The organism is Streptomyces sp. NPDC050287 (genome assembly GCF_044459385.1).
In the GTDB taxonomy this organism is placed as follows: domain Bacteria; phylum Actinomycetota; class Actinomycetes; order Streptomycetales; family Streptomycetaceae; genus Streptomyces.
Genome location: NZ_JBITIY010000005.1, coordinates 398,576 through 454,344, shown reverse-complemented (window position 1 = coordinate 454,344; position 55,769 = coordinate 398,576). Strand labels below are relative to the sequence as shown.

54 protein-coding genes and 2 pseudogenes (2 of these 56 running past the window's edge) are annotated in these 55,769 nt (G+C 71.2%); 28 read left to right on the top strand and 28 right to left on the bottom strand.

All coding sequences use genetic code 11. The features are described 5' to 3' along the window. Positions 1-998: the 5' portion of an acyl-CoA dehydrogenase family protein gene (locus tag ACIBK3_RS20665; protein WP_399367307.1), read on the bottom strand. It extends 154 nt beyond the left edge of the window; 998 of the gene's 1,152 nt are visible here — the first part of the coding sequence; the start codon lies at positions 996-998; its stop codon lies off the left edge, out of view. Between the two features lie 220 nt (positions 999-1,218). On the opposite strand from ACIBK3_RS20665, the gene ACIBK3_RS20660 reads away from it, so the two are divergent. After that, positions 1,219-2,229 carry a LacI family DNA-binding transcriptional regulator gene (locus tag ACIBK3_RS20660; RefSeq protein ID WP_399367305.1) on the top strand — a complete coding sequence of 337 codons (1,011 nt, stop codon included), beginning with the start codon at positions 1,219-1,221 and terminating at the stop codon, positions 2,227-2,229. 4 nt (positions 2,230-2,233) lie between these two features. Here the strand turns inward: ACIBK3_RS20660 and ACIBK3_RS20655 are convergent, their stop codons facing one another. Beyond that, positions 2,234-6,256, bottom strand: a complete 4,023-nt coding sequence (locus ACIBK3_RS20655) for a glycosyl hydrolase (RefSeq protein ID WP_399367302.1) — start codon at positions 6,254-6,256, stop codon at positions 2,234-2,236. A gap of 260 nt (positions 6,257-6,516) precedes the next feature. Here ACIBK3_RS20655 and ACIBK3_RS20650 point away from each other — a divergent pair, with 260 nt between their 5' ends. Further along, on the top strand, positions 6,517-7,806 hold the full coding sequence (locus ACIBK3_RS20650) for an MFS transporter (protein ID WP_399367300.1): 1,290 nt from the start codon (positions 6,517-6,519) through the stop codon (positions 7,804-7,806). Between the two features lie 33 nt (positions 7,807-7,839). After that, complete coding sequence (locus ACIBK3_RS20645) at positions 7,840-9,309, top strand: arabinose isomerase (protein ID WP_399367298.1); 1,470 nt, start codon at positions 7,840-7,842, stop codon at positions 9,307-9,309. A 102-nt stretch (positions 9,310-9,411) separates the two neighbouring features. Here ACIBK3_RS20645 and ACIBK3_RS20640 read toward each other — a convergent pair whose 3' ends face one another. The 3 genes from ACIBK3_RS20640 to ACIBK3_RS20630 all read right to left on the bottom strand — a co-directional run bounded on the left by ACIBK3_RS20640 (position 9,412) and on the right by ACIBK3_RS20630 (position 12,112). Continuing rightward, on the bottom strand, positions 9,412-10,167 hold the full coding sequence (locus tag ACIBK3_RS20640) for a DUF1775 domain-containing protein (RefSeq protein WP_399367296.1): 756 nt from the start codon (positions 10,165-10,167) through the stop codon (positions 9,412-9,414). After that, positions 10,136-10,837: a hypothetical protein gene (locus ACIBK3_RS20635; protein WP_399367295.1), complete on the bottom strand. Its 702-nt coding sequence runs from the start codon at positions 10,835-10,837 to the stop codon at positions 10,136-10,138. The genes ACIBK3_RS20640 and ACIBK3_RS20635 overlap by 32 nt, the downstream gene beginning before the upstream one ends. A 342-nt stretch (positions 10,838-11,179) precedes the next feature. Then, positions 11,180-12,112 carry an expansin EXLX1 family cellulose-binding protein gene (locus tag ACIBK3_RS20630; protein WP_399367293.1) on the bottom strand — a complete coding sequence of 311 codons (933 nt, stop codon included), beginning with the start codon at positions 12,110-12,112 and terminating at the stop codon, positions 11,180-11,182. A 595-nt stretch (positions 12,113-12,707) separates the two neighbouring features. Here ACIBK3_RS20630 and ACIBK3_RS20625 point away from each other — a divergent pair. After that, positions 12,708-13,874, top strand: a complete 1,167-nt coding sequence (locus ACIBK3_RS20625; protein WP_399367291.1) for an MFS transporter — start codon at positions 12,708-12,710, stop codon at positions 13,872-13,874. Between the two features lie 50 nt (positions 13,875-13,924). Here ACIBK3_RS20625 and ACIBK3_RS20620 read toward each other — a convergent pair. Further along, positions 13,925-14,260: pseudogene (locus ACIBK3_RS20620) on the bottom strand (hypothetical protein). Positions 14,261-14,542: 282 nt separating this feature from the next. Between ACIBK3_RS20620 and ACIBK3_RS20615 the strand changes: the two are divergent. The 9 genes from ACIBK3_RS20615 (at position 14,543) to ACIBK3_RS20575 (ending at position 23,365) form a co-directional block, all read left to right on the top strand. Then, a complete protein-coding gene (locus tag ACIBK3_RS20615; RefSeq protein ID WP_399367289.1) occupies positions 14,543-15,856 on the top strand; it encodes an MSMEG_0569 family flavin-dependent oxidoreductase in 1,314 nt (437 codons plus the stop codon). Between the two features lie 14 nt (positions 15,857-15,870). After that, positions 15,871-16,686 carry an amidohydrolase family protein gene (locus ACIBK3_RS20610; RefSeq protein WP_399367287.1) on the top strand — a complete coding sequence of 272 codons (816 nt, stop codon included), beginning with the start codon at positions 15,871-15,873 and terminating at the stop codon, positions 16,684-16,686. Positions 16,687-16,723: 37 nt separating this feature from the next. Beyond that, the gene (locus ACIBK3_RS20605) at positions 16,724-17,248 is read left to right on the top strand and encodes an MSMEG_0572/Sll0783 family nitrogen starvation response protein (protein WP_399367285.1); all 525 of its coding nucleotides are present in this window, start codon (positions 16,724-16,726) and stop codon (positions 17,246-17,248) included. A gap of 10 nt (positions 17,249-17,258) precedes the next feature. Further along, positions 17,259-18,356: an MSMEG_0568 family radical SAM protein gene (locus tag ACIBK3_RS20600; RefSeq protein WP_399367283.1), complete on the top strand. Its 1,098-nt coding sequence runs from the start codon at positions 17,259-17,261 to the stop codon at positions 18,354-18,356. Further along, on the top strand, positions 18,326-19,795 hold the full coding sequence (locus tag ACIBK3_RS20595; RefSeq protein WP_399367281.1) for an MSMEG_0567/sll0787 family protein: 1,470 nt from the start codon (positions 18,326-18,328) through the stop codon (positions 19,793-19,795). Before ACIBK3_RS20600 ends, ACIBK3_RS20595 begins: the two co-directional genes overlap by 31 nt. Continuing rightward, positions 19,792-20,640, top strand: coding sequence for a carbon-nitrogen hydrolase family protein (locus tag ACIBK3_RS20590; RefSeq protein ID WP_399367279.1), 849 nt, complete (start codon positions 19,792-19,794; stop codon positions 20,638-20,640). Before ACIBK3_RS20595 ends, ACIBK3_RS20590 begins: the two co-directional genes overlap by 4 nt. Continuing rightward, a complete protein-coding gene (locus tag ACIBK3_RS20585; protein WP_399367277.1) occupies positions 20,637-21,473 on the top strand; it encodes a carbon-nitrogen hydrolase family protein in 837 nt (278 codons plus the stop codon). Before ACIBK3_RS20590 ends, ACIBK3_RS20585 begins: the two co-directional genes overlap by 4 nt. Then, positions 21,470-22,549 carry an MSMEG_0565 family glycosyltransferase gene (locus tag ACIBK3_RS20580; protein ID WP_399367275.1) on the top strand — a complete coding sequence of 360 codons (1,080 nt, stop codon included), beginning with the start codon at positions 21,470-21,472 and terminating at the stop codon, positions 22,547-22,549. The genes ACIBK3_RS20585 and ACIBK3_RS20580 overlap by 4 nt, the downstream gene beginning before the upstream one ends. A gap of 75 nt (positions 22,550-22,624) precedes the next feature. After that, positions 22,625-23,365, top strand: a complete 741-nt coding sequence (locus ACIBK3_RS20575; RefSeq protein WP_399367273.1) for a maleylpyruvate isomerase family mycothiol-dependent enzyme — start codon at positions 22,625-22,627, stop codon at positions 23,363-23,365. Positions 23,366-23,372: 7 nt separating this feature from the next. On the opposite strand, the gene ACIBK3_RS20570 is transcribed toward ACIBK3_RS20575, so the two are convergent. Then, entirely contained in the window at positions 23,373-23,768 is a 396-nt protein-coding gene (locus ACIBK3_RS20570; protein ID WP_399367271.1) for a MarR family winged helix-turn-helix transcriptional regulator, read from the bottom strand. A gap of 85 nt (positions 23,769-23,853) precedes the next feature. On the opposite strand from ACIBK3_RS20570, the gene ACIBK3_RS20565 reads away from it, so the two are divergent. Together ACIBK3_RS20565 and ACIBK3_RS20560 are read left to right on the top strand one after the other, a co-directional pair. After that, the gene (locus ACIBK3_RS20565; RefSeq protein ID WP_399367269.1) at positions 23,854-25,341 is read left to right on the top strand and encodes an MFS transporter; all 1,488 of its coding nucleotides are present in this window, start codon (positions 23,854-23,856) and stop codon (positions 25,339-25,341) included. A gap of 115 nt (positions 25,342-25,456) precedes the next feature. Further along, positions 25,457-25,741 carry a DUF6332 family protein gene (locus tag ACIBK3_RS20560; RefSeq protein ID WP_399367267.1) on the top strand — a complete coding sequence of 95 codons (285 nt, stop codon included), beginning with the start codon at positions 25,457-25,459 and terminating at the stop codon, positions 25,739-25,741. Here the strand turns inward: ACIBK3_RS20560 and ACIBK3_RS20555 are convergent. From ACIBK3_RS20555 to ACIBK3_RS20545, 3 genes are all read right to left on the bottom strand, one after another. After that, the gene (locus tag ACIBK3_RS20555) at positions 25,702-26,367 is read right to left on the bottom strand and encodes a response regulator (protein WP_399367265.1); all 666 of its coding nucleotides are present in this window, start codon (positions 26,365-26,367) and stop codon (positions 25,702-25,704) included. The two genes, ACIBK3_RS20560 and ACIBK3_RS20555, sit on opposite strands and share 40 nt — an antisense overlap. After that, the gene (locus ACIBK3_RS20550) at positions 26,364-27,608 is read right to left on the bottom strand and encodes a histidine kinase (RefSeq protein ID WP_399367263.1); all 1,245 of its coding nucleotides are present in this window, start codon (positions 27,606-27,608) and stop codon (positions 26,364-26,366) included. The genes ACIBK3_RS20555 and ACIBK3_RS20550 overlap by 4 nt, the downstream gene beginning before the upstream one ends. Positions 27,609-27,715: 107 nt before the next feature. After that, on the bottom strand, positions 27,716-28,423 hold the full coding sequence (locus tag ACIBK3_RS20545; RefSeq protein WP_399367261.1) for a TetR/AcrR family transcriptional regulator: 708 nt from the start codon (positions 28,421-28,423) through the stop codon (positions 27,716-27,718). Between the two features lie 147 nt (positions 28,424-28,570). Here ACIBK3_RS20545 and ACIBK3_RS20540 point away from each other — a divergent pair, with 147 nt between their 5' ends. Further along, a complete protein-coding gene (locus ACIBK3_RS20540) occupies positions 28,571-29,020 on the top strand; it encodes a nitroreductase family deazaflavin-dependent oxidoreductase (protein WP_399367259.1) in 450 nt (149 codons plus the stop codon). Here ACIBK3_RS20540 and ACIBK3_RS20535 read toward each other — a convergent pair. Further along, a complete protein-coding gene (locus tag ACIBK3_RS20535) occupies positions 29,010-30,266 on the bottom strand; it encodes a geranylgeranyl reductase family protein (RefSeq protein WP_399367257.1) in 1,257 nt (418 codons plus the stop codon). The two genes, ACIBK3_RS20540 and ACIBK3_RS20535, sit on opposite strands and share 11 nt — an antisense overlap. Before the next feature lie 133 nt (positions 30,267-30,399). On the opposite strand from ACIBK3_RS20535, the gene ACIBK3_RS20530 reads away from it, so the two are divergent. The 3 genes from ACIBK3_RS20530 to ACIBK3_RS20520 all read left to right on the top strand — a co-directional run bounded on the left by ACIBK3_RS20530 (position 30,400) and on the right by ACIBK3_RS20520 (position 33,569). After that, positions 30,400-31,755 carry a dipeptidase gene (locus ACIBK3_RS20530; protein ID WP_399367256.1) on the top strand — a complete coding sequence of 452 codons (1,356 nt, stop codon included), beginning with the start codon at positions 30,400-30,402 and terminating at the stop codon, positions 31,753-31,755. A gap of 61 nt (positions 31,756-31,816) precedes the next feature. Then, entirely contained in the window at positions 31,817-32,521 is a 705-nt protein-coding gene (locus tag ACIBK3_RS20525) for an MBL fold metallo-hydrolase (protein ID WP_399367254.1), read from the top strand. Between the two features lie 10 nt (positions 32,522-32,531). Further along, the gene (locus tag ACIBK3_RS20520) at positions 32,532-33,569 is read left to right on the top strand and encodes a protein kinase family protein (protein ID WP_399367252.1); all 1,038 of its coding nucleotides are present in this window, start codon (positions 32,532-32,534) and stop codon (positions 33,567-33,569) included. Here ACIBK3_RS20520 and ACIBK3_RS20515 read toward each other — a convergent pair. From ACIBK3_RS20515 to ACIBK3_RS20495, 5 genes and pseudogenes are all read right to left on the bottom strand, one after another. Then, a pseudogene (locus ACIBK3_RS20515) lies at positions 33,532-34,211 on the bottom strand (ABC transporter ATP-binding protein); the annotation flags it as partial. The gene ACIBK3_RS20520 and the pseudogene ACIBK3_RS20515 overlap by 38 nt on opposite strands. Positions 34,212-34,481: 270 nt before the next feature. Further along, complete coding sequence (locus tag ACIBK3_RS20510; protein ID WP_399367250.1) at positions 34,482-35,522, bottom strand: NUDIX domain-containing protein; 1,041 nt, start codon at positions 35,520-35,522, stop codon at positions 34,482-34,484. A 143-nt stretch (positions 35,523-35,665) separates the two neighbouring features. Then, positions 35,666-35,860 carry a hypothetical protein gene (locus ACIBK3_RS20505; RefSeq protein WP_399367248.1) on the bottom strand — a complete coding sequence of 65 codons (195 nt, stop codon included), beginning with the start codon at positions 35,858-35,860 and terminating at the stop codon, positions 35,666-35,668. Positions 35,861-35,944: 84 nt separating this feature from the next. After that, the gene (locus ACIBK3_RS20500; protein WP_399367246.1) at positions 35,945-36,901 is read right to left on the bottom strand and encodes a TIGR01777 family oxidoreductase; all 957 of its coding nucleotides are present in this window, start codon (positions 36,899-36,901) and stop codon (positions 35,945-35,947) included. Between the two features lie 268 nt (positions 36,902-37,169). Then, the gene (locus tag ACIBK3_RS20495) at positions 37,170-38,123 is read right to left on the bottom strand and encodes an ROK family protein (RefSeq protein ID WP_399367244.1); all 954 of its coding nucleotides are present in this window, start codon (positions 38,121-38,123) and stop codon (positions 37,170-37,172) included. Positions 38,124-38,359: 236 nt separating this feature from the next. Here ACIBK3_RS20495 and ACIBK3_RS20490 point away from each other — a divergent pair, with 236 nt between their 5' ends. Together ACIBK3_RS20490 and ACIBK3_RS20485 are read left to right on the top strand one after the other, a co-directional pair. Beyond that, complete coding sequence (locus ACIBK3_RS20490; protein ID WP_399367242.1) at positions 38,360-39,409, top strand: LacI family DNA-binding transcriptional regulator; 1,050 nt, start codon at positions 38,360-38,362, stop codon at positions 39,407-39,409. A gap of 8 nt (positions 39,410-39,417) precedes the next feature. Continuing rightward, on the top strand, positions 39,418-40,167 hold the full coding sequence (locus ACIBK3_RS20485; protein ID WP_399367240.1) for a hypothetical protein: 750 nt from the start codon (positions 39,418-39,420) through the stop codon (positions 40,165-40,167). A 65-nt stretch (positions 40,168-40,232) separates the two neighbouring features. On the opposite strand, the gene ACIBK3_RS20480 is transcribed toward ACIBK3_RS20485, so the two are convergent. Both ACIBK3_RS20480 and ACIBK3_RS20475 read right to left on the bottom strand, forming a co-directional pair. Then, positions 40,233-40,487, bottom strand: coding sequence for a hypothetical protein (locus ACIBK3_RS20480; RefSeq protein WP_399367238.1), 255 nt, complete (start codon positions 40,485-40,487; stop codon positions 40,233-40,235). Between the two features lie 26 nt (positions 40,488-40,513). Continuing rightward, positions 40,514-41,827, bottom strand: a complete 1,314-nt coding sequence (locus ACIBK3_RS20475) for a DUF6986 family protein (protein WP_399367236.1) — start codon at positions 41,825-41,827, stop codon at positions 40,514-40,516. 220 nt (positions 41,828-42,047) lie between these two features. Here ACIBK3_RS20475 and ACIBK3_RS20470 point away from each other — a divergent pair, with 220 nt between their 5' ends. Then, positions 42,048-42,923 (top strand): endonuclease/exonuclease/phosphatase family protein, encoded by an 876-nt coding sequence (locus tag ACIBK3_RS20470; protein WP_399367234.1) that lies wholly within the window; start codon positions 42,048-42,050, stop codon positions 42,921-42,923. 113 nt (positions 42,924-43,036) lie between these two features. Here the strand turns inward: ACIBK3_RS20470 and ACIBK3_RS20465 are convergent, their stop codons facing one another. The 4 genes from ACIBK3_RS20465 to ACIBK3_RS20450 form a co-directional block, all read right to left on the bottom strand. After that, positions 43,037-43,999, bottom strand: coding sequence for an electron transfer flavoprotein subunit alpha/FixB family protein (locus ACIBK3_RS20465; protein WP_399367233.1), 963 nt, complete (start codon positions 43,997-43,999; stop codon positions 43,037-43,039). A gap of 51 nt (positions 44,000-44,050) precedes the next feature. After that, positions 44,051-44,836: an electron transfer flavoprotein subunit beta/FixA family protein gene (locus ACIBK3_RS20460; RefSeq protein WP_399367231.1), complete on the bottom strand. Its 786-nt coding sequence runs from the start codon at positions 44,834-44,836 to the stop codon at positions 44,051-44,053. Positions 44,837-45,081: 245 nt separating this feature from the next. Further along, positions 45,082-45,591, bottom strand: coding sequence for a flavin reductase family protein (locus ACIBK3_RS20455; RefSeq protein ID WP_399367229.1), 510 nt, complete (start codon positions 45,589-45,591; stop codon positions 45,082-45,084). A gap of 208 nt (positions 45,592-45,799) precedes the next feature. After that, the gene (locus ACIBK3_RS20450) at positions 45,800-46,213 is read right to left on the bottom strand and encodes a TlpA family protein disulfide reductase (RefSeq protein WP_399367227.1); all 414 of its coding nucleotides are present in this window, start codon (positions 46,211-46,213) and stop codon (positions 45,800-45,802) included. A gap of 77 nt (positions 46,214-46,290) precedes the next feature. On the opposite strand from ACIBK3_RS20450, the gene ACIBK3_RS20445 reads away from it, so the two are divergent. Further along, positions 46,291-46,707, top strand: coding sequence for a DUF4395 domain-containing protein (locus ACIBK3_RS20445; protein WP_399367225.1), 417 nt, complete (start codon positions 46,291-46,293; stop codon positions 46,705-46,707). 187 nt (positions 46,708-46,894) lie between these two features. After that, positions 46,895-47,623: a lysophospholipid acyltransferase family protein gene (locus ACIBK3_RS20440; RefSeq protein ID WP_030661055.1), complete on the top strand. Its 729-nt coding sequence runs from the start codon at positions 46,895-46,897 to the stop codon at positions 47,621-47,623. 38 nt (positions 47,624-47,661) lie between these two features. Here the strand turns inward: ACIBK3_RS20440 and ACIBK3_RS20435 are convergent, their stop codons facing one another. Both ACIBK3_RS20435 and ACIBK3_RS20430 read right to left on the bottom strand, forming a co-directional pair. Beyond that, entirely contained in the window at positions 47,662-47,994 is a 333-nt protein-coding gene (locus ACIBK3_RS20435) for a hypothetical protein (protein WP_399367224.1), read from the bottom strand. A gap of 53 nt (positions 47,995-48,047) precedes the next feature. Then, positions 48,048-48,761 carry a FadR/GntR family transcriptional regulator gene (locus ACIBK3_RS20430; protein WP_399367222.1) on the bottom strand — a complete coding sequence of 238 codons (714 nt, stop codon included), beginning with the start codon at positions 48,759-48,761 and terminating at the stop codon, positions 48,048-48,050. 234 nt (positions 48,762-48,995) lie between these two features. Between ACIBK3_RS20430 and ACIBK3_RS20425 the strand changes: the two genes are divergently transcribed. The 4 genes from ACIBK3_RS20425 to ACIBK3_RS20410 all read left to right on the top strand — a co-directional run bounded on the left by ACIBK3_RS20425 (position 48,996) and on the right by ACIBK3_RS20410 (position 53,472). Beyond that, entirely contained in the window at positions 48,996-50,219 is a 1,224-nt protein-coding gene (locus tag ACIBK3_RS20425) for an aminotransferase class V-fold PLP-dependent enzyme (RefSeq protein ID WP_399367220.1), read from the top strand. Between the two features lie 108 nt (positions 50,220-50,327). Then, the gene (locus tag ACIBK3_RS20420; RefSeq protein WP_399367218.1) at positions 50,328-51,632 is read left to right on the top strand and encodes an ABC transporter substrate-binding protein; all 1,305 of its coding nucleotides are present in this window, start codon (positions 50,328-50,330) and stop codon (positions 51,630-51,632) included. Positions 51,633-51,664: 32 nt separating this feature from the next. After that, positions 51,665-52,639, top strand: a complete 975-nt coding sequence (locus ACIBK3_RS20415; RefSeq protein ID WP_399367811.1) for a carbohydrate ABC transporter permease — start codon at positions 51,665-51,667, stop codon at positions 52,637-52,639. Next, a complete protein-coding gene (locus tag ACIBK3_RS20410) occupies positions 52,636-53,472 on the top strand; it encodes a carbohydrate ABC transporter permease (RefSeq protein ID WP_399367216.1) in 837 nt (278 codons plus the stop codon). The genes ACIBK3_RS20415 and ACIBK3_RS20410 overlap by 4 nt, the downstream gene beginning before the upstream one ends. Positions 53,473-53,610: 138 nt before the next feature. Here the strand turns inward: ACIBK3_RS20410 and ACIBK3_RS20405 are convergent, their stop codons facing one another. The 4 genes from ACIBK3_RS20405 to ACIBK3_RS20390 all read right to left on the bottom strand — a co-directional run. Continuing rightward, a complete protein-coding gene (locus tag ACIBK3_RS20405) occupies positions 53,611-53,832 on the bottom strand; it encodes a hypothetical protein (protein WP_399367214.1) in 222 nt (73 codons plus the stop codon). Positions 53,833-53,911: 79 nt separating this feature from the next. Beyond that, entirely contained in the window at positions 53,912-54,484 is a 573-nt protein-coding gene (locus ACIBK3_RS20400; RefSeq protein WP_399367212.1) for a transglutaminase domain-containing protein, read from the bottom strand. An 87-nt stretch (positions 54,485-54,571) separates the two neighbouring features. Then, complete coding sequence (locus ACIBK3_RS20395; protein ID WP_399367211.1) at positions 54,572-55,651, bottom strand: threonine aldolase family protein; 1,080 nt, start codon at positions 55,649-55,651, stop codon at positions 54,572-54,574. Beyond that, positions 55,648-55,769, bottom strand: partial view of an SDR family NAD(P)-dependent oxidoreductase gene (locus tag ACIBK3_RS20390; RefSeq protein WP_399367809.1) — the final stretch only. The gene runs 625 nt beyond the window's last position; only the last 122 of its 747 coding nucleotides appear in the window; its start codon lies off the right edge, out of view; the stop codon is at positions 55,648-55,650. Before ACIBK3_RS20390 ends, ACIBK3_RS20395 begins: the two co-directional genes overlap by 4 nt.

Sequence of the window (55,769 nt, the reverse complement as noted above, 5' to 3'; positions counted from 1 at the left end):
CGTGCGGCCGCCACGTACGTCTCCGACCCCTTCAGCTTCGCCATCGAACCCTCGCGCGTGCACGGCTTGCCCTGGGCGAGCAGCCAGGCGGCGCGGTAGGCGAGCAGCCGGGCCGAGTCGATCTCGGTCTGCAGGTCGGCCATGGCGTGGGCGAGCGCCTGGAAGTTGCCGATCGGACGGCCGAAGGCGTGCCGGGTACGGGCGTACTCGAGCATTTCGTCCAGCGTGGCCTGCGCCGCGCCCAGATAGCCGCCGGTGATGATCACCTTCTCCAGCTCGATGTTGGAGAGCATCACCTTCCAGCCCTCGTCGCGCGGGCCGACGAGGTTCTCCTTCGGTACCAGGGCGTCGTTGAAGAACACCTCGTTGGTGCCCAGGATGTGCCGGGCCAGCGTCGGTGTCCGGCGCACCTCGACGCCCTCCGTGGAGGGATCGACCAGCAGCAGGCTGATGCCGCCGTGCTTGGGTTCGCGGGGCCCCGTACGCACGTAGGTGGCGATGGTCGTGTCGGGCAGGCCGCCGCCCGTGCACCACGCCTTCTGGCCCCGGACCTGGAAGTGGTCCCCGTGGTCCTCGGCGGTGGTGCGCAGCGCCGCGGCGTCGGATCCGCTGTCCGGCTCGCTGAGGCCGACGGCGAGCCGATGGCGTCCCGTCATGACCTGCTCGCGGATGAAGTCGCGCTGCGCCTCACTGCCCCACCGGAACACGGTGATTCCGGGGATGAGCACCCCGATGTAGCACATGGCGACGTCGAAGCTGGCCCGCCCGAGCTCCTCGGCGATCAGGATGAGCTCCAGCGGTCCGCCGCCGTCGCCGCCCTCGTCCTCGCCGAACGGGAGGGAGAACCACCCCAGCTCGGCCATTCCGCGAAACAGCTCGGGCGGTACGACGCCCTGCTCGTCCCACTCCTTGGCCTTCTCGGCCGGGCACACGTCGGCGACGAACTGCCGTGCCGTCGCGCGCAACAGGTCCTGCTCGTCGGTCAACCCGAAGTCCACGGCCACTCCTCGCCCGTACCGGTCTATTCATCTATCTAATTATTCTATGTTAGCGGATAGGGAAAGGCATAGACCGGGGAGCGGCTCACCGAGCGGCGGCCCGGGGATCCACCGGGCTTCGAAAAACGTTTCAGCCGCGCTCGGGGTAGACTTGCGCCGCTCATCGAGGACCGCGTCGTGCCTGGTCGCACGGCTGTCACAGCGAGGGGGGTGGACGCCCGTGCCGGTTCGTCCCGCCCGTATCCAGGACGTCGCGGCCGCCGCGGGAGTCTCGGTGTCCACGGTGTCGAACGTCCTGAACCGGCCCGAGCGCGTCAACGCCCGCACCGCGGAGCGGGTGCGGGACGCGGTGGCCGCGCTCGACTACGTACCCCACCCGGGAGCCGCCGGCCTGCGCACCGGGCACTCGTCCTCGATCGGCCTGGTGCTGCCCGACGTGGCCAACTCCTTCTACTCGCGCATCGCGCGGGGGGCCGCGGACGCGGCGTACGAGCACGGCTACGCCCTGGTGCTCTGCGACAGCGGGGACGCGCCGGAGCGGGAGCAGGGCTACCTCACCATGCTCGTCGAGCAGCGGGCGGTCGGGGTCGTGGTGGTTCCGTTGAGCGCCGATCCCACCCGGCTGACACGGCTGCGTGAGCGCGGCATTCCCCTGGTCCTCGCGGACCGTGCGATATCGGCGCAGGACGGCTGCTCCGTCTCCGTCGACGACATCGCGGGCGGCCGGCTCGCCGTGCAGCATCTCCTGGAGCGCGGAGCACGCGACATCCTTGTCGTGAACGGGGACCGTGCGATCCGGCAGTGCGCCGACCGGTACCAGGGAGCCCGCCAGGCCGTACGCAGCCGGCGTGAGGCGCGGCTGGACCAGGTGGTCGCCAAGGAGATGACGGTGGCCTACGGCGTGGAGATCGCCCGCCGGCTCGACGAGCTGCCCGACGGGGTCTTCTGCACCAACGACTTCCTCGCCGCGGGGCTGTGCCGGGGACTGGGCGAGCGGGGTGTGCGGATTCCCGAGGAGGTGCGGGTGGTCGGTTACGGCGACCTCGACATCGCCGGCTTTGTGGGGACGCCCCTGACGACGGTCCGGCAGCCCGTCGAGGAGCTCGGCAGGGCGGCCGTGGAGATGCTGCTCGACGAGGTGGAGGCCCGCGCCGAACACGCCCACGAGACAAGGGTGTTCGCGCCCGGCCTCGTTCTGCGCGACTCCACGCGCTCCCCCTCCGCCGCCTGAGTCCTTAGAACCGCAGCGTCACCGGCCCCAGCAGCCCCGAGGCGCACTGGTCCGGGAAGGCCCAGGCGGTGGGCGTGGCTTCGGCCAGATACGGGGCCAGCGTGTTGCGGACGGTCACGTCGAGCCGGACGGTACGCCCGGCGGCACCCGGGAGCTCGAAACGGTACGGAGCGCAGAACGCCTCCCCGACAGGTTCCCCGTCGAGCAACACCTCGACGCTGCCGCGGACCCGCCCCAGATCCAGCACCGGGTCCGGCCCGGCAGGCACCTCCACGTCCCGCGCATAGGTCACGCCCCCGCTCCAGCCGCCCAGCCCCACCTCCCGCCAGTCCCCCAACGGCAGCGGCGCCGGGACGGTACGGACGCGCACCGGTCCGCGCCAGGCGGAGCCGCCCCGCAACACGGCCGTGGGCGCGGTGACGATCTCGAACTCGGTGGATTCAAGCAGGGGCTGATCCAGCGTCAACTCTCCTCCGCTGAAGGGTCGTTCTGCCCCGTTTCCGACCCGTACCCGCGCGGGAAGTCCCAGAGGCAGGTCGACCGACACGGTGCCCGGCGGCACGGTGAAGCGGAAGCGCTGCGCGGTCTCGCGGACGTCGTCCGTGCAGCGCAGCGGCAGTACGGCGGTGCCGAGCACCGGCGCGCCGGTCAGCCACCCGGTCTCCGGCAGCGGGTGCGGCCGTGACGCGGCGTGGCAGTGCTGCAACTCGCCCCACCGGCCCTGGTGTTCGACGGTACGTCCGTGCCACCCGCCGGTCTCCGCCTGCCAGCCGGGGCCACTGACCAACGCGGCCGGCCCGGCGCCCGCCACGAGGTCCACGAACACCGCGTCCCGTGCGTGGACGCTGTCGGCAACGACCTCCAGGAGGTGCTCGCCCGCCCCGAGCGTCAGCTGGTGGCGGAAGAACATCGGCACCGCGCCCCAGTCGGACTCGTAGTACTCCACCTTCTCCTGCCGCGCCACGACCGCACCGTCGAGGAGCACCCCGACGCCCGCCGCGGCACCCACGACGAGCACCGCGTCCGTGCCGTCCCGCGGGACACGCAGCCGGCCGCGGTAGGTCACGGTGCCGTCCGGTCGTACGCCGTCGGGCAGACACATGAACTGCGGCCGCCGCGCGAACCCGTCCGGGCGGGAGAGGCAGAAGTAACTGCCCAAGGGTGTGCCGGCGGTGCCCGAGATGAGCAAGGGCCGGTCCTGGGCGTCGGTCAGTTCGTACTCGAGCACATTGCGGGGCCGTGTCACGTCCACGCGGGCGGACGCCAGACAACCGGCGCTCGTCTCCAGCAGCTCACCGTTCCACCACACACGCTTGGCCGCCGACGCACCGATGTGCAGGTCGGCGGGGCCTCGATGGTCGCTCTCCACGATCGTCCGGACCCGCGCGACGGTCCCGGCCCCCGGCACCGGGACGCGCACGAACTCCTCGGGCACCAGCCCCTTGTTGCCGAGCAGACCGTCCGGGTCCGGGATCCCGCGGCTCGCCGAGTACAGCGCGACCTCCCAGTCCGGGGACGCCAGGGACAGCTCCCCGGCCAGGATCCGTTCGACGCGGGCGCTGTCCAACGGGTCGGGGGCCTGAGCGGAGGGCACCGGCGGCAGGACGCGCACCCGGTTGCCGTAGGTCACCCGTGTCCGCTCCCAAGGGGCGTCGCTCTCGCTCCACCGCATGGTCCAGATCTGCGGCCGCGCCACGGACACTCCCGCGGGCAGGGCCAGGTCGCCCCAGGTGTTGTCCATGGTCGGCACCAGGCGGCCCTCCCAGCCGGTCGACACGTCCAGGGTCGTCACCGGGACCGGCGGTGGCGGTGCGGCAGTCCGGTGCGGCGGTGCGGTCGTCCGGTGCGGCGGTGCGGCCTCGCGCCATACGACGAGGGCGGCGGGGGCGCCGTCCAGTGGCACGTCGATGGTCGAGAGGCCGTCGGAGACGGTGACGCGCGCGCAACGGCGGGCCCCGGTCGCCGGATTCCAGATCTCGGCCTCGGTGACCACGGCGTGGACGGTGACCGAGGACGTCCGGGCGTAGCGGGCGGGGTCGATCGCGTGGTTGTCCTCCGGCGGATGCGTGCGGGCATCGGGGAAGGCGCCCGTGACCAGGGCCACCGCCTCGTCGCCCTGCCTCCTGACGAGCAGCGGCACCTCACCCGTCGCGTGTCCGGCGGCGTCGGCCACCGCTGCCGCCGCGGCCTCGGCGTCGCCCGCCCGCTCCAGTCCCGGATGCCCGAGCAGTGCGGCGACCACGGAGTCGTCACCGGCCAGCCCGGCCGCCGTCGCCGGCGGACGGCCGACCACCACCACCCGGCCGCCGGCGTCGAGGAGGTCCGTCAGCCGGCGTGCCGTCTCCTCCTCCAGGACGCTCGCCGACGGCAGCAGCACCACGGCGTAGGCCAGGTCCTTGACGCGCAGGGCGCCGTCGGCGGCCTTGGCCCGCTGCACGGAGGAGTCGTCGATGACGTCGAAGGAGACACGGTGGCGGTCGAGGGCGCCGACGGCGGGCCGGAGCCAGTTGTTGGTGCCGCACAGGTCCAGGTAGTGCCGCTGGGTCTCGTCGACGTCGGCGTGGCCGTCGCCGAGGCGGCCGTCGCCGAAGTGCTGGACGGGTGCGTCCAACGGGATGAGGGACTGCATGGTGGCCGTGGGGTGCAGGACCGCGACGTCGGCCCTGTACGTGCCCCAGGACATGATCGAGCAGATCCGGGAGACGGCCCGGGAGAACGCCGGGTACTGCCGCCAGTAGGGCTGGCGCCAGTCGGTGGACGGCGGCGCCCACTCGAACCAGCCGCCCGCGGTGCCGAAGTAACTGGCGTGCGGGTTGTACAGGTTGGCGCCGCTGCGCAGGAACGGCAGGAGCCAGTCGTAGGTGTCCTCCAGGGTGCCGCCCCAGCCGGAGGAGTGGAACGCCTCGATCCAGACCCGCTCATGGCCGTAGAGGTGGGCCATGGAGGAGTGGACCTTGGAGTCGCCGTGATGGTCGCTGCCGGCGGCGCCGTACCAGCGGTGGGTGCGGAAGTAGTCGGTGTAGATCTGCGTCGACTGGGCGGGGAAGCCCGCGCGGGCGGGGTGGCTCTGGTCGGCCCCGATCAGCATGCCGCGCTCGTCGTGCCAGGCGGCCAGCGGCCTGAACAGGGCCTCTTCGGTGAGTTCGGTGCGGACCGCGTAATAGTCGGCGCGGATCTTCGCCGCTCGGGCGGTCGCCGGGCCGAACAGGGCGGGCAGGTGGTCGAGCAGGTCGTAGCCGCGCCGGGCACGGAACTCGTCGGGGAAGCGGTGGCTCCAGGAGTTGGTGCCGGGCAGCTCGTCCTGGAAGCTCCCGGCGATGACGTTGCCCAGATACTGCGGGACGCGGCGGTCGTACTCGTGATGGACGGTGTCCAGCAGCAGGCCGACGGCGTGCGGGTCCAGGTAGTCGAACGCCGTGGGGACGGCGACGACGAGATGCACGTCCGTGCCGTCGGGGGCCGCGATCCGGGCGGCGCCGGGACCGGACCGGACGGGACTGGCACCGGACCGGGCGGTACCGGGACGGTACCCCGCGGTACCCGGACCGGAATCCGGGACCGCGGAGAGACGCCGGCCGGTGACCTCGTACGCGGCCACGAGGCTCTCGGAACCTCGTAGCGGGACCGTTCCCCCGCAGACGGTCGCCGTACGGCGACGCAAGGCCTGGCCCCGCGCCCGCGGATGACGGCGGGTCACGCCGCCCTGGATGTTGGCGCCGGAGAAACCGATCTGGTCGTAGAACCACAGGCGCATGCCGAGGTCCCCGGCGATCCGGCAGGCGTCGGTGAAGCGGGCCCACCACTCCTCGCCGAACCACGCCGGATCGTCGGTCCGGGCGCCGAACGTCGGACCGGCCGGCGCCAGATTGATCACCACGAGGTTGTGGACGCCGCCCTCGGCGAACCTGCGCATCTGCCAGGCGAGACGCTCGCGGGTGACCTTCGCGCCGGACCACCACCACAGCGGCGTGGGCCCGAAGTCGCGGGGCGGATCGTCGAACAGCTGCTGCAGTCCAGGGGAGATCACGGATGCGGTCCTTCCGAGTACGGCTCTGCATCTCGGGGAACTGAAAACGTTTTATACGACTGTCGGGCGGCTCTGATACCAGGTCACCTGGAATGTTCGCACCGAATCCAGAGTCCGAGAAGCCTCCGGGACTTCTTCCGGCGCGTCTGTGCGAGAGGGCTTGTTGGAACGTTTTTCGACCCCTATATTCACTGCGATCCGGCTCCAGAGCCGCGACGTCCCCCTCCGCTCGGCCCCTCCCCAGACGACGGAGTCGCATCATGGCCCGAACCTCGAACGCCCCGGATCACCCGGACCAGCCCGTCCCCAAACACTTGTGGAAAGTCGCCGCCCTGTCGGGCATGGCCTCCTACCTCGACGCCGCGCTGATCGTCAGCATCTCCGTCAATCTGGCCATCTACCGCGACAGCTACGACATGGGCGTGTGGATGGCGGGCGCGATCAGCGCGATCGTCACCGGCTGCATCGCCGTCGGCTCCCTCGTCGGCGGACGGCTGGCCGACATGTTCGGGCGCCGCCGTGTCTACAACCTGGACATCCTCTGCTTCGCGCTGGGCGCGATCGTCATCACACTGGCGCCGAACGACATCGTGCTCCTGATCGGCGTGCTCGTGGCGGGGCTGGCGGCCGGTGCCGATCTGCCGACGTCCCTGGCCGTGGTCTCGGACGCGGCGCCCGCCCACGGCCGGGCGCGTCTCGTGTCCTTCACGCAGGTCATGTGGGTGCTGGGCATCGTCGTCGTCATCTTCCTCGGCTATGTCCTGTCGGACACCGGCATGACCGGGGCGCGCGTCATCACCGGTCATCTGGCCGTCGCCGCGCTGCTCACCTGGCAGCTCCGCGCCCGCCTGAAGCTGGCCGACGAGCCGTCGGACCAAGCGGTGGAGGAGACGGCGGCCGCGCCGAGCGGCGCCGCGCTCAGGAACGTGTGGAACCGTGCCGCGTTGCTGCCGATGGCCGCGACCTTCGTCTACTACGTCACCTGGGGTATCGGCGCCAACACCTTCGGCCAGTTCGGCACCTATCTGCTGGTCACGGTCAGCGGTGCCTCGCAGACGCTGGCCACCGGGATCAACCTGGCCTTCCTCCCGATCGCGCTGGTGCTGACCTTCGTCTTCGTCCGGATCGCCGACACCCCCTGGCGCGACCGGCTGTTCTACGTGTTCACGATCGTGCAGGTCGTCGCCTTCTGCGTCGCCTCGCTCACGGCCGGCGCCCTCGTCGGCATGCTCGTCTTCTTCGTGCTCTACCAGATCTCCAACCCCTTCGCGGGGGAAGCCAGTTACAAGGTGTGGTCGCAGCTCTCACTGCCCCCGGACACCCGCGGTACCACCCAGGGCCTCACCTACGCCCTGTCGCGGGGGGTCTTCGCGGGCGTCGCGTTCGTCACGCCCGCCCTGATGGAGTACAGCGCGTCCCTCCTGCTCTGGTCGATCACCTTCTGCATGGCGGCGTCGGGGTTGGCGGGCGTGTACATCGTCCGTGTCCTCATCGCGCGTTCCCCTGAAGTCGCCGACGCCCCGGCGAACGTGGGAGTGGCCAGGGCGTGAATCCGAACCGGACCTCGGAAGGAATCACCGACCATGGCAACGACCGAACCCGCCACCGTGACCGCGGACCGCGCCGCCACGCTGCGCGAGCTTCTCCCCCCGGCTCCCCGCCGTCGTACCCGGATCGGACTGGTCGCGGGCGGTCTCGGCACGTACTGGCCGCAATTCCCCGGGCTGCTCCCCCAGTTGCGGGAGTCGGCAGCGTACGTCACCGATCGCTTGCGCCAGATGGACGCGGACGTCACCGACGTCGGTTTCATCTCCGACGCGCGGGAAGGGGCGGTCGCCGCCGAGGAGTTGCGGCGGGCGGACTGCGATCTGATCGTGCTGTTCCTGACGACGTATCTGACCTCGTCGATGGTGCTGCCGATCGCCCAGCGCTCGCACACCCCCGTCCTGGTGATCGACCTCCAGCCGTCCGAACGGATGGACCACGCCTCCTTCGACACGGGTGCCTGGCTGGCGTACTGCGGACAGTGCCCCGTGCCCGAGGTCGGCAACGTCTTCCGCCGCGCGGGCATCCCCTTCCGGTCGGTGTCGGGCTGGCTGCGCCAGGAGTCGGCGTGGCGGCGCATCGAGCAGTGGGTCCGGGCCGCGCACGTCCGCGCCGCGCTCCGGCACGCCCGGCACGGGCTGATGGGCCATCTGTACCCGGGCATGCTCGACGTGTCGACCGATCTGACGCTGCTGGCGACGACGTTCGGCTCGCATGTCGAGGTGCTGGAGTTCGACGACCTGCGGCACCGGGTGGAGCAGGTCACCGAAGCGGAGACCCGGGACCGCATGGCCCTCGCCCGCCAGGTCTTCACCCTCGACGGCAGCGTGGCCGACGAGGACTTCGCGTGGGGAGCGACCGTGTCGGTCGCGCTCGACCGGCTCGTCGAGGACTTCGGCCTCGACGCCCTCGCCTACTACCACCGCGGCCTGGACGGGGAACTGCACGAGCGCCTCGGCGCCGGCATGATCCTGGGCGCCTCCCTGCTCACCGCCCGGGGTGTGCCGGCGGCCGGTGAGTACGAACTGCGCACCAGCGTCGCCCAGCTGGCCTCGCAGAGCATCGGTGCCGGGGGTTCCTTCACCGAGATCCAGGCCCTCGACTTCGAGGACGGGGTGGTGGAGATGGGCCACGACGGTCCCGCCCACCTCGCCGTCAGCGCCCGCGACCCGCTGCTGCGCGGCCTGGGGGTCTATCACGGCAAGCGCGGCTTCGGCGTCAGTGTGGAGTTCGACGTCCAGCACGGCCCCGTCACCCTCCTCGGCCTCGGCCAGGACGCCGACGGCGCCCTGTCGTTCGTCACCTCCGAGGGCACCGTCGTCCCCGGCCCGCTGCTGGAGATCGGCAACACCACCAGCCGCGTCGACTTCGGCCGCGACCCCGGCGAGTGGGTCGACGCGTGGAGCGCCACGGGCGTCGGCCACCACTGGTCCCTCGCGGTCGGCCACCACACCGCCGACTTCCGGGCCGCCGCGAGTCTGCTGGGCATCGACCATCGCGAGGTGTGATCACGGCGGTGGGCATCGACCACCGGGAGGCATGATCACGGCAGCCTGCCGGCCGTCGCCCCGGGGCGGTTGCGCTCCAGGGCGACGGCGGCGGGCCTCAGCTCAGTTCTCGGACGAGGCCGCCCGGCGCCTGGCCAGCCACCAGGCCGCGCCACCGAGCGCCAGCAGCACGACGACGATCACGCCGGCCAGGACGCCGGAGGAGATGCCGTCGTCCCCATCGGCGGCCGAGTCCTCCGCCGCCGGTGACGCGTCCGCGCCCGACGCTTCGGCGGAGGCAGTCGGCGCCGCTGCGCTCTGCGTCGGACTCGCGCTCGAAGCCGGACTCTGGCCGGAGTCGACCGGCGTGGCGCCCGGTGCCGCGGCCTTCAGCTTCAGCACCGGGGCGGGCTGCTCCGGCTCCTTGCCGGCGGTGGGCAGTTCGATCCAGCGGGAGATCTCGCCGTCGCTGTAGGTCTCGACGGTCTTGAAGGCGAGTTCCTTCTCGTCGGGCAGCTGCCGGACCTTGATCTTGTGCTCGGCGTCGACGCCGGCCTTCAACGCCGGGCCGGCCACCGTGTAGCCGTCGCCGGTGGCCTTCAGCTTCCAGCCCTTGGGTGCCTCGTCCAGGGTGACGTCCGTGGGGGCGATGCCCTTGGGCAGTACGACACGCAGCTCCCGGAATCCCGCCTCGGCGGACTCGGCCTCGGAGACGAAGGTGAGCGTGACGTTCTGGGCGAGGGCCTGCGGATGGTCGGCCTCGACCTCCGCATGGGCGGCGGCCGGTGCGGCCAGGAGGAGCGTGGCGGTCAGCGCGGCAGCGGCGACGAGGGCGGCACGGCGACCGCTACGGACCACCGGGTGGGTGGAGAGGGACACAGGGAAACTCCTTACTGGAACGGGAGAATTCAGCCCGGCGAGAACCCGGGCCGGTGACGTGGGGCAAGGCGCTCCGCCGTGGTGGCCCCCTGCGCGCCATCACGTGCTCCAGTACGTCCTCCCGCACCGGCCGCACGTCCGGGAACGCGCCGAATCCCCGCCCGTCCGGCAGCTTGGGCGGCACCCCGTCCGGGTCGGCCACCAGCCGCGGCCCCCGCACCCGCGCCAGCCCGGCCGCCGCGGCCCTGGTCAGCGTGCGCAACGTCTCCAGCGCCGCCGTCATCCGTACGTCGGCCCGGTGCAGCAGCCAGGCCGTCACCAGCGCGGCCACGGTGTGCACGGTGGTCATCGCCACGCCGGCGTGATGCCAGGCATGTCCGTCCCCGGAGGCGAGGGCCACGTGCCCGGCGTTCATCACCTGCGACCGCGACGCCATCGAGGAGTCACCGTCCGCGCGGGACAGGGCGATATGCAGCACGCCCTGCACCGCCGGCGTGAACCCGACCGCCGCACGGGACACATAGCGGTGCCGGGCCAGCGGCCACACCGCCGCGAACTGCGCTCCGGCCAGCACGGCCATCAGACGCCACGGCACCGTGCCTTCGGCGACCGCGTCATGCCCGAAAGTCGCCAGCACGGTCCCGAGCACCGCGAACAGACCGGCCCGCACACACGTTCCCGCGCGACTGGCCCGGCCCACTCCGGCACACACGTCACGCCCGGTCACATGATCAGGTAACACGGCCGCCATCATCCCCTACGGCCCGACTCCGTACGCGAATCTCCGTACGACTCCGAGCGGTCGGGACGGCCGACGAACAGAAATGCCCGACTTTCAGCGGGCTCCGGTTCGTCACCCGGCGCGGGCCTGTGGAGAGTCGTCGAGACAGTGCACGCCGCCTTCGACCCCTAGGTGAAGGGCACGGAAGCTCGCTTCACCGGGGCCTGTTGGGCGGTCGACGCCCGGGCATCGTCCGAGTCGAAGGACACAGCCGGTACCTGACCGGCGGGGTCAGTGCTGTGCGAACTGGACGTGGGTCGGCTGCACGACGTCGGGTCGTACGGCGATCCCGTCGACCGTGAGACGTTCTCCGAAAATGTCGGTGATCCTGATCGCGCCGCCGCATCCACTGCCGTCCTCGGAGATGAAGTAGTTGTAGTCGGTACGCGCCAACTGACGCCAGCCGCTGCCGCTACGGACCTCCAGCCGGGCCACCGGATTGCGGTGACCTATGACCTGGATGCCGCACCAGTACCGGCTGGACCCGGTCTTGTAGCGGATCGAGAGCGGGCCGACGGAACTGGGGCTCGCCAGCGTCCAGGTGATCGGGATCTGCCCGCGCGACGGGACGGCCAGCTTGGCGAAGGCCTCCGCGCTGAGGTCGATCTGCCCGGGTGCGCACGCCCCCGGGCACTCGTTGGTGATGCGGACCGTGATGGAGGCCCCGTTGTCCGCGCGGACGAGCACATACGCCCCGCACGCCTTGGCCGACTCGTAGTCGGTGCTGTTCATCGCCCCCGTCATGACGTCACCGCTCGGGTCGAACAGGCAGGCACCCCCGCCGTCCGCGTCGTAGAAGGTGGCGGTCCCCCGATAGGTGACGCCCGGCCGTATGCGTCCCGCCAACGGCGCGGCGCCGGACACCTTTTGCGATCCGGTCGTGGCTACCGGCTTCTCGGACGAGGCTGTGGCCCTGGGGGACGCCTTCGTCGGGGTGGGTGTGGCCGACGGCTTCGCCGGGGCGCGGGTCGCTCGGGGGGACGGCGTCGGGGATCCCGTAGCTCGCGCGGTTGCCACAGCGGACGGGGACTTCGCCGGGGTACCGGCGACCGGGGTCGCCTCGGCGTGTCTGCCGTCGTCCTTGTGATCGGGCAGGAGAACCAGGGTCAAGGAGACGACGACGAGTACCGCGGCCGCCGCCAGGAACAGCCACCGTCTGTGCACCGGACCTCCTCGAGGACCACCGCTCGTTGCCACGAGCGGCAGGAAGCAGCGATCGTGCCAGACCCCGGGGGACGGCTACAAGGCCGAGATCGCCGGGCGGTCACAAGCACCGGTCGCACACGGGGCCGGTCCGGATCCCCGCTCGCCCCGTACACCTGCGCCTCGGGCGCGCTCTCACGCAGGGTGCTCCTGGCCGTGCGCCGCCCCTTTCAGCTGTTGCGGCGCGGGACGAGGCGGCATCGGCCGTTGTCCTCGATCACGGCGATGTCCGCCTCGTAGCCGTTGGCCTCGGCGTAGCCCGGTGCTGCGGCGTGGCCGTAGGCACGGGCGACCTCGGTCAGCCACGGCAGGCCGCTGCGGGACCGGCCCAGGCAGCCCGGACCGGCACCACATCCAGCTACGCGGCCGCGGCACCGTATCCGTCGTGGCCGCTCGACACGGCCTGCCGTCGACAGCGTGAGAGGCGGCGTGAGAACTGGTCCTGCCGCTCCAGCGCAGAACCCCTGGCTCACACACCCGCGCCCTTGCCCCCCTCCCTCACCCCGCCTAGCCTGACTTTGTGCCGCTAATAAACAAAGCCCGAACGCACAACGTCGTGCCGGGCAACGCACTCACCCGGCTCCGTGTCATCCTCACTGTCTTCTTCGCCCTCGACGGCTTCGTCTTCGCCGGCTGGGTCGTCCGCATCCCCGCCATCAAGCAGCAGACCGGCGCCTCCGCCAGCACCCTCGGGCTCGCCCTCCTCGGCGTCTCCGCCGGCGCGGTCGTGACGATGATCATCACCGGCCGGCTCTGCCGCCGCTACGGCAACCACCGGGTCACCGTCGTCTGCGCCACCCTCCTCTCCCTCAGCGTCGCCCTGCCACCCCTCACGCACTCGGCACTCGCACTGGGCGCCGTCCTCCTGGTCTTCGGCAGCGCGTACGGCGGGCTGAACGTGGCGTTCAACAGCGCGGCCGTCGACCTGGTGAGAGCGCTGCGACGGCCCATCATGCCCAGCTTCCACGCCGCTTTCAGTCTGGGCGGCATGATCGGTGCCGGGCTCGGCGGACTGGTCGCCGGTCAGCTGTCCCCGACCCGCCATCTGCTCGGCCTCACTCTCATCGGCCTGCTCGTCACCGCCCTGGCGGGCCGCCCCCTGCTGCGCATCAAACCCCCGGCACCACCGGAGAGCACACCGCGGGAGGACTCCGCGCCCCGCCGCCCGGACACCCGCACCCGGGGACTCGTCATCACGTTCGGGCTGATCGCCCTGTGCACGGCCTACGGCGAGGGAGCCCTGGCCGACTGGAGCGCCCTGCACATCGAGCAGGACCTGGGCGCCTCAGCGGGCGCCGCGGCGGTCGGCTACTCCTGCTTCGCGCTCGCCATGACCATCGGCCGGCTCACCGGCACGCGGCTGCTCGAACGCCTGGGTCAGACCCGCACCTTGGTGTCCGGCGGCACGATCGCCGCGGCCGGCATGTTCCTCGGCGCCCTCGCCCCCTCCCTGTGGGCAGCGCTCCTCGGCTTCGTGATCACCGGGCTCGGGCTCGCCAACCTCTTCCCCGTCGCCGTGGAACGCGCCGGAGCGCTGGCCGGCCCCGACGGAGTCGCCATCGCCTCCACCTTCGGCTACGGCGGCATGCTCCTGGGACCTCCCGCCATCGGGTTCATGGCGGACTGGTTCTCCCTTCCGGTGGCCCTGACCAGCGTCGCCGCCCTGGCCGCCATGGCAGCCGTCATCGGATTCGTCACGCGACGTGCGGCAGAACGAGGCTGATCCACGCCACCCACGCGCGGTGCGGCGGCACCCCATGACGGGCCACCGCATCACTCCGGATGAGCCACCGCATCCTTCTGCAGCTGCACCGCCGCCGGCAGGCTCAGCTTCGGCTCCGCCCGGCGCAGCGCCTTCACCGCCGCGACCGATCCGATGTCCCCGATGGAGCCGACGTCGGCCAGCCGTGAGCGGACCCAGCGGGCACTCAGCTGCGTTTCGGTGGCGGCGGCGGTGGACTCGACGAGTGCGGCGGCGCGTTCCAGACCCGGCCGCTCCCCGGGCTACGCCCCGGCCGGCGCCTGACGCAGGGCCGCCGCGACGAGGTCGGCGTCCCGGATGACCAGAACGGCGTTGTGTTTTCTGTTCAGTCCCGTGAGTCCTGTCATGTGGATCACGGTGACGGTCATCTTCCGTTGCCGCCAAGCGACTTGAGCAGTCTCAGAACCCGGCCGGGGTCTCCCGCTCCCCGATTTGCCTCAGAGGCAACTCTGCGTGTCCATTGCCGCACCCACCGTGAGGAGTCCGTAACGTCCCTTTATTCCGGATGACTTGGTTCGGTAATCGCCGCTGGTTGAAGTGTTCGTCACAAGCAGCGGCGAGGTGTTCACACCTCGGGGCTTCGCCTGGAGGACTTTCATGTCTGAACTGTATGTCCATGGGAGCGCACCGTGAGCCCGCCGCGGCTCGCCGGCGCCCACTACCCGGTGGCCGTCGTCGGCGGTGGTCAGGCCGGGCTGTCGGTCAGCTACTGCCTGCGTGAACGCGGTGTCGAACACGTCGTGGTCGAGCGGAACCGGGTCGGTCATGAGTGGCGCGAGCGTCGCTGGGACTCGTTCTGCCTGGTGACCCCCAACTGGCAGTGCAGGCTGCCCGGTTTCCCCTACCAGGGGAACGACCCCGACGGCTTCATGGTCCGCGAGGAGATCGTCCGGTACCTGGAGGAGTACGTCGCCTTCTTCCGGCCCCCGCTGGTGGAGGGCGTGTCCGTCACCGGACTGCGGCGATCAGCGAGCGGCGTCTTCGAACTGGCCACCTCCGACGGCGATTTCACCGCCGACCACGTGGTCGTGGCCACCGGCCCGTACCACACCCCGTCCGTCCCCCGGATGGCCGAGCGGCTGCCGGCCGGTGTCGAGCAGATCCACTCCTCCCGCTACCGCAACCCTGAGCAGCTGCCCGACGGTGCGGTGCTGGTCGTCGGCACAGGTCAGTCCGGCTGTCAGATAGCCGAGGATCTGCACCTGGCCGGCCGGCAGGTCCATCTGGCCGTCGGCAGCGCGCCGCGCGTGGCCCGTTTCTACCGCGGCCGGGACTGCGTGGCCTGGCTGGACACCATGGGCTACTACGCGAAGGACATCGGTGACTTCGACGACGCGGGTGTCGTCCGGATGCGGGTCAACCACTATGTCACCGGGCGGGACGGGGGTCGTGACATCGACCTGCGGGCCTTCGCCCGGGACGGGATGCGGCTGTACGGGCGGCTGACCGGCATCGACGGCGGTGTCCTGGAGTTCGCCGACGACCTCAAGGTCAACCTCGACCGGGCGGACGCCGTCGCCGAGGGCATCAAGGACAGCATCGACGCGTACATCGCCGCACATCACATCGACGCCCCGGACGAGGCCCGGTACGTACCCGTGTGGGAGCCCGCCGAGCAGCCGGCCTCACTGGATGTGGAGGCCGGCGGCATCACCTCCGTCGTCTGGTCGACCGGTTTCACCCGCGACCACCGGTGGGTGGAGATACCGGCCTTCGACGGCCGCGGCTACCCGATGCACTGGCGAGGCGCCACCAGCACACCCGGCCTGTACTTCCTGGGTCTGCCCTGGCAGCACTCATGGGGCACCGGACGCTTCGAATCGGTGGGCCGGGACGCCGAGTTCCTCGCCGGCCACATCGACGCCTCCCGCCGTACCGCCGACGTCTGCGGCACCCTCACCGGTGCGCCCGGCGAACTCGCCTGCGCGCTCCCGATCGGCTGAAGGGTCCAGGACCCATGGTCTTCGACGCACACCGCCACATCGGCGTCCTGCCCGCGTACCCCTTCTACGGCGGCCCGCCCGTCCACCCCGACACGACCGCCCGCGCCACGGTCAAGGACCTGCTCGCCGACCTGGACGCGGAGGGCACCGAACGGGCCCTGGTCATTCCGAACTACGGCGTCCCGGACCCCGACATCGCCTTCTCCTTCAACGAGTTGGCGATCGAGGCCGCCCAGAGCGACGACCGGATCCGGGCGGGCCTGTGGGTCTCCCCGCGCCCCGAGGACGAGCTCCGCACCGCGCGGGCCCTCGCCCTGGCCGGCGAGGACGGCGTACGAGCCCTGAAGCTGAGCTTCCTGCTGGGCGGGCGCCCCACCGATCCGGCCTGCCGCCCGATGCTCGACCGCATATTCCACGAGGCCGAGCGCCACCACCTCGTGGTCCACGTCCACACCTCACCGGGCGCCGCCTCCGACATCGACGAGGTCGGCCACCTCGTCGACTGGTACGCCGACCGGGTCCCCGTCCACCTCGTGCACTTCGGCGGCGGGATGAGCGGGCACATCAAGCTGGCCGGCTCCCGGTTCTTCGACTGGATCGAGTCCGGCAAGCGCGTCTACACCGACCTCTCCTGGGCCATCGGCTTCACGCCGCGCTGGCTGGCCCAGGAGATCGAGCGCCGCGGCATCGGCCACGACCGGGTGCTCTTCGCCAGCGACCAGCCGTGGGGCGACTTCGCGGGCGAGTACGCCCGCCTCGCCGAAGCGACCGGCGGCGGCGAACTCGGCGACCTGGTCTTCCGGGACACGTTCGCCGCGCTCTACGACTGACCCACCGCCACCTTCCGTCCTCTGCAAGGAGACCGTCATGTCCGAAACCGTCGTCGAACTCTCCGAGATCGAGCAGAAGTCCCTCAACGAGATTCCCCACCCGTCCCTGCCCGAGGGCACCAGCATCTACGGCGACACCAAGGTCTTCCCCGACTACAAGGCCGAGGACGGCGAGACCTACTTCACCCTCGTCCACGGCATCGCCCACGAGTCGTCGGTGTCCTTCGTCGCCGTCCTGCAGGCCACCCGCGCCCTGCGCAAGGGCTTCGAGACCGCCATCTACTTCTACGGCCCGGGTTCGCTGAACTGCCTTGCCACGCGCGGCTTTCCGACCGTCGGCAACTCCGCCTTCCCCGGCGAGCACAACATCAACAACCAGCTCAAGACGTTCATAGCCGAGGGCGGCAAGGTCTTCTGCTGCCGCTTCGGCCTGTCCCTGCACGGCGCCCGTGAGGAGGACCTCATCGAGGGCGTCATCCCCACCCACCCCCTCGACGTCCAGGACGCGCTGATCCACTACGCGCGCAAGGGCGCCATCATCAACTCGACCTACCAGCTGTAAGGGGCATGCCGTGAGCGTTGGCACCAGCACAGCGGTGGACGTGCGGATCATGACCCGTGCCGAACTCGCCCTGCACGGCGTGGCGTTGGCCGCGCCCGTGCGGCGGCCGGACGGCGCGGGGCCGAGCGACGACGGGCATTTCGTTATCGGGCACGGTCCGGTCGACGGTGCCAACGCCGCGCTGCCCACCAACCCCGACAGCCCCTACTCCGTACGCGACGGCAAGGTCTGGCTCGGCGAGGACGACACCGGCCTCACCCTGACCGCCGTACGCCGTCCGGCGTTCTACGACCTGACGACCTCCGACGGCATCCCCTACGAACAGATCGCCCGCCTGCACGGCGCCGACGTCCTCGCCACCACCGTCGTGCAGACCTGCATCCGCTACGCCGAGTCCGACCGCTGCCGCTTCTGCACCATCGAGGAGTCCCTGCGCTCGGGTGCGACGGTGGCGGCCAAGACACCCGCCCAGCTCGCCGAAGTCGCTGAAGCGGCCGTCCGGCTGGACGGCGTCCGGCAGATGGTGATGACCACCGGCACGACGACCGGCCCGGACCGGGGTGCCCGCACTCTCGTACGCTCCGTCCGTGCGGTCCTTGCGGCGGTGCCCGAACTGCCCGTCCAGGTGCAGTGCGAACCGCCCGGCGACCTGGCGTGGATCCGCGCGCTGCACGACGCCGGAGCCACCGCCATCGGCATCCATGCCGAATCCCTCGACGACGCGGTACGGCGGCGCTGGATGCCCGGCAAGTCCACCGTCCCGATGGCGGAGTACGAGGCCGCGTGGGACGAGGCCGTCCGGGTGTTCGGGCCCAACCGGGTCTCCACGTATCTGCTCGTCGGCCTCGGCGAGGATCCCGACGAACTCATCGCGGGAGCCGGGCGGTTGATCGACCGGGGTGTGTACCCGTTCGTCGTCCCGTTCCGTCCGATGGGTGGCACGCTCGCCGCCCGGGACGGGGTCCGCGCGCCCGACGCCGAGGTGTTGCGGTACGTCACGGAGGGCGTCGCGGCGAAGCTGCGTGCCGCCGGGATGAGCGGTGCCGACCAGCGGGCCGGCTGCGCGGCCTGCGGGGCGTGCAGCGTGCTGAAGACGGCGGGCGGGTGATATCGGTGTACCTCGACGGATCCACGGCGCCGCCCGTGACGGACGCGCCGGTCGACATCCTGGCGCTGCTCGGCGACCGCAGCACTCTCGCACGCCGGCCCGCCTTCCACATCGAACAGGCCTCAGGGCCGGCCGAGTCGACCGCCTACCACCGGCTGCGCCGGGACGCCTTCGTCCACGAGCAGGGCCTGTTCACGGGCCACGACCTCGACGAGCGCGACGCCGACGCCCGTACCCTGGTGCTGATCGCCAAGGACCGGGCGGGCGCCGTGATCGGCGGAGTGCGGCTCGGGCCGGCCGGTGACGGCCCCGACCTCGGCTGGTGGGCCGGCGGCCGGCTCGTCGTCGCTCCGGGGGCCCGCGGCCCGCACGGGGTCGGCGCCGCTCTCGTCCGGGCCGCCTGCGCGCGGGCGGAGTCCGAGGGTGTACTGCGCTTCGACGCGACGGTCCAGACGCGCAACGAGGTCCTCTTCAAGCGGCTCGGCTGGCGCAGGGTGCGCGAGACGACCGTCGCGGGCGCTCCGCACGTGCTGATGCGGTGGCCGATCGGCCGGATCGCGGCGCAGGCGGCGGCCACCAAGGCGCCGCTCGGGCCCCTGCTCGGCTCGTTGGCCCCGGGGCCGCGCGGCTTCGTCGGCGACGACGGCGCCCCCGTCCCCGGTACGGACGTGATCGCCGCCTGCGACGCGATCGTGCCGTCCATGGTGGAGCGGGATCCGGAGTGGGCAGGCTGGTGCTCGGTCCTCGTGAACGTCAACGACCTTGCGGCGATGGGTGCTTCACCGCTCGGGCTGCTCGACGCGGTGGGCGCCAAGGACGCGGCGCACGCCGCGCGGATCCTCGCCGGACTGGGGCGGGCGGCCAGGGCGTACGGCGTGCCGGTCCTCGGCGGCCACACCCAACTCGGGGTACCCGCGGCCCTGTCCGTGACCGCGCTCGGCCGCACGGACCGTCCGGTCCCGGGTGGCGGCGGGCGGCCCGGACACGCCGTACGGCTGACCGCGGACCTCGGCGGGAGCTGGCGCGCGGGCTACCGGGGCCGTCAGTGGGACTCTTCCAGCCATCGTCGTACGGACGAACTGCGCACCATGACCGGCGCGGTGGCCGCCGCCCGGCCCGCCGCCGCGAAGGACGTGTCGATGGCCGGGATCGCCGGGACCCTCGGCATGCTCGCCGAGGCGAGCGGCTGCGCGGCCGTGCTCGACGTGGCCGCGGTGCCCCGGCCGCGCGCGGTGACCATGGGCGACTGGATGACCTGCTTCCCCGGCTTCGCCATGCTCACCGCCGACGCGCCGGACGCCCCGCCGCTTCCCGCCGGGCCCGCGACGAGCGCCGTGTGCGGGGAGCTGACCGTGGGACGGGGCGTCGGGCTGCGCTGGCCCGACGGAGAGATCACAGATGCGGTCACGTCCACCGTGACCGGGATGGGGACCGCATGAGCACGCTGCGTATGGCGGCCGTCGCCGCCGAGTTCGGCCGCGACCTCGAGGAGGACTTCGCGACCGTCGAGCGCCTGATCAAGGAGGCCAGAGCGGCCGACGTACGGCTCCTGGCCCTGCCCGAAGCGTGCCTCGGCGGCTATCTGCTCAGCCTCGACGACTCCGCCGCGGACGAAGGCCCGCCCGCGCTCGCCCTCGACGGACCCGAGATCCGCCGACTGGCCGACCTGGCTGGGGAGTTGACCGTGGCGGCGGGCTACTGCGAGGCGGGCACGGACGGTCGCCGCTACAACAGCGTCGTCTGCGTCAACGGCGACGGGGTACTCGGCAACCACCGCAAGGTCCACCAGCCGCTCAGCGAGGACGCCAGCTACTCCTCCGGCGACCGCTTCCACGCCTTCGACACCCCGGTCGGCCGGATCGGCATGATGATCTGCTACGACAAGGCGTTCCCGGAGTCCGCGCGGGCGCTCGCGCTGGACGGGGCGGAGATCGGCGTGGTCGTCTCGGCCTGGCCCGGCTCCCGGACCAACGCCGCCGCCGACCTCGTCGACGACCGCTGGAAGCGTCGCTTCGACCTCTTCGACCGGGCCCGCGCCCTGGAGAACCAGATCGTGTGGCTCTCCGCCAACCAGACGGGTACCTTCGGGTCGCTACGCTTCGTCGGCAGCGCCAAGGTCGTCGACCCCGGCGGCGAGATCCTCGCCGACACGGGTGTCGAAGCCGGCCTGGCGATCGCCGAACTCGACGTCGCACAGGCCCTTCGGACCGCCCGTCGCTCGATGGGGCACCTGCGGGACCGACGCCCGGAAACCTATACGTACGCAGGAGCGGTCAGCGCATGAGCACCATCCGGATCGCGGCCGCCGCCGCCCACTTCGGCCGCGACCTGGAGTTCGACCTCGCCCGTATCGCAAAGATCATCGACGACGCCCGGGCCTCGGGCGCCGGGCTGCTCGTCCTGCCGGACGCCGCGCTCGGCGGTTACCTCGCCGATCTGCGCCACCCGGACCCCGAGGCGCTGCCCCCCGCCCTCAAGCCGGACGACCCGCTGATCCTCCACGTCGCCCGTCTCGCAGCCGAGTTGGTCGTGTGCGTCGGCTACTGCGAGGACGGCGGCGACGAACGGTACAACTCCGCGGTGTGCGTCAGCGGCGACGGCGTCCTGGGCCGCCACCGCAAGGTGCACCTGCCGGCCGGCGAGGTCGCCGCGTACGCGCCCGGCGACCGCTTCGAGGCGTTCGACACCCCGGTGGGCCGGGTCGGCATGCTCATCGACTACGACAAGACGTTCCCGGAGTCGGCCCGCTCCCTGGCCCTGGACGGCGCCGAGATCCTCGCCTGCCTGTCCGCCTGGCCCACCAGCATCACCAACCGCGCCCCGCGCATGGCCCAGGACCGGCAGGCCAAGCTCTTCGACCTGTACGACCAGGCCCGGGCCGCCGAGAACCAGCTCGTGCTGGCCTCCTCCAACCAGACCGGCGCCATGGGCGGCATGCGCTTCCTCGGCCAGTCCAAGGTCGTCGGCCCGGGCGGCGACGTCCTCGCCCGGACCTGGGCCAAAGCGGGCCTGGCCGTCGCCGAGGTCGACGTGAGCGCCGAGATCGACCGGGCCCGGCGCATCCTCCGTCACCTCGACGAGCGCCGCCCCGCCGCATACCGGGAGACGCCCTCGTGAAGATCGCCCTGCTGAGCTACTCCACCAAGCCGCGCGGCGGCGTCGTCCACACACTCGCCCTCGCCGAGGCGTTGGCCGCGGCCGGCGAGGACGTCACCGTCTGGTCGCTGGGCCGGGGCGGCGACTCAGGTTTCTTCCGCGAGGTCGCGCCGGACGTTCGGGTGCGGATCGTGCCGTTCCCCGACGGCCCGCCGCGGGAGGGCGTCGGCGAGCGCATCGTGCGCTCCATCGCCGTCCTGCGCGACGCCTTCGACCCGGGCCCGTACGACATCGTCCACGCCCAGGACTGCATCAGCGCCAACGCGGTGGACGGCCGCTGTGTCCGTACGGTCCACCACCTCGACCAGTTCACCACGCCCGAGCTGGCCGCCTGCCACGAGCGGGCCGTCGTCGAGCCGTACGCGCACGTTTGTGTCTCGCGGTCGGTCGCGGACGAACTCGCCGCCGGATGGGGCATCGACGCCGAGGTGATCCCCAACGGCGTGGCGTACGAACGCTTCGCGACCACCGCTGCGGCCGCCCGAGCCCGCTGGACGGACCGGCTGGGCCGCTATGTGCTGAGCGTCGGCGGCATCGAGCCCCGCAAGGGCTCCCTCGACCTCCTTGAGGCGTACGCGATCATGCGAGCCGGGCATTCCGGCGTGCGGCTGGTGATCGCGGGCGGTGAGACCCTCTTCGACTACCGCGACTACCGGGCCCGCTGGGAAACCCGGGCGCGTGAACTCGGCGTCGAACCGGTCGTCCTCGGACCGGTCCCCGACGACGACCTCCCGGCGCTCGTCGCCGCCGCCGACGCCTTCGCCTTCCCCTCTCTCAAGGAGGGCTTCGGCCTGGCCGCCATGGAGGCGCTCGCCGCCGGGGTCCCGCTGGTGGTCCGCGACCTCCCCGTCCTGCGCGAGGTGTTCGGTCCGGCCGCCCGCTTCGGCGCCACCGCGAAGGAGCTGGCCGCCCAACTCGGTCAAGCCCTCACGCGGCAGGACGGGGCCCGGCAGACCGCCGGCCGCGCACTGGCCGCCCGCCACACCTGGGACACCGCCGCGCAGCGCCACTTGGCCTTCTACCGGTCCCTGAGCTGAGCACCGTCGCGGCGGCGCGGCCACCGCATCGAAATACCGCCCGTGGAGCGCGCTCCATCCGGCACACTCACCCCCATGGAGACTGCCGAGTTCGTAGCGATTCTCGACCAGGAGGGCCGGCTGCTGGCCGCGGCTGCCGAGGAGGCCGGCACCGGCGGCAAGGTGCCGACCTGCCCTCAGTGGCAGGTAGCGGATCTGGTGCGGCACACGGGGATGGTGCATCGCTGGGCGGCGGCGTTCGTCGCCGAGGGGCACACCTCGTACCACCCGGACGGGGGGCTGCCCGACCTCGACGGCGTCGAACTGCTGGCCTGGTTCCGGGAAGGACATGGGCAATTGGTCGAGACCCTGCGTTCCGCCCCGTCCGACGTCCAGTGCTGGCACTTCCTGCCCGCGCCCTCTCCGCTCGCGTTCTGGGCCCGGCGTCAGGCGCACGAGACGACGGTGCACCGGTTCGACGCCGAGTCGGCCAGGGGCGGCACCCCGAGCCAGATCGCCGGTGACTTCGCCGTGGACGGCATCGACGAACTGCTGCTCGGCTTCCACGCCCGCGAGAAGAGCAGGGTGCGCACGGAGAAGCCCCGGGTGCTGCGGGTGCGGGCGACGGACACGGACGGCGCGGTGTGGACCGTACGACTGTCCGAGGAGCCGCCGGCGGCCGAGCGCGGCGATGCGGGGGGCGCCGACTGCGAAGTGGCCGGGCCCGCCGCGCAGTTGTATCTGTCGCTGTGGAACCGGCTGCCGTTCCCGGCGGTGACGGGGGACGCCTCGGTCGCCGAACTGTGGCGGGAGAAGTCCGCCGTGAGCTGGAACTGAGCCCGGCTCAGTCCGAGTTCAGCGTCCTCGTCAGGACCGCGCGCTGCACCGGCAGCACCTCGCCGTGCAGCGTGCGCCCCTTCTCCGTGAGCGTCACCCGTACGCCCCGCCGATCCTCGGTGCACATCCCGCGCTCGACGAGTCCGTCCTTCTCCAGCCGGGCGATCAGGCGCGACAGCGCGCTCTGGCTGAGGTGGACACGCTCGGAGATCTCCTGGACTCGGTACGAGCAGGTGCCGTCCGCGGAGCGCCCCTCGGACAGGACGTCCAGCACCTCGAAGTCACTGGCGCACAAGCCGTGTTGATGCAGTGCGCGATCGAGTTCGCACTGGGTGCGCGCATGGAGCGCGAGGATCTCCCGCCACTGTTCCGCGAGCGCCTGCTCGGCCTTCTTCGCCGCCATGAGCGCACCGTAGCAGAGAAGCGATATTGTTGCATCTGAATTAAATGCATTTGCATTCGATGCACGCGCATGTACTGTCTTCGCCATGACCTCTCCGCTCACCGTCTCCGCGGCTCCGTCCCCAGCCGTTCGCTGGACGCCCCGCCTGTGGGGCACCCTGCTGGTGCTGTGCGCCGCGATGTTCCTGGACGCGCTGGACGTGTCGATGGTCGGCGTCGCCCTGCCGTCCATCGGCGCCGACCTCGGCCTGTCGACCTCGACCCTGCAATGGATCGTCAGCGGCTACATCCTGGGCTACGGCGGCCTGTTGCTCCTCGGCGGCCGGACCGCCGACCTGCTGGGCCGGCGTCAGGTCTTCCTGATCGCCCTGGGAGTCTTCGCGGTCGCCTCACTGCTCGGCGGGCTCGTCGACTCGGGCCCGCTGCTGATCGCCAGCCGCTTCATCAAGGGCCTGAGCGCGGCCTTCACCGCCCCCGCCGGCCTGTCGATCATCACCACGACCTTCCCGGAGGGCCCGCTGCGCAACCGCGCCCTCTCCATCTACACCACCTGCGCCGCCACCGGCTTCTCCATGGGCCTGGTGCTGTCCGGCCTGCTCACCGAGGCCAGTTGGCGGCTGACCATGCTGCTGCCCGCGCCCATCGCCCTGATCGCGCTCGTCGCCGGACTCAAGCTGCTGCCGCGCAGCGCCCGCGAGAAGGACCACAACGGCTACGACATCCCGGGCGCCGTGCTCGGCACCGCCTCGATGCTGCTGCTGGTCTTCACCGTCGTGCAGGCCCCCGAGGTCGGCTGGGCCTCGGCGCGCACCCTGCTGTCCTTCCTCGCCGTCGCCGTGATGCTCACGGTGTTCGTGCTGGTCGAACGGCGTTCTCCCGGCCCGCTGATCCGGCTCGGCGTGCTGCGCTCCGGCACACAGATCCGCGCCCAGCTCGGCGCGATGGCCTTCTTCGGGTCCTACGTCGGCTTCCAGTTCCTGGTCACCCTCTACATGCAGTCCCTGCTCGGCTGGTCGGCGCTGCACACGGCCCTGGCCTTCCTGCCCGCGGGCGCGCTGGTGGCGCTGTCCTCGACGAAGGTCGGCTCGATCGTCGACCGGTACGGCACCCAGCGGCTGATCGCCGCCGGCTTCGCGCTGATGGTCGTCGGGTACGCGCTGTTCCTCCGGGTCGACCTCGACCCGGTGTACGCGGCCGTCATCCTGCCGTCGATGCTGCTCATCGGCGCCGCCTGCGCCCTGGTCTTCCCGTCGCTCAACATCCAGGCCACCAACGGCGTCGAGGACCACGAGCAGGGCATGGTCTCAGGGCTGCTGAACACCTCGGTCCAGGTCGGCGGCGCGATCTTCCTGGCCGTCGTGACGGCGGTGGTGACGGCGGGCGCCCCCGAGAACGCCACCCCGCAGGCCGTCCTCGACAGCTACCGTCCCGGGCTGGTCGTGGTGACCGTGGTCGCCGCGGCCGGACTCCTGATCACCCTCACCGGACTACGGCCCACGCGCCGCGAGCAGCCGTCCGTCGTGGTCGCCAAGTCCACTGTGCAGGAGGCGGAGCGCGTGTCCGTACGCGACTAGGGGAACGCCTCCGACATCGTGCGCCCGGCGGGGCCCGCGTGCCCCCGCCGGGCGCACGGCTGTCAGCAGCCTTCCAGGGTTGTCCCGCCCGGCATACGGCTGTGAGACTTCCGGGATGGAGACGTACGGGGGACGGCGCGGTCAGGCCGAGCGGGACGCGATGACCGTGGAGATCGGGTACGCGGTGTGCAGTGCCGTGTTCGCGGCGGCGGTCGTCTTCGCAGCCGTCGCCGGTCCTGCCCTGCTGTTCGAACTGCCGGACCCCGTCGAGCGGTTGCTGCTGCTGACCGGGATGATCCTCGCGCCCCTCCTCTTCCTGGCCCGTGTCGTCAGCGTCCTGGTCACCTTCCGGCGGCGGCCTCAGCCCAGCCAGCCGGGCCGCACCAGCCCGGACTCGTAGGCCAGCACAACGAGTTGGGCACGGTCCCGTACCCCCAGCTTGACCATGGTGCGGCTGACGTGGGTCTTCGCGGTGAGCGGGCTGACGACCAGGCGGCGGGCGATCTCCTCGTTGGACAGGCCGATGCCGACCAGGGCCATCACCTCCCGTTCTCGTTCGGTGAGTTCGACGAGGGTGTCGGCGGCGGCGGGTTCCTTGGAGCGGGCCGCGAACTCGGCGATCAGCCGGCGGGTCACGCCCGGCGAGAGCAGCGCGTCGCCACCGACCACCGCCCGTACGGCACGCAGGAGTTCCTCGGGCTCGGTGTCCTTGACGAGGAAGCCGGAGGCGCCCGAGCGGATCGCCTCGAAGACGTACTCGTCGAGTTCGAAGGTGGTGAGCATGACCACCTTGACCTCGGTCAGGGCGGGGTCGTCCGTGATCCGCCGGGTCGCGGCGAGGCCGTCCAGCATCGGCATGCGGATGTCCATCAGGACGACGTCGGGGCGCAGTTCGCGCACCGTGCGCAGCGCCTCCTCGCCGTCGGAGGCCTCCCCGACCACCTCGATGTCCGGCTGGGCGTCGAGCAGCGCCCGGAAGCCGGCCCGTACCAGTGACTGGTCGTCGGCGAGCAGTACGCGGATCACCGGTCGGCCTCCTTCGGCTTCGGCTTCACCTTCAGCGGCAGCACGGCCAGCACCCGGAACCCTCCGTCGGCGCGCGGTCCCGCCTCGATCGTGCCACCCAGCGCCGCCGCCCGCTCCCGCATTCCGGCCAGCCCGTTGCCGCTGCCGCCCGCGTCGGCGCCGGTAGCGGGTCCGTCGTCGTCGATACGGAGCCGTAGCGCGCCGGCGTCGTGATCGAGCCGCACGCGCGCGTGCCGTGAACCGGAGTGCCGTACGACGTTGGTGAGGGCCTCCTGGACGATGCGGAAGGCCGCGAGGTCCGTGCCGGGGGCGAGCCGGGGCGGGGCCCCTTCCACCTCGACGGTCAGGCCCGCGCCCGCCGCCTGCTCGATCAGTTCGGGCAGCCGGTCGAGTCCCGGGGCGGGGGCTCGGGGCGCCGCGCCGGGGGTGCGGAGAGTGTCGAGGACCTGGCGGACCTCGCCGAGCGCCTCCTTGCTGGCGGCCTTGATGGTGGTGAGCGCGGTGCGCGCCTGTTCGGGGTCCGTGTCGAGGAGGGCGAGGCCGACGCCGGCCTGCACGTTGATCACGGAGATGCTGTGGGCGAGGACGTCGTGCAGTTCGCGGGCGATGCGCAGCCGTTCCTCGTCCGCGCGCCGCCGCGCGGCCTGCGCGCGCTCGGCCCCCTCGCGGGCCCACTGCTCCCGTCGGGTGCGGGCGAGTTCCGAGACCGCGACGATCGCCACCATCCAGGTGGCGATCACGATCTCCTGCCCCCAGGAGGCGGCGGGGTCCCCGGACGGCGGCAGCCATCGGTACAGCCAGTGCGCCACCAGCACGTGCCCGGCCCACAGCATCCCCAGTGCCGCCCACGCGGCTCTGCGGTGCCCCGCGACGACGGCGCTGAAGCAGGCCAGGGCGACGGTCAGGAAGACCGGTCCGTACGGGTATCCGGCGCCGAGATAGACCATGGTGGCCGCCGACGTACCGAACACGACGGCCACCGGATGCCGCAGCCGCCACAGCAGCAGGCCCGAGGCCGCCACGAGGAGCACACGCGCGAAGATGTCGAGAGGCTCCCGCTGGCCCTCCTGGGCGTGCGCCGCGAAGGTGGAACCGCCGAGCACGAACACGGTGAGCAGCACGGTGGACAGCCAGGGCCGGCGGGGCCCTCGCTCCTCGTCCCGGCGGTTGCGCCACGGCGGCCCGTTCCGCCACCCATGGGGCGGGCCGTCCCGGCGTCCGCGCTGCTCGTCCTCGTCCATGACCGCCACGCTAGACGCCGACCGCGCCAGGCGGCGTCCGCCGGACGCGGTGAGCGGGCGTACTCCCCGTGAAGTACGCCGGGAAGCGCCGGTGGGCGCGATGCGCCTCACGCCTGCGCCGGGTCCGCCAGCCCCACGCCGTGCGCGAGCCGGGTCACCGCATGCCGGAAGAACGGCTCGCGGTCCTCGACGACCCGGTTGAACTGGCCGAACAGTTCGAACCCGATCAGCCCGTACAGCTCGGCCCAGGCCGCCACGAGGGCCGCGACCGTCTCGGGTGGGAGGTCGGGGGCGTGGTCGGCGGCCATGCGCGCGGCCTCGGCACGCAACTCCGCCGGCAGCGGGGGCCCGGCCGCCAGGTGGTGGCCCTCGTGCGCGACGCGGACAATGCCGATGAAGACCAGGCCGACACGGGAGGCGGCCGGGACCGTGGCGTCCGGTGCGATGTAGCCGGGCACCGGCGACCCGTAGATCAGCGCGTACTCGTGCGGATGGGCGAGTGCCCAGCCGCGGACGGCCTCGCAGACGGCGATCCAGCGGTGCGCCGGATCGGCGTCCGCGAGCGCGTCATGGGCCGTTTCCGCGCTCTCTCCCATGGAGTCGAAGGCATCGATGATGAGAGCGGTCAACAGGTCGTCGCGGCTGGGGAAGTAGCGGTACAGCGCGGAGGAGACCATGCCGAGTTCGCGGGCCACGGCGCGCAGCGAGAGTCTGGCGGCGCCTTCGGCCGCGAGCTGTCTGCGGGCCTCGTCCTTGATGGCCGCGGTGACTTCCATCCTGGCTCGCGCGCGGGCGCCGGTTGCGGGGCTGCTCATGGGGCCAGTCTTCCATGAAGCGAGAGCACTGCACACAAGAGAGAGCAACGCTCTTGCTTTGGATCGTGGATGAGAGCACACTGGACGCATCGAGCGAGAGCAGTGCTCACTGAAGTGAGCGGCGCTCTCCCTGACTCTGGGGGTTCCATGTCCACGCACGTTCAGAAGCCCGGCTGGTTCACCGTCAACGTCCTCAACCGTGCCGTGGCATGGTTGACCCGCCGGGGCATGAGTGTCTGGGGCTCCCGGGTGCTGGCGGTCCGCGGCCGCAAGAGCGGTGAGTGGCGGACCACGCCCGTGAACCCGCTGACCCTGGACGGGCAGCAGTACCTGGTCGCTCCGCGCGGACACGTCCAGTGGACGCACAACATGCGTGCGGCCGGCGGCGGGGAACTGCGCCTCGGCAAGAACGCGGAGATGTTCACCGCGGCCGAGGTGGCCGACGACGACAAGGTCCCGCTGCTGCGCGCCTACCTCAAGCGCTGGAAGGCCGAGGTCGGAGTCTTCTTCAACGGCGTCGGCCCCGACTCCTCCGACGCCGACCTGCGTCGCATCGCCCCCGACCACCCGGTCTTCCGGATCACGCTCACGGGGTGACGTCGCCGCCCGCGGGTTCCACGGGACGGCGGTCCAGCGCGGTCAGGGCGCGCTGCGCGAAGGGGTGGGAGCGGACGAGCTCGGCCAGCGAGGTCGCGCCCCGGGTGATGTCCGCGAACGCCTTCCAGGCCGGCCGGAAGCCGGTGAGCGCCGCGTGGAACAGGCCCGGACGCCGCTCGAACACCGTCAGCATGCTCTTGCCGACGGCCATCTCCACGCCGAGCCCCGCCTTGATGGCGAACGCGTAGTTCAGGGCCTGGCGCCGGGCGTCCACCGCGTCGTGCGCCTCCGCGATCCGGACGGCCCACTCCCCCGCGAGCCGGCCCGAGCGCAGCGCGAAGGAGATTCCCTCGCGGGTCCACGGCTCAAGGAGCCCCGCCGCGTCTCCACACACGAGAACCCGCCCGCGCGACAGCGGCGAGTCGTCGGCCCGGCACCGGGTCAGATGGCCGGAGGAGATGCTCGGTTCGAACCCGGCGAGACCCAGCCGCCCGATGAACTCCTCCAGGTAGCGCTTGGTGGCCGCTCCCTCACCGCGCGCCGAGATCACCCCGACCGTGAGCGTGTCGCCCTTCGGGAACACCCAGCCGTAACTGCCGGGCATCGGACCCCAGTCGATGAGCACCCGCCCCTTCCAGTCCTCGGCGACCGTCTCCGGTACCGGGATCTCCGCCTCCAGGCCGAGGTCCACCTGGTCGAGCTTCACGCCGACGTGCGCCCCTATGCGGCTGGCGCTGCCGTCCGCGCCGACCACGGCCCGCGCGAGTACCGTCTCGCCGCCCTGCAGGACCACCGCGACCGTGCGCCGGTCCGGCACGGAGGATCCGTGCTGCTCGACCCGCTGGACGGTGACGCCCGTGCGCAGCTCGGCGCCCGCCTTCTGGGCGTGCTCGACCAGTTGCTGATCGAACTCGGGCCGGTTGATCAGCCCGAACAGCATGTGCTTGGCGCGGCGGGTGCGGCTGAAACGGCCGTTGTGCGAGAACGTCACCGCGTGCACCCGGTCCCTGAACGGCAGTTCGAAGCCGGGCGGCAGACAGTCACGCGAGGGCCCGATGATGCCGCCGCCGCACGTCTTGTACCGGGGAAGTTCGGCCTTTTCCAGCAGCAGCACGCGCCGCCCGGCCACGGCCGCCGCGTAGGCCGCCGAGGCGCCCGCGGGTCCCGCGCCCACCACCACGACGTCCCACACCCGCTGCACGTCGTCCGCCGAAGTATCGTCCGCCGAAGAGTTCTCGCTGCTCACGATGGTCTACTGCTCCCGATCAAGCCGCTGCCGCACCTGTCCCCCGCATCCTACGGCGCACGTCGCCGCAGGCCACTGTGGGAGGATCTACGGCACTCACCGGTACAACGTCGCACCCACAAGGAGCGTGCCCATGTCCTCGCATCCGGTCGCCGAGACCGTCGCCTCGCTGATGCCCAGGGCGAAGGCGGAACTCACCGAGCTGGTGGCCTTCCGGTCGGTGGCGGACTTCGACCAGTTCCCGAGGAGCGAGAGCGAGGGCGCCGCCCGGTGGGTCGCGGACGCGCTCACCGCCGAGGGCTTCCAGGACGTGGCCCTGCTCGACACCCCCGACGGCACCCAGTCGGTGTACGGCCACCTGCCTGGACCCGAGGGCGCGAAAACGGTCCTGCTGTACGCCCACTACGACGTGCAGCCGCCGTTGGACGAGGCCGCCTGGACCACCCCGCCCTTCGAGCTCACCGAGCGCGACGGCCGCTGGTACGGGCGCGGCGCCGCCGACTGCAAGGGCGGCGTGATCATGCACCTGCTGGCGCTGCGGGCGCTGAAGGCCAACGGCGGCATCCCCGTCCACGTCAAGGTCATCGCCGAGGGCTCGGAGGAGCAGGGCACCGGCGGCCTGGAGCGGTACGCCGAGGAACACCCCGACCTGCTGGCGGCCGACACGATCGTGATCGGCGACGCGGGCAACTTCCGGGTCGGCCTGCCGACGGTCACCTCCACGCTGCGCGGCATGACCATGGTCCGCATACAGATCGACACGCTCGAAGGGAACCTGCACTCCGGCCAGTTCGGCGGTGCCGCTCCCGACGCGCTGGCCGCGCTGATCCGCGTACTGGACTCGCTGCGCGCGAAGGACGGCTCGACGACGGTCGACGGGCTCGTCCCCGAGTCGCGGTGGGAGGGGCTGAGTTACGACGAGGAGCAGTTCCGCCAGGACGCCAAGGTCCTCGACGGCGTCGAGCTGATCGGCTCCGGCACGGTCGCCGACCGGATCTGGGCCCGCCCCTCCGTCACGGTCCTCGGCATCGACTGCCCGCCGGTCGTCGGCGCCACCCCGTCCGTGCAGGCGAGCGCCCGCGCGCTGGTCAGCCTGCGGGTGCCGCCGGGCGTGGACGCGGTGGAGGCGACCCGGCTGCTCCAGGCCCATCTGGAGGCGCACACGCCGTGGGGTGCGCGGATGCGTATCGAGCAGGTCGGGCAGGGCCAGGCGTTCAGCGCGGACACGAGCAGCCCGGCGTACGCGGCGATGGCCGAGGCGATGGCGGTCGCCTACCCGGGCCAGGAGATGCAGTACGCCGGCCAGGGCGGCTCCATCCCGCTGTGCAACACCCTCGCCGCCCTGTACCCGCGTGCGGAGATCCTCCTCATCGGCCTGAGCGAGCCGGAGGCGCAGATCCACGCGGTGAACGAGAGCGTGTCGCCCGAGGAGCTGGAGCGCCTTTCGGTGGCGGAGGCACTGTTCCTGCGCACCTACGCGGCGAGCTGATCCCTCTGCCGGCAGCAGAGGGCCCTCGCCATCCGGCGGGGGCCCTCTCCACGGTCGTCCCATGGACGTCGTCGAGCTCCTCCCGCGCCTGCACCTGCTGCGTTTCCCCGTCGGCCAGGCCTATCTGTGGCGCGACGACCCCGAGTTGACGCTGATCGACGCCGGACCGCCGGGCTCCGCAGCGCCGATCGCCGCCCTCGCCGCGACCCTGGGGCGGTTACGGCGGGTCGTGCTCACCCACTTCCACTGGGACCACGTGGGCGGGGCGGGTGAGTTGGCCGCGGCGACCGGCGTCGAGGTGCTGGCCCACCGCCTGGACGCACCCGTCGTACGGGGTGAGGTCCCGGACCCGCCGCCGGTGGCCGAGGACTGGGAGCGCCCCCTCCACGCGGAGGCCCTGCGGCACCTGCCGCAGGGCGACTACGCGCTCCCGCCGCAGGTCAGCGAGGTGTCCGGTGGGGAGGTACTCGACTTCGGCGGCGGGGCTCGCGTCCTGCACATTCCCGAGCACACACACGGCAGTATCGCCGTCCACCTCCCGGCGCACGGCGTGCTGTTCACGGGGGACGCCGTCGCGGCGTCCCCGGTCGACGGGGCCGTGATCCTCGGGGTGCTCAACCTCGACCGGGCTCAGGCGATCGCCTCCTTCCACCGGTTGGCGGAGCTGGAGGCGGACCTGGCCTGTTTCGGCCACGGCGACCCGGTGATCGGCCAGGCCTCGGCGGCGCTCCGCAGATCGGCGGACACGTACGGCCCTGATCACTGACGATGGGCTCATGCCCCGCGACCCGCGCATCGCCCGTCACACCGACATCGCCACCGCCCTCTGTCTCCTCAGCGACCGGGAACTAGCGGACCTGGTGGCGTCGGGCACGCCGAACGGCACGGGGATCGGCGGACGTTCGACGCTGATCGAGGTCGACGGCGTCCCGGTCTTCGTGAAAGGGGTGCCGCTCACCGACACCGAGCGGCTGCCCGAGCACATCCGCTCCACCGCCAACCTCTTCGGCCTGCCGCCCTTCTTCCACTACGGCATCGGGCTCGTCGCCAGCCCGGGCCTCGGCGCCTGGCGCGAGCTCGCCGCGCACACGATGACCACGAACTGGGTGCTCGGAGACCGGTTCGCCGGCTTCCCGCTGCTGCACCACTGGCGGGTCCTGCCCGACATCCCGCACCCCCTGCCGGACGAACTCGCCGACGTGGAACGGGCCGTCGCCTACTGGGGCGGCACCCCGCAGGTGCGCGAACGCATCGAGGCCCGGCGGACGGCGTCCGCGAACCTGACACTGTTCCTGGAGTACATCCCGCACACCGTCCACGACTGGCTCGAGACCCGCCTCGAAGCCGGTGACGCGGACGCCGCCGTCCCCTTCGTCGAGCGGGAACTGGAATCCGTCGTGTCCTTCCTCCACAGGCACGAACTCCTGCACCTCGACGCCCACTTCAGGAACATCCTCACCGACGGCCACCGGCTCTACCTCACCGACTACGGCCTCTCGCTCTCCGCGCGCTACCGTCTGACGGCCGAGGAAAGCGACTTCGTCGACCGGCACCGCCACTACGACCGCGCCTACACCCGCTCGTACCTGGTCATCTGGCTCGTGACCGCCCTGTACGGGTACCGCGGACAGGAACGGGACGCCTTCATCCGCCGGTGCGCCGACGGTGAGCGTCCGGACGGGATTCCTGAGGCCGCCGCCGATGTCATCGCACGGCACGCCGGAGAGGCCGTCGTGATGGGCGAGTTCAACCGGCGGTTCCAGGGAGAGAGCAGGCTCACGCCGTACCCGCCGACGTCTCCTCACGTCCCGTGACCGCCGGGTCGAGGACGATGTCCGCCTCACGTGCCTCGATCGTCGGCTCCTCGGGAAAGTGGCAGGCCGTCAGGTGACCGTCCGGGCTGCCGACGACGCGGACCAGCGGCGGCTCCTCGGCCGCGCACCGCTCCTGCGCCTTCCAGCAGCGGGTGCGGAAGCGGCAGCCGGAGGGCGGGTCGACCGGAGAGGGAACGTCCCCGGCGAGGCGGATGCGTTCGCGCCGCCGGATGCCGTCCGGGTCGGCCTCGGGGACGGCGGACAGCAACGCGTGGGTGTACGGGTGCCGGGGGCGCGTGTAGAGGGTCTGCCGGTCGGCGATCTCGACGATCTTCCCGAGGTACATCACGGCCACCCGCTCGCAGAAGTGACGTACGACGGCGAGGTCGTGGGCGATGAACACGAACGCGATGCCGAACTCCCGCTGCAGGTCCTGGAGCAGGTGACGATCTGCGCCTGGATGGTGACGTCGAGCGCGGTGGTGGGCTCGTCGGCGATGAGCAGTTCGGGGTCGCAGACCAGCGCCATGGCGATCATGGCGCGCTGGCGCATACCGCCGGAGAACTGGTGCGGGTAGTCCTTCGCCCGCCGCTCGGGCTGCGGGATGCCGACCCGTTGGAGCATCTCCACGGCGCGATCCCGGCTCTGAGACAGAGGTAATGCGACGGTCTCTTGGCCGGTTCGCGGTGCACGCCGGCACCGTGCGGCCCGTACGCAGCAGACTCCGCACGAAGAGAAGAGGCGTCACGGCGAAGCCCCCGCCGCACCGGGGTGCGGCGGGGGCTTCACTGCCGGTCGGCCGATCCGAACACCGGCTTCCCATTCGCTGCCGGCCCAGCCGACGGAGACACTGGCTTCCAGTTCCCTGCCGGTTCAGCCGACCATGACACCGGCTTCCGGTTCCCTGCCGGTTCAGCCGACCGGGATCCCGGCTTCCAGATAGAGCGCCGCGCCGCGTTCCCGTGCCCGCAGGGCCCAGCGCAGCCGTTCGTAGCGCACGGGCGGGAGCAGGTCGGCGGCCTCCTCCTCGGTGGCGAAGCACCAGTCGCGCAGCTCCGGTCCCGGCAACAGGAGCCGCCCGGCCTCGGCGGAGTCCAGCCGGCCCCCGTCGAAGAGGAGGCGCAGGCCGCCGTACCCAGGAGGCGCGGGCGGTTCCCAGTCGACGACGAGGAGGCCGGGTACGTCGTCGAGGTGGATGCCGGTCTCCTCGGCGACCTCGCGCATACCGGCCCGGGCCGGAGCCTCACCGGGCTCGACGACCCCGCCCGGGAACTCCCAGCCGGCCTTGTAGGTGGGGTCCACGAGCAGCACCCGGTCCTGCTCGTCGAAGAGGAGGACACCCGCGGCGAGCGTCTCGGCGGTCGGCTCGGGCGTCTGCACGATGTCGCAGACCGGCACGGTGCCCCCGCTGACGGCCTCGGCGATCCGGGAGGCGGTCTCGTACGGCGTGAGGGCACCGGTGTCGATCGGGTAGGCGTCCGCGGTGAGCCAGGAGGCGAGGGCGGACCGGTACGGCTCTATGTGGTCGTACGCCCACTGCTGTACCCGCAGCTCCCCGTCGGGAAGGTCCGGCGGGACCTCACGCCTGGCTATTCGCTCGCGCAGGATCGTTTCCGCCGGAGCGAGGAGGACATGGCGGACAGCGATCCGGCGCGCGGCCAGGCCGCCGAAGATCTCGTCCCGGTAGTCCTGGCGCAGCAGGGTCATCGGGACCACCAGGGTCCCGCCCAGCTCGGCGAGCATCGCGGCCGCCGTGTCGATCACGAGCCGGCGCCAGATCCGAAGGTCCTGGAAGTCGCCCACCTCGGCGAGGCGTTTGGGCGGAAGCAGGTGCGTGAGCCCCGCGCCGATGACCTCGGGGTCGAAGAGTGTGCTGTTCGGGATCAGTTCGATCAGCTCCCGTGCGGTGGTGGTCTTCCCCGCACCGAACGCGCCGTTGATCCAGACGATCACGTTGCCCCCTCTTCTGCTGGCCCCCTGTGGCTTGCCCGCTCCACCCTGCCATGGAAACCAGCCGCAGTTGAGGGCGCACAGTCGGACGCCGGCGCCCCCCTTCGGTCGGGGGTGCCGGCGCCAGGTGCCGCGATCGGGCCTCGTCAGCCGTTCTGCCCGAGGGCGCTTTCGTCGACGGTGAGGCTGTCGCCGGCGGAGGCCGTGTGGTCGAGGGTGCTGAGCGTTTTGTCGAGGTCGAGGTTGCCCAGTTCCTCACCCAGGGCGTGCGACGGGGTGACGGCCGCGACGACGAAGCCGGTTGCGAGGGAGGCGATGGCGAGCATGCTGCGCTTCTTCATGCCGGGTTCAACTGACGAACGGCGCCGGGGTCACGCCCGGCGTCCGGGTGAGCGGGACAGCGCGAGAAGCGGCGGACGACCGGCTCATCCCCCGTCGGCACGGTCGCCGCGCCGCCGTCGGACCAGGTCGGCGGCGGCCTTCGGCCACTCGCCGCACTCGAAGGCGAAGCCCGCGTCGAGCAGACGACCGGGGACGACACGGCGGCTCTTCAGGAGGAGTTCGGTGTCGGAACGCAGCACGAAAGCGCCGAGTTCCGCCATCCAGCGGGTCGCCGGAAGGCCCGTCGGGACACCCCAGGCGGAGCGCAGGGCGCGCATGAAGGCGCGCTGCGGCAGGGGCGCGGGGGCGGCGAGGTTCACGGGGCCCGTGAGGTCGTCCCGCTCGACGAGGAACTCCACCGCGCGCACGAAGTCCCGGTCGTGGATCCAGGACACGTACTGCGCGCCGCCCGCGACCGGGCCGCCGAGGCCGAGCCGCGTCAGCCACGACAGGACGTCGAACACACCGCCCCGGTCGGGGCTCATCACCATGGCCGAGCGCAGGGCGACCTTGCGGGTACGCGGGGTCACGGCGCGCTCCTGGGCGCGCTCCCAGCGGGTGGCGATCTCGACGCTGTAGGCCCAGTAGTCCGGGACACCGGGCTCGGTGCCGCCGATCAGGCCCGTCTTCTCGTCGTTCGGTGCGTCGAACCGGTGGGCGTAGACGGTGGCCGTACTCATCTGCAGCCAGACCCGGGGCGGCCGGACGGCGGCCGCGATCGCCTCGCCCACGACCTCGGTGGAACGCACTCGCGAGTCCATCATGGCCTTCAGATTGGCCTCGGTGTACCGGCAGCTGACGCTGCGCCCCGCCAGGTTGACGACGACGTCGCTGCCGTCGATCTCCGCGGCCCAGGGGCCCGGGTTCTCGCCGTCCCAGGCGACCTCGCCCGCGCGTCGCGGTCGCCTGGTCAGGACGACGACTTCGTGTCCCGCCGCGGTCAGCGCACGGTTCAGGATCGTTCCCACCTGCCCGGATCCCCCGGGTATCACGATCTTCATGGGCTCCCCCTCTGTGTAGGGCAAGCCTAGCGCAGATATTTGAACATGTTCAAAAGGCAACGGAGGTGATGGGAGGTGGGTGCGGCACCCGGAAGGACCTGGCCGCTTCCCGCGAGACCAATCGGAGGGGCGGCACGGGGAAGGCCCCGGTCAGTCCCACCGGGATCGACCGAGGCCTTGGAGGAAGCCGGGGACATCAGTGACGTCGGAGAAGCCGGAGTAGCCGGAGAAGCCGGAGAAGACGAGGAAAACGTTCCTGCCGGGTCCGTCAGACCCCCGCCGCGGCCGGGTCCGCCCGGCGGGCGAGGGCCGCCGCTGCCGCCCCGACCAGGCCCGCGTCCGTCCCCATCTGCGCGGGCTCCACGGTCAGCCGCCGCACGAAGGACAGGGTCGCGTAGTCACCCAGGGCCTTGCGCAGAGGCGTGAACAGCACGTCGCCGGCCTTGCCGACCCCGCCGCCGATGACGGCGATGTCGATCTCGACCAGGGTCGCGGTGGCCGCGATGCCGGCGGCCAGCGCCTGGGCGGCCCGCTGGAAGGAAGCGATGGCGACCGGGTCGCCGGACCGTGCGGCATCGGCCACGGCGGCGGCGGAGGTGTCACCGTCAGGGCCGGCCTGCCAGCCGTTCTCCATCGCCCGGCGGGCGATGTTGGGGCCGCTGGCGATGCGCTCCACGCAGCCACGCGCACCGCACGGGCACGGGTCACCGTCCAGGTCCACGCTGATGTGGCCGATGTGGCCCGCGTTGCCGGTCGGCCCGGGGTGCAGCCGCCCGCCCAGGACCAGGCCGCCGCCGACGCCGGTCGACACCACCATGCACAGCGCGTTGTCATGGCCGCGGGCGGCGCCCTGCCAGTGCTCCGCGGCCGTGATCGCCACACCGTCGCCGATCAGCTCGACGGGCAACCCGCCGACCGCCTCCCGCACCCGGGTGACCAGCGGAAAGTCGCGCCAACCGGGCACGTTCACCGGGCTCACCGTGCCCGTGGAGGCGTCCACCGGGCCCGCGCTGCCGATGCCGAGGGCCGTGGCGTGGGCCCACAACGGGGAGGCGGTCAGCTCGGCGAGCACCTGCTCGACGGCGCGCATGATGGTCTCGCCGTCCTCCCGGGCGGGCGTGGGGCGCTGCGCGCGGGCCTGGATCCGGCCGTGGCCGTCCACCAGCGCCCCGGCGATCTTGGTGCCGCCGATGTCGAGCGCGGCCACGAGGTCGGTGTGCATCAGAGTCGGATCTCCCCGTCAGGCATCGGAACAACCATGAAGAGCTTCATGAAGAGCTTGCGGACAACCATGAGGACGCGCGGGCCGCTCTCGCGGTGAGGGCGCGGGCCAGAGATTGCGGTGGACAGTGTCTCCCGGATCTGACAACGTTGTCCAGGCTCTATGCTCGACGCCACATCCTCATACACATCATCGACCGCCGCATCCCCGTGGACGACAGGACAGGACACCGCACCGTGCCCGAGACCCACCGCCGCGCCGAGCGCCTCGCAGGAAACCGCTACGGCAACCGTCCGACCATGAAGGACGTGGCCGCCCGGGCCGGTGTCGGACTGAAAACAGTCTCGCGGGTGGTCAACGGTGAGCCCGGTGTCACACCGGAGACCGAGCGCCGCGTCCAGGAGGCCATCGACGCCCTCGGCTTCCGCCGCAACGACAGCGCGCGGGTGCTGCGCAAGGGCCGCACCGCCAGCATCGGCCTGGTCCTGGAGGACCTCTCCGACCCGTTCTACGGCCCCCTCAGCCGCGCGGTCGAGGAGGTGGCCCGCGCGCACGGGGCGCTGCTCATCAACGGGTCCAGCGCGGAGGACCCGGAACGCGAGCAGGAGCTGGTGCTCGCGCTGTGCGCACGGCGGGTGGACGGGCTCGTGGTGATTCCGGCCGGGGACGACCACCGCTATCTGGAGCCCGAGCTGAAGGCGGGCGTGGCGACGGTGTTCGTGGACCGCCCGGCCGGGCACATCGCCGCCGACGTGGTCGTCTCGGACAACTACGGCGGCGCTCGTGACGGTGTGGCCCACCTGATCGCCCATGGACACCGGAGGATCGGCTTCATCGGCGACATGCCGCGTATCCACACCGCCGCCGAGCGCCTGCGCGGTTACCGGGCCGCCATGGACGGCGCGGGCATAGCGGTGGAGGACGCCTGGATGTCGCTGGGCGTCACCGATCCCGAGCGGGTGCGCCGGGCGGCCGAGGGAATGCTCACCGGCCCCTCCCCCGTGACCGCGATCTTCACGGGCAACAACCGGGTGACGGTCACCGTGATCCGGGTCCTGGCCGAACAGCCGCGCCCCGTCGCCCTCGTCGGCTTCGACGACTTCGAGCTGGCCGACCTGCTGCAGCCGGGCGTCACCGTCGTCGCCCAGGACGCGGCGGCCCTCGGCCGTACGGCCGCCGAGCGCCTCTTCCGCCAGCTGGAGGGCACCCTGCTCGTGCCGGAGCGGATCGAGCTGCCGACCCGGCTGATCACCCGCGGCTCGGGCGAGCTGCCGCCGGCGGACTGAGCGGGCCCATGGAACACCGCACCCTGGAAACGCTGGGCCTGGCCGAGGCACCGCGCGATCATCCGCTGCTCTATCCGGGCGCGTGGCCGCGGGAGTCCGGGCTTCTCGACGGTGGCCGGATGCTGCCCCTCGACGTCCTCGTCCACCCGGACCGCACGCCCGTCCTGGCCGTTGGCTCCAACGCCTCCCCGGCCCAACTGCGGTACAAGATGACGGAGTCCGGGATCAGGTCGCCGATTCCGATGGTCAAGGCCCGGGTCACCGGCCTCGACGTGGGTGTCTCCGCGCATGTCAGCCGCCTCGGGTACGTGTCCGCGTCGCCTGTCGAAGCACCGGGAACCGTGCGGGAGTTGTTCGTCACCTGGCTGGACGACGAGCAGCTCACGGTGATCGACGCGAGCGAAGGCGTACCGCTGCCGAAGGGCAACTATCGCCGCGTCTGGCTGCCCGCGCCCGAGGTGCGCATCGAGCCGGCGCCCGGCGTCCTCCTCCCCGGCGCGTACGTGTACGTCAACCGCCACGGCGTCCTGCACGACGGCACCGGCGCACCGCGCACCCACCCGGGACAGCGACCGCTGCTCACCGAACTGCTCGTCGGCTCGGTCCGGTTGAGGAAGCTCTTCGGAGTCACCCCCGAGGAGTTCTGCGCCCGGGCGCGGGCCGACCGGCGGCTGTGCGAGCGGGGCACACGGCTGTTCAAGGACGAGAAGCTGGTGACGGCTTCGGGGCTGGAGCGGTACCCCGGGGTCGGGGACTGAGAGAGAGGTCCGGCTTGTGCCGCCCGTGCCCGTGCGGCGGGATGAGCGGGTAGTGCCACTGGTGTTCAGCGGACGGGGAGACCGTGGACCGGGGGGTCGGTGCCGCCGCCCACGAGGTGGACGTCGCTGATGTGGACGTCGGTGGTGCCGCTGTCGTCGTCGGTCGTCGCCCACCAGACGTCGAGTGGGTCGACCGCCCGCCGGACCACGCCCATGCCGCCACGCCCCAGCTGGGCCACGACGCGGCAGCGCTCGGCCGGCAGCCGTCCGGCCGCGTCGCCCGGCTCCTGCTCACCCTGCCCGTACTCCCCCGAAGACACCGCGGCCCCGTGCCCGGGCCGCTGCGTCAGGGCCGCTCCGTCGCCGAGACCGTCAGGTCGGCCCGCCGCGGTGCCGCGAAGCCCTCCAGGTCGGCGCGGGTCAGGCCGCTGCGGCGGGCGACCTCGGCGATGTCGAGGGCACCGCAGTCCAGGCCACGGAGCAGATAGCCGCTGAGGGCCTTGGCGGTGGCGGGTTCGTCCATGACGTCGCCGCCGGTGCGGTTGGCGTAGCGGGAAAGGCGGGCGGCGGCCTGTTCGAAGCCCTCCCGGTAGAAGGCGAAGACGGCCGCGTACCGGGTGGGGATGTGGCCGGGGTGCATGTCCCAGCCCTGGTAGTAGGCGCGGGCCAGGGCGCGGCGGGTGAGGCCGTAGTGCAGCCGCCAGGCGGCGTGGACCTTGGCGGTGGGGCCGACGGGCAGGACGTTGGTGGAGCCGTCCGACACGCGGACGCCGGTGCCGGCGGCCGCGACCTGCATGACCGCCTTGGCGTGGTCGGCTGCCGGGTGGTCACTGGCCTGGTGGGCGGCGGACACGCCGAGGCAGGCGCTGTAGTCGAAGGTGCCGTAGTGGAGCCCCGTGGCGCGGCCCTCGGCGGCCTGGATCATCCGGGCGACGGTGGCGGTGCCGTCGGCGGCGAGGATGGCCTGGCTGGTCTCGATCTGGATCTCGAAGCCGATCCGGCCGGGCTCCAGGCCGCGCGCCTTCTCGAACGCCTCCAGGAGCCGCACCAGGGCGGTGACCTGCTCGGGATACGTCACCTTCGGCAGCGTCAGCAGCAGCCCGTCGGGCAGGCCGCCGGCCTCCATCAGGCCGGTGAGGAAGATGTCCAGGGTGCGGATGCCGCGGTCACGGACGGGCGCCTCCATGCACTTCATGCGGATGCCCATGTACGGGGCCGCCGTGCCGTTCTCGTACGCCTGCGCGATCAGCCGGGCCGCGCGGGCCGCCGTCTCGTCCTCCTCGGCGTCCGGACGCGGGCCGTAGCCGTCCTCGAAGTCGACACGCAGGTCCTCGATGGGCTCACGCGCCAGCTTGGCGCGGACGCGGGAGTGGACCGGCTCGGCGAGTTCGTCGGACAGACCGAGAACGGCGGCGAAGGAGGCGGCGTCCGGGGCGTGTTCGTCGAGGGCGGCGAGGGCCCGGTCGCCCCAGGAGCGGATGGTGTCGGCGGCGAAGACGTCGCCGGGGACATAGACCGTGTGCACGGGCTGGCGGGTGCCGGGGTCCCCGGGGTAGCGGCGCTCCAACTCGGCGTCGACCGGCGCGAGAGAGGCGCTGATCTCCTCGCTGACGGCGCCGGCGAGGCTCGTCGCCACCCGCTCCTGCTGGCCCTGACCCATCCCGCACCTCTCCCGTTTTCCGCTTTACGGAATCAACAATCCGTAGAACGAAGCTATCCGTGAAGCTTCCCGCTGGTCAACACCCCGCCCGCTCCCTGCCCGCAGCCTGATTCACCGCGTTCACTTCCGCTGCCGAGAACCTCCAGGCCCTCTTTCGCACTTCGGTCCGCACCTTCATCCTGAGCCCTCGGGAGGGATTCACATGGGGAGCACGACCAGCATGACGCGTCGCAGGAGCCTGAGAACCGCGGTGGCCACCGCGCTCACCGTCCCGTTGTTCGGTGCGCTCCCGGCCTCGGCCGCCAAAGGGGGAGGCCGCCGCCTGGACGTCATGACGTTCAACCTGCGCTTCGCGAGCACCACCGAGCCCAACAGCTGGGCGGCCCGCCGTCCGGTGATGCGCGCGCTGTTACAGCGCGAGGCACCCGACGTCATCGGCACGCAGGAGGGCCTCTATCAGCAACTGCGCGACATCCACGCCGACCTGGGATCGCGCTACGACTGGATCGGCACCGGCCGCGAGGGCGGCAGCCACGACGAGGCCGTGGCGGTCTTCTTCGACACCCGCCGTCTGGCCCCGACCGAGCACGACACCTTCTGGCTCTCCGACACGCCCAGGGTGATCGGCTCGAACACCTGGGGCGCCTCGCTTCCCCGTATCGCCACCTGGGTCCGCTTCCGCGATCTGCGCGACGGCGGGCGGGAGTTCTACGTTCTCAACACCCACTTCGACCACCTGAGCCAGTACGCACGCGTGCGTGCCGCATCGCTCGTCGGCGCTCGGCCGGCGGAGTTCGACCGGTCGTTGCCGTTGGTCGTGACGGGCGACTTCAACGCGGCGGCCCACAGGAACGAGGCCTACGACACCCTCCTGGGCGCCGGACTCGTCGACACCTGGGACACGGCGGCCGAGCGCGGCACGCCGTACGGGACCTTCCACGGCTACCAACCGCTGACGCCGGACGGCGACCGCATCGACTGGATCCTCACCACACCGGGCGTCACGGCTCACGAGACGTCGGTCAACACCTTCCAGCGCGACGGCCAGTTCCCGAGCGACCACCTGCCGGTGCAGGCCTCACTGACCCTGGGATGAGACGAGGCCCCCGTGCCCGCCGGAAGCGGTCACGGGGGCCTCGTACACCGGAGTGCACCCGAAGGAGATCCCAGGAAGATCGGACGGAGATCCGACGTGCACCCGAGTCGGGATCAGCCCTTGCGGGCCTTGATCTCCTCGGTGAGCTGCGGGACGACGTCGAAGAGGTCGCCGACCACGCCGTAGTCGACCAGGTCGAAGATCGGGGCCTCGGCGTCCTTGTTGACGGCCACGATGGTCTTCGAGGTCTGCATACCGGCCCGGTGCTGGATGGCGCCGGAGATGCCGTTGGCGATGTACAGCTGCGGCGAGACCGACTTGCCGGTCTGGCCGACCTGGTTGGTGTGCGGGTACCAGCCCGCGTCCACCGCGGCACGCGAGGCACCGACGGCCGCGCCGAGGGAGTCGGCCAGCGCCTCGATGACCGCGAAGTTCTCCGCGCCGTTGACGCCCCGGCCGCCGGAGACCACGATCGCGGCCTCGGTCAGCTCCGGACGCCCGGTCGACTCACGCGGCGTACGCCCGGTGACCTTGGTCCCGGTGGCCTGGGCGGAGAAGGACACCGACAGGGCCTCGACCGCGCCGGCGGCCGGAGCGGCCTCCACGGCGGCGCTGTTGGGCTTGACCGTGATGACCGGGGTGCCCTTGGCCACCCGGGACTTGGTGGTGAAGGAGGCGGCGAACACCGACTGGGTGGCGACCGGGCCCTCCTCGCCGGCCTCCAGGTCGACGGCGTCGGTGATGATGCCGGAGCCGATGCGCAGCGCCAGCCGGGCGGCGATCTCCTTGCCCTCCGCGGAGGACGGGACCAGCACGGCGGCCGGGGAGACAGCGGCGACGGCGGCCTGCAGCGCGTCCACCTTCGGAACGACCAGGTACTCGCTGTACTCGGACGCGTCATCGGTGAGGACCTTGACCGCGCCGTGCTCGGCGAGGGTGGCGGCGGTGTCGGCGGCGCCGTTGCCGAGGGCGACGGCGACCGGCTCGCCGACGCGGCGGGCGAGCGTCAGCAGCTCCAGGGTGGGCTTGCGGACGGCACCGTCCACGTGATCGACGTAGACGAGAACTTCAGCCATGGGATTGCTCTCCTGCTTACGAAAGGTGAGGGGCGGTCAGCGACGTCGCGCTCAGATGAACTTCTGGCTCGCGAGGAACTCGGCGAGCTGCTTGCCGCCCTCGCCCTCGTCCTTGACGATCGTGCCGGCCGTGCGGGCCGGACGCTGGGTCGCGGAGTCGACGACCGTGTAGGCGCCCTCCAGACCGACCTCCTCGGCCTCCAGGTCCAGATCCGACAGGTCCCAGGCCTGAACCGGCTTCTTCTTGGCCGCCATGATGCCCTTGAACGACGGGTACCGCGCCTCGCCCGACTGGTCGGTGACGGACACGACGGCCGGGAGGGAGGCCTCCAGCTGCTCGGACGCGGCGTCACCGTCGCGGCGGCCCTTGACCGTGCCGTCCTCGACCGCCACCTCGGACAGCAGCGTCACCTGCGGCACACCCAGACGCTCGGCGAGCAGCGCCGGTACGACGCCCATGGTGCCGTCCGTGGAGGCCATGCCGGAGATCACCAGGTCGTAGCCGGCCTTCTCGATCGCTTTCGCCAGCACCAGCGAGGTACCGATGGCGTCGGTGCCGTGCAGGTCGTCGTCCTCGACGTGGATCGCCTTGTCCGCGCCCATGGACAGCGCCTTGCGCAGCGCGTCCTTGGCGTCCTCGGGACCGACGGTCAGGACGGTGACCTCGGCGTCGTCGGAGTTCTCGGAGATCTGCAGCGCCTGCTCGACCGCGTACTCGTCCAGCTCGGAGAGCAGACCGTCCACGTCGTCCCGGTCGACGGTCAGGTCATCGGCGAAGTGCCGGTCGCCAGTGGCGTCGGGCACGTACTTCACAGTGACAATGATCCTCAAGCTCACGCCGGCTCTCCTACTGCATCGTCATTTTTCGGCTGCCTCTTGCAGGCAGCATAGGCGCCTCAAGCGGCCGATCCCGGTCGGGGCGACCCACGCTCCGACCGAAATATTACTCGCCAGTACACCCAGTTCGTTCCCGCTGAGCAAGCGCTTTGAACTGTGACCTGTGCAACGCAGCGTAATCGGAACCCGACACCTTCGCAGCGGGAGGGGGCCGCCGCCCGGGCGGCGGCAGGCCAGCGGGGCGCTCAGTCGCGCAGCCCGTTGAACTGTCCCTGGTGATAGAGGAGCGGGCGACCGGGGCCGGTCGGGTCACCGAGGACGACCTCGGCCAGCACGATGCGGTGGTCGCCGGCCGGCACCCGCGCGGCCACCCGGCACACCAGCCAGGCCAGGACGCCGTCGAGGACGGGCACCCCCTCTGGACCCTCCCGCCAGGCGGTCGCCACGCCGAAACGGTCGGCACCGCTGCGGGCGAAGGTGGCGGCCAGGTCCTGTTGGTGCTCACCGAGCAGGTGCACGCCGACGTGCTCGGCCCCGGACACCGCGGGCCAGCTGGAGGCACCGGTGCCGATACCGAAGGAGAGCATCGGGGGTTCCGCGGAGACCGAGGTGAGGGAGGTGGCGGTGAAGCCGACCGGGCCGTGATCACCGCGCGCGGTGATCACGGCGACTCCCGCCGCGTGCCGCCGGAAGACGGAGCGCAACAGGTCGGGCGAGGCGAGCCGGGGGGTGCCGAGGCCGGGCGTGGCCGTCATGGAGGCGTCCTTCTGCGAGGAGGGTCGTGGGCGTCCGTGGCTGCTCAACAGCTCGGACAGCGCGCGCTCGCGGTGCGGGCCAGGTCGACGTGGACCCGCCCGAAGAGAAGGAGTTCCGAAGGCATACGGTCAGGCTGACGATAGGTGGTAGCCGCAGTCAAGTACGTCCCCGCAGATGGGAGATGGCTCACCCCCTGTGCGACGGACGTCACACCGCCTCCCCCAGCGCGGCGATCACATCGGCCTTGCGCGGCTGGCCGGTGGCACGGCGGACGACGCGGCCGTCGGCGTCCAGGACCAGCACGGTCGGGGTCTTGAGGATGTCCAGCTCGCGGACGAGGCCGAGCCGGTCCTCGGCGTCGATCTCCACGTGGGTCACGCCGGGAACCATCGCGGCCACCTCGCCCAGGACCCGGCGGGTCGCCCGGCAGGGGGCGCAGAAGGCGCTGGAGAACTGGACGAGCGTGGCGCGTTCACCGAGCGTCGCGCCCAGTTCGGCCGCGCCGAGCCGCTTCCCGTCGTCGCGTCCGCGCACCCGAACCCTCCCGCTCCGCCGCCGATGCAGCACTCCGTAGGCGCTCGCCGCCGCGAGCACCGCCACGCACACCACCAGTCCGGTCATTCTCAACACCAGCGTTCACACGACTGCAAAGATTCCCGCCCCCCTGAACTCTCTCCCTTGCGGAATGCTTCATTCCCATGGACATCGATGTGAGGGGGCCGCGCTTCGGTGCGGCCGTGACGACCGTCGTGCTGGCGGTCGCGCTGATCACCGGCAGCGCGTGGCTGCTGGCCTGGCAGACGCTGGCGTTCGCGCTGGGGGCGGCGGGCGGGGTGAGCCGTTCGCCGTACGGCCGGCTGTTCCGCGCGGTGGTTCGGCCCCGGCTCGGTCCGCCGACCGAGTTCGAGGCACCCGAGCCGCCCCGGTTCGCACAGGCGGTGGGACTGGTCTTCGCGGGCCTCGGACTCATCGGCTTCACGCTGGGCCCGGACTGGCTGGGGCTCGCGGCGACCGGGGCCGCGCTGGCGGCGGCGTTCCTCAATGCCACTTTCGGGTACTGCCTCGGTTGCGAGATGTACCTGCTCGTACGGCGGGTGATGGTCCGTACGGAGTAAACGCGTCTTAAAACCCCGAGGTGGATCACCGCATCGACGTGACGAGAATCTCGCCCGGCACGGGCACCAGGACTGGCTCCCGGTCCGTTCTTCGGGCACGATCTGCGAGATGCCGTAAACCTACGGCTGCGTAACTTTCCGCCTGGAGTCCCCTTCCCAGGCAGAGAAGGAAGGGCCTACACCGTCCATGGCAGAGCTTGTCTACCGTCCCGTCGTTGGTTTCGCCCAGGCCCTGTTCAAGGCGTGGGACCTCAAGATCGACTGCAAGGGTTCGGAGAACATCCCGCGCTCGGGCGGTGCCGTGCTGGTGAGCAATCACATCAGCTACCTGGACTTCGTCTTCAACGGGCTGGCGGCGCTTCCGCAGAAACGTCTCGTTCGGTTCATGGCGAAGGAGTCCGTCTTCCGCCACAAGGTCTCCGGTCCCCTGATGCGCGGCATGAAGCACATCCCGGTGGACCGCAAGCAGGGCGAGGCGGCCTACGCGCACGCGCTGGACTCGCTGCGGTCCGGCGAGATCGTGGGCGTCTTCCCGGAGGCCACGATCTCGCCCTCCTTCACGCTGAAGACCTTCAAGTCGGGTGCCGCGCGCCTGGCTCAGGAGGCGGGCGTCCCGCTGATCCCGATGGCGGTCTGGGGCACCCAGCGGCTGTGGACCAAGGGCCACCCGCGCAACTTCAGGCGCAGCCACATCCCGATCACCATGCGCGTCGGCGAGGCCCTCGAAGCCTCCCGGGACAAGTACGCGGGCGCGATCACCCGCCAACTGCGCGAACGTGTCCAGGAACTCCTGGAGGCCGCCCAGCGCGCCTACCCGGTCCGCCCCAAGGACGCCAACGACACCTGGTGGATGCCGGCCCACCTCGGCGGCACCGCCCCCACTCCGGAAGAGGTCCGGGCGGCCGAGGCGCACTGAACACCCGGCCTGAACACCCGGCGCCCCCGGCCGAGGGGTCAGGACACCGGCGGCCGGACCCTGATCCGCGCCCCGGACTGAACTTCTCCAGCCCTGCTCGACGGCTCGGCCCTCCTCCTCGCCGTACGCCTGGACCGGCCCGGCGTCGGTAGCCGGGTCCGTCGACGAGTCCGTGGGCTTCGACGACGACGTGGGCGAAACCCGGTGGGAGGGCGCGCACGTGAGTTCGGTGCGTGAACGCGCCGGCAGACCGTCCACCTCGACGAGCCAGAAACGGCCGGCCGCCCACTGCTGACGAGGCCCTCGTCGACGAGTGCCGTGCGCATCATGTCGACGCCCCCGATCGTCGCCGATCCCGCGCCGAGAACCACGATGCGGTGGTCGGTGAGCCGCGATCCGGTGAGCTTGTGACCGTGGACAGCCGTCAGTTGGGGGCGTCCTGCGGGACGCCGTCCTCCTCCGGCGGGGGCATGAAAGCGCGCAGCCACCGCTCCGTCTGTGCGACGTGGGCTTCGGCGGCCCCTGCGGCGGAGCCCGGGTCGCGGTCGGCGATCGCGGTGGCCAGGACACGGTGGTCCGCGTCGCTCTTGCGCCGCATCTCCGGCCCCTCAGGGAGGGTGAAGATCTGGTACTTGCGGGAGCGGGCGCGGAAAACAGCGAGCAGGGAGGCGAGCGTGGGATTCTCGGCGGCCCGCGCCACCTCGGCGTGGAAACGGTGATCGAGTTCCGAGGCCTCGGCGGGGTCCTCGGTGGCCTCCATCAATTCGATGAGCGAGAAGAGCGTCCGCACCGCCTCGGGGGACCGGCGCGCCGCGGCCTTGGCGGCGACATGCGCCTCCAGTACCCGGCGGATCTCGTAGACCTCCAACAAACCTGACAGCGGCAGGAGTTCGAGGGTCAGCGAGAGACTTCCGATGACGTTCTCCGGACGGAGCTGGGAGACGTAGGTGCCCGAGCCGTGCCGCGGTTCCACCACCCCCAGGGCCGCGAGCATCCGTACGGCCTCGCGCAGCGGACCCCGCGAGACGCCCAGTTCCTCGCCGAGTTCGGCCTCGGCGGGGATGCGGTCTCCCGGGCCCAGGCGCCCCGTCGCGATCATGTGACGCAGACCGTGGAACGCCTTGTCGACTGCGGACATCCGATTCCTCCCCTGACGGTCCCGCGGCACCACCGAGACCCTCGGGCACTGTAGCGAGTCATCAGATGTCTTGGACGTATCGACCAAGAGTCATCTGATGACTTTAGCTTCCTGACCCTTGCAGACCCCGAAAAAGGCATGCCAGGATGCCGAGTCATCATACGTTTCCCCGTCGACTGTGGCGTCTGCCGTCAGGCGTCCGGGGGCACTCAGGTCCGGTAGATGTGGAGTGATGTGAGCGAGACCGAGGTCACCACCGCCCCGCGCCCCCTGCTGCTCGCGGACGGCCTGCCCGCCGCCCGGGCGTGGTCGCTGGACCCCGTCATGAAGCACCTGAACCACGGCTCGTTCGGGGCGGTCCCTCTGGTGGCGCAGGAACGGCAGAACGAGCTCAGGGCCGAGATGGACAGCTCTCCCGTGGTGTGGTTCCCCGCGCTGCCGCAGAAGATCGCCGACACGCGTGTCGGCATCGCCGCCTTCCTGGGGGTCACCCCCGACGACCTGGCGCTGGTGCCCAACGCGAGTGCCGGTGTCAGCGTCGTCCTCAACTCTCTTCCGCGCCGCCGCGGCGGCGCGATCGTCGTCACCGACCACGGCTACGGAGCCGTGACCATGGCGGCCGAACGGCTGGCCCGCCGCTGGGGCGGCGAGGTCCGCACCGCCCGGGTGCCGCTGGCCGCGGACGAGGAGCAGGCGTACGAGGCCGTGATGGCGGAGATCGACGACGCCACGGATCTGATCGTGCTCGACCAGATCACCTCGGCGACCGCCCGCCGGATGCCGGTGGAACGGATCGGCACCCAGGCCGCGCGGCGCGGAATCCCCCTGCTCGTGGACGGTGCGCACGCCCCCGGCCTGATCGCAGCCCCGCTGGACGGCGTGCCGTGCGACTTCTGGGTCGGCAACCTGCACAAGTGGGGCTGCGCGCCGCGTGGCACCGCCGCGCTGGTCGCACGGGGCGCGCTGCGTGAGGAGCTGTATCCGCTGATCGACTCCTGGGGTGCCGCCGATCCTTATCCCGACCGCTTCGACCAGCAGGGCACGGTGGACGTCACCAGCTATCTCGCGGCGCCGACGGCACTGGACTTCGTCGACCGCGCCTGGGGCTGGGACACCGCACGCCAGTACATGGACGACCTCGCCACTTACGCCGAGCGCCTGGTCGGAGCCGCTTTCGCCGAGTGGGGCGCCGTCCCCGGCATCGTCGACGTGGGCATGCCGGTGCCCGGGATGCGTCTCGTGCGACTGCCCGCCGGCCTCGCCGCCGACCGGGTCGAGGCGGACGCGCTGCGCGACCGGGCGGCCCGGGAACTGGGCGTGGAGGCGGCCTTCACCAGCTTCGGCGGCATCGGCTACCTGCGGCTGTCCGCACACGTCTACAACACCGCCGGCGACTACGAGTACTTCGCCGAGGACTGCGTTCCCGTCATCGGCGAATGGGCCCGCGCGGCCCGCTGACAGCCCACCGAATCGACGGCGTGACACCGCGATTCTCTCGCACACCACATCCCCCGGACCCCCGCCCCCGAAGCCAGTGCGCCCGTATCCAAGAAAGAGGTCGGCACGATGAGTAGAAGGACGGCAGCTCTCGCCCTCGGCACAGCCGCCACCATGGCCTTGACCGGCTGTTCGGCCATGAGTGGCGCGGATGCCGGCGGAACGGTCACCCTCAACATGGTCGAGAGCCTGACGAACCCCGCCCGCACGGACCTGCTGAAGAGCCTCATAGCGGATTTCGAAGAGCGGAATCCCAAGATCAAGGTCAATCTGATCTCGCCGCCCACCGAGCAGGCGGACCAGAAGATCCAGCAGATGCTCCAGTCCGGCAGCGGCGTGGACACCCTCGAGGTGCGCGACACCACAGTGGGCCCGTGGTCGAACAACGGCTGGCTCTACGACATGAAGAAGGACCTCAAGCCCTGGAAGGGCTGGCAGGCGATGACTCAGAACGCCGTCAAGGCCTCCCAGAACGCCGCCGGCAGGACGTACTTCGTCCCGTACGGCTTCTACGGCCTGAGCGTCTTCTACCGCACCGACCTGATCAAGGAGGCCGGGTTCAGCAAGCCCCCGGCCACCTGGGACGAACTGCTCAAGCAGGCCTCCGCCATCAACGATCCCGCCAAGCGCCGGTACGGGTACGCCTTCCGCGGCGGGGTCAACGCCAACGGCAATGCCACCGCCGTCATCGAGGCGTACGTCGCCGACAAGATCGACCCGGCCGACGGTTTCAAGCTGAAGGACGGCAGCACGATCTTCGCCGCACCCGAGGCCCTCGACGCGATGAAGACCTACCTCAGGCTCTTCAAGGAGGCGTCCCCGAAGTCGTCGGTGTCCTGGGGCTATCCGGAGATGGTCGAGGGCTTCTCCAACGGCTCCACCGCCTTCCTGCTGCAGGACCCCGAAGTGATCGCCACCGTCTCGCAGTCCAAGGCGATCACGAAGGACCAGTGGGACACCGCCCCGCTGGTGGCAGGACCCAGCGGCAAGACCGTACAGCCGCTCGCCACGGCCGGCTGGGGCATCGCGGACGGCAGCAAGCACAAGGCCCAGGCCGTCAAGCTGGTCGAGTTCCTCTCCGAGGACAAGGCGTCGACGTCGTTCACCAAGAAGAACAGTCTGGTGCCGATCCTCAAGTCGGCGACCGAGGACCCCTTCTACAAGACCGGCCCCTGGTCCAGCTACGTCACCATGACGGAGCACCCGGACACCTACCTCAACGTCAGCCAGCCACGCGGCGTGGCCTGGTGGGCTCAGTGGCAGCAGAAGGCCGACGCCGACATCCAGAAGATGGTGCTCGGCAAGACGACACCCGAGAGGCTGCTGGACGGCTGGGACGCGTACTGGACCGAGAAGCGGCAGCAGGAGAACTAGCCATGCCCCTCGCGTCCGGAACGACGAAGAACATGAAAACGGCGCGAACGGCGTCGACGGGGCCCTCCGGCACAGGAGGCGCCCCGCCGGGCCGCGGCGCGCAACGAGGCCGCCGCAGGCCGGAGTTCACCGCCAGGCGCGGCTTCCTCATCGCCGCCTTCATGGCTCCGGCCGCGGTCTTCGTGGCGGTCTTCACGTACTACCCGATGATCGCCGGCAGTCAGATGGCCTTCCGCCACTGGAATCTGACGGACCTGAGCGACACCTCCTGGGTGGGCCTGCAGAACTTCCGCGACGTCTTCGCCGACCCCACCTGGGGCACGGTTCTCCGCAACACCGTGGTGTGGGTGTTCGGGTCGATCGTGCCCCAGTTGGTGATCGGCTTCGCCCTCGCGCTGTGGCTGCGCAGGAAGTTCCGCTTCCGAGGCCTCTACCAGGCAATGATCTTCTTCCCCTGGGCGATCTCCGGCTTCCTCATCGGCATCCTGTTCCGCTGGATGTTCAACAGCGAGTTCGGTGTCGTCAACGACCTCCTGCAGAAGGCCGGCCTGATCGACGAGCCGGTCGCCTGGCTGGCCGACCCGCACAAGGCGATGTTCGCCGTGGTGATCGCCAACATCTGGTACGGCGTCACCTTCTTCACCATCATGATCCTCGCCGCGCTGCAGTCCGTTCCCGAGGAGCTGTACGAGGCGGGGGCGCTCGACGGCGCCGGCAAGGTGCGCACCCTGTTCCAGATCACCATTCCGTACATTCGGATCACGCTCGTGCTGACCGTGCTGCTGCGCGTCATCTGGATCTTCAACTTTCCCGACCTGATCTTCGGGATGACCGGCGGCGGGCCGGACAACGAGACGCACATCGTGACCACGTGGATGATCAAGATCACCCAACAGGGCGACTACGGCAGGGCCTCCGCGCTCGGTCTCATCGTCGTCGCCACGCTGCTGGTGTTCGCGGTCTTCTTCCTCCTGGCCACACGCGAGAAGCGAGAGGTGAAGCCGTGATCGGCAAGGAGTCCACGGCGGGCCGGGCCACCAAGTTCACCTTCCTGGGACTGTGGCTGTTGTTCACCGCCTTCCCGCTCTACTGGATCACCGTCACGTCGCTGAAGGCACCCGGCGACATCTTCACGTTCCCGCTCGCCTACTGGCCCGAGCACTTCTCGCTGGAGAACTACCGCGGGCTCTTCGGCAAGGCCGACTTCGGTGTCTACCTCACCAACAGCCTCGTCGTCGCGACCGTGGCGGGCGCGGTGGCCACCGCGATCTCGATGCTCTCGGCCTACGTACTGGCCCGCTTCGAGTTCCGCACCAAGTCCGCCCTGCTGATGGCCGCGCTGGTCACACAGATGATCCCGACCTTCATCGCGCTGGGCCCGTTGTACCTGCTCATGACCGACCTCAACCTGGTCGACAACCGGCTCGGACTCATCCTCGTGTACGTCGCCGTGTGCATCCCCTTCTGCACGGTGATGCTCCGCGGCTTCTTCGAGAACATCCCGGACGCGCTGGAGGAGGCCGCCATGATCGACGGCCTGTCCCGGTTCGGAGCGCTGTTCAGGGTGCTGCTGCCGGTCATGCGTCCCGGGATCGTGGCCGCGTTCATCTTCAACTTCGTCAACTGCTGGAACGAACTGTTCCTGTCCGTGACGCTGATGAACAGCGACAAGAACAAGACCGTCCCCACGGCGCTGAACGGCTTCATCTCCAGCTTCAACATCGACTGGGGATCCATGTCCGCTGCCGCGGTCCTCACCATCCTGCCGACGATGGCGCTGTTCGCCTTCGCCAGCCGCCACATCGTCCAGGGCCTCACCGCCGGTGCGGTGAAGGGCTGAAAAGGGCCACGGACACCGGACTGCGGGCGCGCAGCCCGAGGCCGTGCGGGCAACCCTCCGCCGCGACGTCATCGGACGACGCGTGCGGGCCGCCCGGGGCACGTGGGAGGAACGCTCGCCGCGTTCCATGGAGCACGGCTACTGCTTCGTTCGGCCGGATGATGCCTGCCGGGTGTCCGCACCGGAGCTCACGTGCCGCTGGGTCTCGTGGGCGGCGCCGTGCCAGTCCAGGCACATCGCGGTGGCGTCATCCTCGAACCGGCCGTCGGCGGCGTCCCGGACCGCGGACGTCACGTCGGCGGAACCCGAGCGGGTGCCGGGCCCGGATTGCGACCAGTTCGCCGCCGACGGCCAGGTCACGCGGCTTCTCGCGGACCGATGGTGACGGCGATCACCGTCAGGACGTACCGTGCCCTGACCCGCAGGGGAGTTCGCAGCCTCAGAGTGCGGTGGGGAGCGTCTTCCAGAGGTACGGACGGTCCGGGGCGGCCTTGAGGGCGCTCAGAACGGCCGGATGTGGTTCAGCGTACAGGACTGGGTAGTCCATCTCATTGGACGCCGGGTCGGGGGTGAAGGCCAGTCGCTCCTGACCGAGGGAGAACTGGGCGTCCACTCCCGGTTTGTTGCCCCGGGGGTCCTGTCGGTGCCAGGCCCCGTTGAACCGCACGGCGACCAAGCCGTGCACCACGTCGAACTTCTGGTAGCACAGCGCGGTCGGGATGTCCTCCGCCCGCAGCAGCGCGGCCAGCGCGTGCGCCTTGGCATAGCAGATGCCGGTGCCCTGCTCCAGGACGTCGGAGGCGCGCCAGGTGACGCGCGGGTCACCCGAGTCCTGGGAGTGCGCGATGGTGTCGCGCACGAACTCGAACGCGAGCCGCGCATAGACATACGAGTCATCGGCTTCTTTGGCGAGCCGGGCGGCGACCTCCCGTACACGCGGGTGGTCATGGTCGACGACCTCGTCGGCAGCCAAGTAGGCGGACAGGTCCGAGGTTTCCTGGATCAGCTCCATGCCGGCGAGCATAGGAAAGCGATCACCCGAGAGTCAATGGTTTTTCGGATGACCGCATACCTATGCATCAGTTCCCCGGTGGCGTCGCTAGCGCGCCATCTCCTCCTTCAGCGCCGCCACGAACGCGTCCACGTCGTCCTCGGTCGTGTCGAAGGCGCACATCCAGCGCACCACGCCCGCGGCCTCGTCCCAGAAGTAGAAGCGGAACCGCTGCTGCAGACGCTCGCTCACGTCGTGCGGCAGCTTGGCGAAGACACCGTTGGCCTGCACCGGGTGGAGGATCTCGACGCCGTGCACGGCGCGCACACCCTCGGCCAGCCGCTGGGCCATCTCGTTGGCATGGCGGGCGTTGCGCAGCCACAGGTCCTTGGCGAGCAGGGCCTCCAGTTGGACCGACACGAAGCGCATCTTGGAGGCCAGCTGCATGGACAGCTTGCGCAGGTGCTTCATGTGGCTGACGGCGTCCTGGTCGATGACCACGACCGCCTCGCCGAAGAGCGCGCCGTTCTTCGTGCCGCCCAGGGAGAGGATGTCGACACCGACCGCGTTGGTGAACGTCCGCATCGGAACGTTCAGCGAGGCCGCCGCGTTCGCGATGCGTGAGCCGTCCAGGTGGACCTTCATCCCGCGCGCGTGGGCGTGCTCGCAGATCGCGCGGATCTCCTCCGGCGTGTAGAGGGTGCCGAGCTCCGTGCTCTGGGTGATCGAGACGACCTGCGGCATCGCACGGTGCTCGTCCTCCCAGCCGTACGCCTGCTTGTCGATCAGCTCCGGGGTGAGCTTGCCGTCGGGCGTGGGCACGGTGAGCAGCTTGAGGCCGCCCATGCGCTCGGGGGCGCCTCCCTCGTCGACGTTGATGTGGGCGCTCTCGGCGCAGATCACCGCGCCCCAGCGGTCGGTGACCGCCTGGAGCGCGACCACGTTGGCGCCGGTGCCGTTGAAGACCGGGAACGCCTCGGCCGTGGCGCCGAAGTGGCTGCGGACGATCTGCTGGAGGTTCTCGGTGTACGCGTCCTCGCCGTACGCGACCTGGTGCCCGCCGTTGGCCAGGGCCAGGGCGGCGAGCACCTCCGGGTGGGCTCCGGCGTAGTTGTCGCTGGCGAAGCCGCGGAGGTCCGGGTCGTGGTGGCGGCGGGCCTGCGTAAAGGCGCTCTTCGGAGGGTTCACGGCTTCTCGGTCAGCCACAGACGGTTTCCGTTCACTTCGGCGGCGGGCTTGCCCCAGACGCCGACGACGGCGTCGGCCAGGTCCTTGACGTCCGTGAAGCCCGCGAACTTCGCGTTGG

Excerpts from the sequence above, each read along its gene's own strand:
- ACIBK3_RS20520 (WP_399367252.1), top strand. The coding sequence starts at position 32,532 with ATGCCCCGCGACCCGCGCATCGCCCGTCACACCGACATCGCCACCGCC.
- ACIBK3_RS20605 (WP_399367285.1), top strand. The coding sequence starts at position 16,724 with ATGTCCGAAACCGTCGTCGAACTCTCCGAGATCGAGCAGAAGTCCCTC.
- ACIBK3_RS20485 (WP_399367240.1), top strand. The coding sequence starts at position 39,418 with ATGGAACACCGCACCCTGGAAACGCTGGGCCTGGCCGAGGCACCGCGC.
- ACIBK3_RS20495 (WP_399367244.1), bottom strand. The coding sequence starts at position 38,123 with ATGCACACCGACCTCGTGGCCGCGCTCGACATCGGCGGCACCAAGATC.
- ACIBK3_RS20505 (WP_399367248.1), bottom strand. The coding sequence starts at position 35,860 with ATGAAGAAGCGCAGCATGCTCGCCATCGCCTCCCTCGCAACCGGCTTC.
- ACIBK3_RS20450 (WP_399367227.1), bottom strand. The coding sequence starts at position 46,213 with ATGACCGGACTGGTGGTGTGCGTGGCGGTGCTCGCGGCGGCGAGCGCC.
- ACIBK3_RS20560 (WP_399367267.1), top strand. The coding sequence starts at position 25,457 with ATGGAGACGTACGGGGGACGGCGCGGTCAGGCCGAGCGGGACGCGATG.
- ACIBK3_RS20585 (WP_399367277.1), top strand. The coding sequence starts at position 20,637 with ATGAGCACCATCCGGATCGCGGCCGCCGCCGCCCACTTCGGCCGCGAC.
- ACIBK3_RS20610 (WP_399367287.1), top strand. The coding sequence starts at position 15,871 with ATGGTCTTCGACGCACACCGCCACATCGGCGTCCTGCCCGCGTACCCC.
- ACIBK3_RS20465 (WP_399367233.1), bottom strand. The coding sequence starts at position 43,999 with ATGGCTGAAGTTCTCGTCTACGTCGATCACGTGGACGGTGCCGTCCGC.
- ACIBK3_RS20455 (WP_399367229.1), bottom strand. The coding sequence starts at position 45,591 with ATGACGGCCACGCCCGGCCTCGGCACCCCCCGGCTCGCCTCGCCCGAC.
- ACIBK3_RS20500 (WP_399367246.1), bottom strand. The coding sequence starts at position 36,901 with ATGAAGATCGTGATACCCGGGGGATCCGGGCAGGTGGGAACGATCCTG.
- ACIBK3_RS20415 (WP_399367811.1), top strand. The coding sequence starts at position 51,665 with ATGAAAACGGCGCGAACGGCGTCGACGGGGCCCTCCGGCACAGGAGGC.
- ACIBK3_RS20645 (WP_399367298.1), top strand. The coding sequence starts at position 7,840 with ATGGCAACGACCGAACCCGCCACCGTGACCGCGGACCGCGCCGCCACG.
- ACIBK3_RS20525 (WP_399367254.1), top strand. The coding sequence starts at position 31,817 with ATGGACGTCGTCGAGCTCCTCCCGCGCCTGCACCTGCTGCGTTTCCCC.
- ACIBK3_RS20565 (WP_399367269.1), top strand. The coding sequence starts at position 23,854 with ATGACCTCTCCGCTCACCGTCTCCGCGGCTCCGTCCCCAGCCGTTCGC.
- ACIBK3_RS20545 (WP_399367261.1), bottom strand. The coding sequence starts at position 28,423 with ATGAGCAGCCCCGCAACCGGCGCCCGCGCGCGAGCCAGGATGGAAGTC.
- ACIBK3_RS20590 (WP_399367279.1), top strand. The coding sequence starts at position 19,792 with ATGAGCACGCTGCGTATGGCGGCCGTCGCCGCCGAGTTCGGCCGCGAC.
- ACIBK3_RS20475 (WP_399367236.1), bottom strand. The coding sequence starts at position 41,827 with ATGGGTCAGGGCCAGCAGGAGCGGGTGGCGACGAGCCTCGCCGGCGCC.
- ACIBK3_RS20570 (WP_399367271.1), bottom strand. The coding sequence starts at position 23,768 with ATGGCGGCGAAGAAGGCCGAGCAGGCGCTCGCGGAACAGTGGCGGGAG.
- ACIBK3_RS20575 (WP_399367273.1), top strand. The coding sequence starts at position 22,625 with ATGGAGACTGCCGAGTTCGTAGCGATTCTCGACCAGGAGGGCCGGCTG.
- ACIBK3_RS20440 (WP_030661055.1), top strand. The coding sequence starts at position 46,895 with ATGGCAGAGCTTGTCTACCGTCCCGTCGTTGGTTTCGCCCAGGCCCTG.
- ACIBK3_RS20550 (WP_399367263.1), bottom strand. The coding sequence starts at position 27,608 with ATGGACGAGGACGAGCAGCGCGGACGCCGGGACGGCCCGCCCCATGGG.
- ACIBK3_RS20445 (WP_399367225.1), top strand. The coding sequence starts at position 46,291 with ATGGACATCGATGTGAGGGGGCCGCGCTTCGGTGCGGCCGTGACGACC.
- ACIBK3_RS20650 (WP_399367300.1), top strand. The coding sequence starts at position 6,517 with ATGGCCCGAACCTCGAACGCCCCGGATCACCCGGACCAGCCCGTCCCC.
- ACIBK3_RS20420 (WP_399367218.1), top strand. The coding sequence starts at position 50,328 with ATGAGTAGAAGGACGGCAGCTCTCGCCCTCGGCACAGCCGCCACCATG.
- ACIBK3_RS20540 (WP_399367259.1), top strand. The coding sequence starts at position 28,571 with ATGTCCACGCACGTTCAGAAGCCCGGCTGGTTCACCGTCAACGTCCTC.
- ACIBK3_RS20530 (WP_399367256.1), top strand. The coding sequence starts at position 30,400 with ATGTCCTCGCATCCGGTCGCCGAGACCGTCGCCTCGCTGATGCCCAGG.
- ACIBK3_RS20430 (WP_399367222.1), bottom strand. The coding sequence starts at position 48,761 with ATGTCCGCAGTCGACAAGGCGTTCCACGGTCTGCGTCACATGATCGCG.
- ACIBK3_RS20470 (WP_399367234.1), top strand. The coding sequence starts at position 42,048 with ATGACGCGTCGCAGGAGCCTGAGAACCGCGGTGGCCACCGCGCTCACC.
- ACIBK3_RS20400 (WP_399367212.1), bottom strand. The coding sequence starts at position 54,484 with ATGGAGCTGATCCAGGAAACCTCGGACCTGTCCGCCTACTTGGCTGCC.